Source organism: Pseudomonas sp. FW306-02-D09B, assembly GCF_058782685.1.
On record NZ_JBYSXY010000020.1, the window covers coordinates 1 to 57,671 of the forward strand.

Here is a 57,671-nt window from a genome sequence, read left to right on the forward strand (position 1 = left end):
GAGAGGATTTTGATACGGCCAAGCTTTTCAGCGAAAAGCACTTCGCGAAAGCTTGACCGGAAACAGAGTATCTACGGAGTGAGAGGCGACCGGGGTGGCCAAATACTGTCTAACGTGGGAACCTTTTAAACCGTGGAGCCGTCCACTCCCCTGTTACGACCTGTCGTCAGGGGCTGAAATATCAGCAAGTCAGCCTGACGAGGCTGCGCTTATGGCTCGATCTCATGCCGCTTTGCCGGCATGGACGAGCTGCTTTTCGCGAACAGTGTCTTCGGCAGCCAAGTATGGCGTTGCCACACGAAGCGCTGTTCGCCGACTGAAATAAAGGAGTCCGCCTGTGGCTATTCGCTATGGCAAAGGGCTAATAGGAGGAGCGGTTGTCGTCGCCCTTCTGGCCCTGCTGATCCACTGGATCGGCATCAACACGATCGACCTGTACCGCGACGATTTGTTGTTTTACCTGCAAGCTCATCTGATTCTCGTCCTCGCTTCCATGCTGGCCGCCCTCGTTGTGGGTATTCCCGCCGGCATCCTCCTCAGCCGCCCGACCATGGTCGGACGCGCCGAACGCTTCATGCAGCTCTTCAACATCGGCAACACTGTCCCGCCTCTCGCCGTACTGGCCATCGCCCTGGGAATACTCGGGATCGGCAGCGGCCCCGCGATCTTTGCGCTGTTCCTCGCGTCCCTGTTGCCCATCGTGCGCAACACCTACGAAGGCCTGAAAAACGTTCAGGGCTCACTCAAGGAGGCGGCTGTCGGTATCGGCATGACCCCAAGCCAGGTGCTCTGGCGGGTCGAACTGCCGAACGCCGTGCCGATCATCATCGGCGGCGTGCGCGTCGCACTGGCGATCAACGTCGGCACTGCGCCGCTGGCGTTCCTGATCGGCGCCAATAGCCTGGGCAGCCTGATTTTCCCCGGCATTGCCTTGAACAACCAGCCGCAATTGATTCTCGGCGCAGCCTGCACCGCCCTGCTGGCCTTGCTGCTCGACGGTCTGGTGACACTGGCCAGCCGCCTCTGGCTGGAACGCGGTTTACCCCAGTCCTGAATCCGGCTGAGCGAAGGAATAATCATGAAGACATTTAGCTTATTACTAGGCTGCGTCCTGCTGTGCGCAGGATTTGCCCATGCCGCCGACAAACCGTTGATCCGCATCGGCGCCCGGGTGTTCACCGAACAAACCCTGCTCGCGGAAATCACCTCGCAATACCTGCGGACCAAGGGTTATGAGGTCCAGGTGACCGGCGGCCTGGGCAGCAGCCTGGCCCGCAGCGCCCATGAAAACGGCCAGCTCGACCTGATGTGGGAATACACCGGCGTGTCGCTGGTGGCTTACAACCATGTCACCGAGAAACTCGATAGCGAACAGTCCTACGTCCGGGTTAAGGAACTCGACGCGAAAAAGGGTCTGGTCTGGCTCACACCGTCGAAATTCAGCAACACCTACGCCCTCGCGTTGCCGAAGAACGTGGCTGACGAATACCCGCAGATCAACCGCATCAGCGACTTGAACAACGTGCTCGACGCTGAGGCAAAGGCCAACCACCTGGTGGCTCTGGACACCGAGTTCGCCAACCGTTCCGACGGCCTCAAAGGCATGGTCAAGCTCTACGACATGAACCTGACCCGCAACAATATCCGGCAGATGGACGCCGGACTGGTCTATACCGCGCTGCGCAATGGCCAGGTGTTTGCCGGTCTGGTCTACACCACTGACGGTCGCTTGAACGCTTTCAAATTGAAACTGCTGGAAGACGACAAGCATTACTTCCCGGACTACACCGCTGCGCCGGTTGTGCGTCAGGTGTACCTCGATGCCCATCCGCAACTGGCGGAACAACTCAAACCACTGGCCGAACTGTTCGACGACCAAACCATGCGTCAGCTCAATGCGCGGGTCGATGTCGATCATGAAAGTCCTTCCGCCGTGGCCGCAGATTTCTTGCGCCAGCACCCATTGAACTAAGGAGGAAAAGCCATGGAATTTCTCAACGCCTTTTCCCACCTGGACTGGCCACTCGTCCTGCACCTGACCTGGCAACACATCACCCTGGTCGGCATCGCCGTGACCCTGGCGATTGTGGTCGGCGTGCCGCTGGGCATTCTGATGACGCGCTTCCCGACGCTGGCCGGTCCCTTGCAAGCCAGCGCCACGGTGCTGTTGACCATCCCGTCGATTGCGCTGTTCGGTCTACTGCTGCCGTTCTACTCGAAATTCGGCCAGGGCCTGGGACCGATGCCAGCCATCACCGCGGTATTTCTGTATTCCCTGCTGCCAATCATGCGTAACACCTACCTGGCACTGACCGGTGTCGAACCCGGCATTCGCGAAGCAGCCCGGGGCATCGGCATGACCTTCGGCCAACGCCTGCGCATGGTCGAGTTACCAATTGCGGTGCCGGTGATCCTCGCCGGCGTACGCACCGCCGTGGTCATGAACATTGGCGTGATGACCATCGCCGCCACCATCGGCGCCGGTGGTCTGGGCGTACTGATCCTCGCTGCCATCAGCCGCAGCGATATGTCGATGCTGATCGTCGGTGCAGTGCTGGTCAGTCTTCTGGCGATCTTCGCCGACCTGCTTCTGCAATGGCTGCAACGTTCGCTGACTCCAAAAGGATTACTCAAATGATCGAACTTCAAAACCTCAGCAAAACCTTTCACAGCAACGGCAAAGATGTGAAAGCCGTGGACTCGGTAAGCCTGATCGTCAACGAAGGCGAGATTTGCGTGTTCCTCGGCCCGTCGGGTTGCGGCAAAAGCACCACGTTGAAAATGATCAACCGCTTGATCAAGCCGACCTCGGGCAAAATCCTGATCAACGGCGAAGACACCACCGACCTCGACGCAGTGACGCTGCGCCGCAACATCGGTTATGTGATCCAGCAGATCGGCCTGTTCCCGAACATGACCATCGAGGAAAACATCACCATCGTGCCGCGCCTGCTCGGTTGGGACAAACAGCAATGCCACGATCGCGCCCGCGAGTTGATGAACATGATCAAGCTCGAACCCAAGCAGTACTTGAGCCGCTACCCGCGTGAGCTGTCCGGTGGCCAGCAACAGCGGATCGGCGTGATCCGCGCCCTCGCCGCCGACGCCCCGTTGCTGTTGATGGACGAACCGTTCGGCGCGGTCGACCCGATCAACCGCGAGATGATCCAGAACGAGTTTTTCGAGATGCAGCGGGCGCTCGGCAAGACCGTAATCATGGTCAGCCACGACATCGACGAAGCGATCAAGCTCGGCGACAAGATCGCGATCTTCCGTGGCGGCAAGCTGATTCAGGTCGATCACCCGGACACCCTGCTCGCGCACCCGGAGGATGACTTTGTCAGCAACTTCGTCGGCCAGGACAGCACGCTCAAGCGCCTGCTGCTGGTCAAGGCCGAGGACGCGGCGGACAACGCGCCGTCAGTCAGCCCGGAAACGCCGGTGGCCGAAGCGCTGGAACTGATGGACGAACTCGACCGCCGCTACGTGGTGGTCACCTGCGCCGACAACAAGGCACTGGGCTACGTGCGCCGCCGCGATCTGCACCGTCAGGCCGGCACCTGCGTGCAATACCTGCGCGAATTCAACGCCACGGCAGCCTACGACGAGCACCTGCGAATCCTCTTGTCGCGCATGTACGAGTTCAACCGCTCGTGGCTGCCGGTGATGGACGCCGAGCGGGTGTTCCTCGGTGAAGTGACGCAGGAGTCGATTGCCGAGTACCTGAGTTCCGGGCGCTCGCGGGGTGGTAAGACCAGCATTGTTTCGCCTGCAGAGACTGCGCTGGCCTGATTCGTTTCGACTGATCGTTCCCACGCGGAGTCGGAACGATCATTTACACCCCAAATGTCCTTCCAACGGGAACATCACACTGTCATCAGGGTCGGTTACACAAGTGTCTGACCAGGACCGCACGACGGATGCGTGCAAAAACGCGACATTTTTTGTTGATCTCAAGGCCCTCACGCCCTAAAGTTCGCGCCGAACGTCCATGCTGGAAACGATCCATCCGGCTCAAGTACTGACGACGAGACAGCAAGGCCAAGGGAAGCACCATTTCCCATGGCCTTTTTGCTTTCGGCGACATGCCTTGGGAAGTAGGCGAACCAAAGTGGGGATACGGAGGACGTTCATTTGCACCCATTGATAATTTCAGTTTGCCAGTAGGAGTTCCCAGCATGTCGATCAACGTCGAAGACTATTTTGCGCGCGAAACCTTTCAGAAAATGAAGGCCTTCGCTGACAAGCAAGAAACCCCGTTCGTGGTCATCGATACCGCGATGATTGCCCAGGCCTATGACGACCTGCGCGCCGGTTTCGAATTCGCCAAGGTTTACTACGCGGTCAAGGCCAACCCGGCCGTCGAGATCATCGACTTGCTGAAAGAGAAAGGCTCGAGCTTCGACATCGCCTCGATCTACGAGCTGGACAAAGTGCTGGGCCGCGGCGTAACCCCGGACCGCATCAGCTATGGCAACACCATCAAGAAATCCAAGGACATTCGCTACTTCTACGAGAAGGGCGTGCGTCTGTATGCCACCGACTCCGAAGCCGACCTGCGCAACATCGCCAAGGCTGCACCGGGTTCGAAAGTCTATGTGCGCATCCTGACCGAAGGCTCGACCACCGCCGACTGGCCTTTGTCGCGCAAATTCGGCTGCCAGACCGACATGGCCATGGACCTGCTGATCCTCGCTCGCGACCTGGGCCTGGTGCCTTACGGCATCTCCTTCCACGTCGGCTCGCAGCAGCGTGACATCAGCGTCTGGGACGCGGCGATCGCCAAGGTCAAAGTGATCTTCGAACGTCTGAAAGAAGAAGACGGCATCCACCTGAAGCTGATCAACATGGGCGGCGGCTTCCCGGCCAACTACATCACCCGCACCAACAGCCTGGAAACCTACGCCGAAGAAATCATCCGTTTCCTCAAGGAAGACTTCGGTGACGATCTGCCGGAAATCATCCTTGAGCCAGGCCGTTCGTTGATCGCCAACGCCGGCATCCTGGTCAGCGAAGTGGTGTTGGTCGCGCGTAAATCCCGCACCGCCGTCGAGCGTTGGGTATACACCGACGTGGGCAAGTTCTCCGGCCTGATCGAAACCATGGACGAAGCCATCAAGTTCCCGATCTGGACCGAGAAGAAAGGCGAGATGGAAGAAGTGGTCATCGCTGGCCCGACCTGCGACAGCGCCGACATCATGTACGAGAACTACAAGTATGGCCTGCCGCTGAACCTGGCCATCGGTGACCGCCTGTACTGGCTGTCCACCGGCGCCTACACCACCAGCTACAGCGCCGTTGAGTTCAATGGCTTCCCGCCGCTGAAATCGTTCTACGTCTAAACGCAGCGGTTAAGGCTGTAGGAGCACGGCTTGCCGGCGATAGCGATCTCAGGAACGCCTTCGCCGGCAAGCCGTGCTCCTACAGGACCTGCGCCAGGCCAGCGGCCCGTCGCTGATAATCCGTGGCCAACGCCCGGATTTGTGGATCTCTCGCACTCAACAGCGCCGCGCCTGCCACTTTCAAGAACTTCAAATTCCCACCCGCCAATGCCTCGTGCAGCCAGCTCAGCGCAGCCTCGATCTGCCCTTGGTGGGCCAGCACTGCCGCATAACTGAACTGCCCCCGAAAGTCCCCACCCTCTGCCGAACGTCGATACCAATCCACTGCGGCCAGAGGATCCGCCGGGCAGAATCGCCCCTCTTCCAGATAGCGCCCCAGCAGGTTCATCGACTTGGCGTGGCCCAGTTCGGCGGCTCGGCGATAAAGATTCAGGGCTTGCGACTGATCCTCGACCACACCACGCCCGGTGGCCAGCAGGTTGGCGTAGTTGTACATCGCCCAGTCCAGTCCGGCTTCGGCGGCGAAGCGATAATGTCCCGCAGCGACTGTAGCGTCGGCATTACAGCCCCAACCATGTTCATGACAACGCCCGAGCATGTTGCGCGCCATCAGATGCCCGCCGTTGGCGGCGATCTTGAACCAGCGCAAGGCCAGTGCCTGGTCCTTGGCGATGCCCTGCCCTTCGAGCAGGATTTGACCGAGCAAGGCCTGGGCGTCGAGGATCCCGGTCTTCGCTGCAATAAGTATTGCCTGAGCGGCACGGGCCGGGCTCTCGGTGAGCATCACGCTGAGTTGATCGCCATCGAGGACTTCCTCGCGGCGCAGTCGATAGCTCACGGTTACACCTCGACCCAGCGGCGCAGCAGGTTGTGATAGGTGCCGGTCAGGCGAATCAGCGATGGGTGATCCGGCATGTCCCGGGTCAGTTGCTGGATCGCCTCGTCCATCTCGAACAACAAGGCGCGCTGGCTGTCTTCGCGAACCAGGCTTTGGGTCCAGAAGAATGAGGCATAGCGTGTGCCGCGAGTCACCGCGTTGACCTTGTGCAGGCTGGTGCCCGGATAGAGCACCAGGTCGCCGGCCGGCAACTTCACTCGCTGAGTGCCAAAGGTGTCCTGGATTTCCAATTCGCCACCGTCGTACTCGTCCGGGTCGCTGAAGAACAACGTCGACGACAGGTCGGTGCGAACGCGCTCGATGCTGCCCTTGGGCTGACGCACGGCGTTGTCGATATGAAAGTCGAAGCTGCCCCCCGCCGTATAGCAGTTCAGCAGTGGTGGAAAGACTTTGTGCGGTAACGCTGCTGACATGAATCGCGGATGTTTCCACAACCGTTCAAGCATCGCCGCGCCAATTTCCTGCGCCAGCGGGTGACCTTCCGGCAGTTGCAGATTGTGCTTGGCCTTGGCCGACTGAAAGCCTGCGGTGATCTTGCCGTCCGCCCAGTCAGCCTGCTCCAGAGCCTCGCGAATGCGCTGCACCTCTTCGCGGGAGAACAAGCCGGGAATATGCAGCAGCATGGGGCGATACCTGAGGGCAAAGGGATGCCAATGGTATTGATTCTTATTGGCAATGTAAAATCGCGCTGACGGATGAGTCCGTAAAACCCGTAAGGAAAAACTGTAAAGAATGTAAATTCAGCGCAAATAGCAATATATCTCAATTGATACAAATACGTATTTACCCTATATTCCGCCGCCTCAAACCCTGGGGAGGGGAATTCACAATGTCATGCCAACTACCACAATCACCGGTCAGCTCACCGCGTCTACTCGCCTCTGCAATTGGCGTGGCGATCACTGCCAGCTCTGCAGCGCACATGGCTTACGCGGCAGAAAAGACCGACGATAAAGCGCCGCGCAATGCGATTGCCCTGGATGCCACCAGTGTCACCGGTGAAGCCCAGGACTCCACCTCCTACCAGGTCGAAAAAGCCTCTTCGCCCAAGTACACCGCGCCGCTGATTGATACCCCGCGTTCGGTGACCGTGATTCCACAGCAGGTCCTCAAGGACACTGGCGCCCTCAACATGCAGGATGCGCTACGCACCGTCCCGGGCATCACTTTCGGTGCTGGTGAAGGCGGCAACCCGCAGGGTGACCGTCCATTTATTCGTGGTTTCGACGCTCAGGGCGACACCTACCTCGACGGCGTACGTGACACCGGCTCCCAGAGCCGTGAAATCTTCGCCGTTGAGTCGATTGAAGTCAGCAAAGGCCCGAACTCCGCAATTGGCGGTCGTGGCGCAGCCGGTGGCAGCATCAACCTGGTGAGCAAAAAGGCGCACCTGGGCGACTCGTTCAATGGCGGTTTCACCTGGGGTTCGGACCAGACCCAGCGCTACACCCTGGACAGCAACTACCAGTTCAGCGATACCGCCGCTGGCCGCCTGAACCTGTTGAGCCACGAAAGCAACGTCGCTGGTCGTGACAAGGTCGACTACGACCGTTGGGGCATCGCGCCGTCGCTGGCCTTCGGCCTGGGCACCGACACCCGCGTCAACCTCGACTACTACCATCTGCAAAGCAACGACCTGCCGGACTCAGGTATTCCGTACACCGTACCGGCTTCGGGCAAGACCGCTGATCGCACCAAGAGCAACCCGGACAAACCTTACGCGGGCGGTGACAGCAGCAACTTCTATGGCTTGACCGACCGCGACTTCCGCAAGACCCGTACTGACACTGCGACCTTCGCCATCGAGCACGACCTGAGCGATGCGCTGACCATCAAGAACACCCTGCGCCACGGCACCAGCATGCAGGATTACATCCTGACCCAGCCGGACGACAGCAAGGGCAACGTGAACAACGGCAGCGTCTGGCGTCGTGCCAACACCCGTGTCAGCAACGTAGCGACCACCACCAACCAGACCGATCTGTTTGGCAACTTCTACATCGCCGGCTTCAAGAACAGCTTCTCCACCGGTGTCGAGTTCACCCGTGAAGAAGGCGAAAAATCCTCGTACAACGTGAACACCGATACCACTCCAGGCTCGGGTCCAGCGGACAAACCAAGCAGCAACTGCACGCCATCGATGATCGGCGCGTCCAGCGGCTACAACTGCACCTCGCTGGCCAACCCGAACCCGAACGATCCGTGGAACGGTGCGATTTCGCGCAACTACGCGGGCACCGACACCACCGCCAACACACGTGCCCTGTACGTCTTCGACACGCTGGAACTGTCGCCGCAATGGCTGGTGAACATGGGCCTGCGCTACGACCACTTCGACACTAAGTACAAGACCTTCACCGCGGCGGGTGCCACCACGGCCAAAGGCGCTGACACCAGCGAGTTCGTCACCGGTCAGTTGGGTGTCGTTTACAAACCGGCTGAAAACGGCAGCATCTACGCCTCTTACGCGACCTCCGCCACACCACCGGGTAATACCCTGGGCGAAGGCATGGACGGCAACCCGCTGTCGGGCACCAAGGATCGCAACGGCAATCTGCTGAGCAGCGACATGGAGCCGGAAACCACCAAGAACTACGAAGTCGGCACCAAGTGGGACCTGCTCAACGATCGTTTGTCGTTGACCGCCGCCCTATTCCGTACCGAGAAAGAGAACGCTCGTGTTCAGGTTGATACCACTTCCTACGCAAACGCCGGCAAAACCCGCGTTCAAGGGATCGAGCTGTCGGCCAACGGTAAGATCACCGACAAATGGCAGGTCTTCGCCGGCTACGCCTACATGGACAGCGAGCAAGTCGATGGCGGCCCGCTGAACCACGCCACCGATGGCAATCAATTGCCTAACACCCCGAAAAATAGCGCCAGCCTGTGGTCGACTTACAACGTCACGCCGAAGCTGACCTTGGGCGGCGGCGCGTTCTATGTCGATGACGTATTCGGCAGCGTGGCCAACACCACCATGGTCAACTCCTACGTTCGTTATGACGCGATGGCCAGCTACAAGTTGACCAAAAACGTCGACCTGCAACTGAACCTGCAAAATCTGACCGACGTGACCTACTACGACAAAGCCTTCGCCACCCACTTCGCCAATCAGGCGCCGGGCCGTACGGCATTGCTGAGCACCAACTTCCACTTCTGATAAAGAACGATGTCGCCAAGCCCCGCCCATCACGATGAGCGGGGCTTTTGCATGTAAAAAAGAATGTTTCTCGACAACTCACGGCATAATGCGCGCCGTGACGTTTCTTATTGAACAAACAGTTTTAGACGAACAAGGCGGTCGACGTGTTGAAGAAAACCCTGTTCCAGCTGCACTGGTTCTTCGGCATCAGCGCGGGTCTGGTACTGGCCTTGATGGGCATTACCGGTGCGGCGGTGTCGTTTCAGGATGAGATCCTGCGGGCACTCAACCCACAGATCCTGCAGGTCGAGAAGCAGGTGGCCGGCGTTCTGCCGCCGGCAGATCTGGTGGCCAAGGTCGAGGCTGCCGAGGGCAAGAAAGTCGCGATGTTTTGGGTCGAAACCGAGAGCGGCTTTGCGGCGCGCGTGTTCTTCACCCCGCCGCCGGGCGAGCGCCGTGGCCAGATGCGCTACGTCGACCCGTACACCGGCGACTACATGGGCGATGCCGTTGGCCAGGACTTTTTTGGCCTGATGTTGCAACTGCACCGTTTCCTGGCGATGGGCGACACCGGCCGGCAAATCACCGGTGCCTGCACACTGATTCTGATTTTCTTCTGCCTGTCCGGGCTCTACCTGCGCTGGCCGCGTCAGGTCGCAAGCTGGCGTGCCTGGCTGACCCTCGACTGGGCGAAAAAAGGTCGCAGCTTCAACTGGGACCTGCACTCGGTCGCGGGCACCTGGTGCTTGCTGGTGTATTTGCTGGCCGCGCTGACCGGGCTGTCCTGGTCCTATGAGTGGTACAACAAGGGCCTGAGCAAACTGCTGTCGGACGCACCGCAAAACGAACGCGTCAGACAGGGGCGTGGTGCACCGCCACCGGCCGGCCCCCTGCCGACCGCCGATTACAACGCGATCTGGAGCAGCATCTACAGCGCCGCGGGGCCGGGCCTGAGCGCCTATAACGTGCGCATGCCACCGGTGGCCGGACAACCGGCGACCGTGTTCTATCTGTTGAAAAACTCACCCCATGACCGGGCGCTGAACCAGATCACGCTCGACCCGGCCACCGGTGTTATCAGCCGTCATGATCGCTACGGCGACAAGAGCTTCAAGGCGCAACTGTTGACCAGCATTTACGCGCTGCACGTCGGCAGTTACTTTGGTCTCGTCGGGCGAATTGTGCTGACACTGGCCTCGCTGACCATGCCGCTGTTCTTCATCACCGGCTGGTTGCTGTACCTGGACCGTCGACGCAAGCAACGCCAGATCAAAAACGCCCGCAAAGAGCTGATGCAAACCACCAGCGATGTACCGGCATGGCTGATCGGCTTCGCCAGCCAGAGCGGTTTTGCCGAACATTTGGCCTGGCAGACCGCCAGCCAATTGCAAGCCGCCGGGTTGCCGGTAAAGGTCCAACCGCTGGCGGCTGTCAGCGAGCAGGACCTGCGCGAGTCGAGCAATGCGCTGTTCGTGGTCAGTACCTTTGGCGACGGCGAAGCACCGGACAGCGCTCGTGGTTTCGAGCGCAAGGTGCTGGGTCGGGCGCTGAGCCTTTCGAGCCTGAACTACGCCGTGCTTGGCCTCGGTGATCGGCAGTATCAACACTTCTGCGGCTTTGCCAAACGCTTGCACAGCTGGCTGGCGGAACACGGTGGCACCACATTGTTTGCCCCGGTGGAAGTCGACAGCGGCGACCCGTACGCCCTGCGCCATTGGCAGCAGCAACTCGGTCAACTGACCGGGCAGCCACCGGTCGATACCTGGAAAGCCCCGAGCTACAACAACTGGACCTTAAGCAAGCGCGAACTGCTCAACCCCGACAGCAGCGGCGCCGACGTTTACCTGCTGGGCCTGACGGCGCCCGACACCAGCAGTTGGCTGGCCGGCGACCTGGTTGAAGTGCTACCGCGCAATTGCCGGGGCGCGATTGAACAGTTCCTTGAAGGGCTGGGCATCGCCGGCAACAGTCGGGTGCAATTCAATGGCGTGCAGGAAACCCTGGAACACGCCTTGGCCAGCCGTCAATTACCCGAAAATCGCGTGCATCTGGTCGGCTTGCACGCTCAGGCGCTGGTCGACGCGCTGGTGCCATTGGCCATGCGCGAATACTCGATCGCCTCGATTGCCGCCGACGGCGTGCTCGAACTGCTGGTGCGTCAGGAATGTCATGCAGATGGACGTCTGGGCATCGGCTCCGGCTGGCTGACCGAATACGCGCCATTGGGTTCTGCCATCAGCCTGCGGGTACGGCGCAACAGCGGTTTTCATCTACCGGCAACGCCCGTACCGATGATTCTGCTGGGCAACGGCACCGGACTGGCTGGCCTGCGCAGCTTGCTCAAGGCACGGATTGCCGATGGCCAGACACGCAACTGGCTGCTGTTTGGCGAACGCAATCGCGAGCATGACTTCCTCTGTCGCGATGAGCTCGAGGGATGGTTGATCGAAGGCGATCTGGAGCGGCTGGACCTGGCGTTTTCGCGGGATCAGGCCGAGAAGATCTACGTTCAGGATCGCCTGCGCCAACGTGCCGTCGAGCTGAAAAAGTGGCTGGCAGACGGTGCATCGATCTACATCTGCGGCAGCCTGCAAGGGATGGCGACAGGCGTGGATCAAGTACTCAACGAAGTGCTCGGTGTTGATGAAGTCGAGCGGCTGATCGAGCAGGGCCGCTACCGCCGCGACGTCTACTGACAACAATCTCTGTAGGAGCCGAGCTTGCTCGCGATCGCGATTTCAAGACCGCCATCGCCGGCAAGCCGTGCTCCTACAGAATGCTTGTTTTCAAACCGGCTGCAGTTTCTGCTCAAACACCGCCACGCCATCCAGGTCGCGCAAGATCACGCTCATTTCGGCGGTCTGACCATCGATATTCACCTCGCCGAAAAACTGAAACCCGGCAAACGGCGAGGTGTTCTGCGCCGGCGGGGCTTTCTCGAACACCACTTCGGGGCCGAAGGTTTTATCCAGCGGATTGGGGCCGAAGCTGCCGGCATTCAAGGGACCTGCGACGAACTCCCAGAACGGTTCGAAGTCCTGAAACGCTGCGCGATCCGGGTGGTAATGGTGAGCGGCGCAGTAATGCACATCGGCCGTCAGCCAGACGTAATTGCGCACCTGCTGCGCCCGCAAGAAACCCAACAACTCAGCGATCTCCAGCTCGCGGCCCTGGGCCGGGCCCGGGTCACCGTTGGCCACGGCTTCCCAGCGCGGCACGCCGGGGCTGACTTCGCCATCAGGCACGCCAAGACCAATCGGCATGTCGGCGGCGATGACTTTCCACTGCGCGCCGGAGTTTTTCAGTTCACGCTTGAGCCACTCCAGTTGCTCGCGTCCGAGGAAGGCTTTTTCGCCGCCGAGGTTGTCGTCATTGGCCCCGCGATAGCTGCGCATGTCCAGCACGAACACATCCAGCAGCGGCCCGTAACCGAGCTTGCGATAGATCCGTCCGCCGTTGTCGGCGGCCTGCAAGCGCATCGGCGCGTATTCGAGCCAGGCTTGCCGCGCACGGCCGACCAGGCTATGGATATCTTTGCTTTGGTAGCGCTCGTCGAGCTGTTTGCCCGGCGACCAGTTGTTCACCACTTCGTGGTCGTCCCACTGCCAGATCTGCGGCACCTCGGCGTTGAAGCGGCGGATGTTTTCGTCCATCAGGTTGTAGCGGTAGTTGCCTCGATATTCGTCGAGGGTTTCCGCGACTTTGCTCTTGGCTTCGCTGGTGATGTTGCGCCACACCCGACCGTTTTCGGTGGTCAGTTGCGCCGGCACCGGGCCGTCGGCGTAGATGGTGTCGCCGCTGTGGATAAAGAAGTCCGGCAGGCGCAAACGCATCGCCTCGTAGATGCGCATGCCGCCGATATCCGGGTTGATGCCGAAGCCCTGGCCGACGGTGTCGCCGCTCCAGACAAAACGGATGTCGCGACGGGTCTGCGGCACACTGCGCAAGTGACCGAACCACGGTTCGCTGGCCACGCCGCTTTGGGCGTCTTCGAAGTACACGCGATAGAAGATCGCCTGATCGGCGGGCAGCCCGGTCAGCTCGACCCGGGCCGTGAAGTCGGTGCGGGCATCAGCCAACGGTGAGACGAAACGCCGAGGATTGCTGAACAGGCTGCGAGTGTCCCATTCCACGACCATCCGCGCCGGGCGGTCGCTGCGGCTCCAGATCATCGCCCGGTCGCCCAGCAGGTCACCGGACTGCACGCCATCGGTGAGCTGTGGGCGATCCTTGACCGAGGCGATCACCGCCGGAGCCAGGCCAGGTAACAACAAGCCGGCACCGACAGCCTGCATCACTCGACGGCGTCCCAAGTCGAATTCGCTCATGGAGTTCTCCCTAAAAGGAAAACTTAAACATGGCTGTGTGAATCCGATGTGACACAAAAATCTGCCGGTGCAGCAGATCCCTGTGGGAGCGGGCTTGCTCGCGAAAGCGGTCTGACAGTCAGCATCTTTGTTGAATGTTAAACCGTCTTCGCGAGCAAGCCCGCTCCCACAGGGTATGGCGGTCAGGCGTTGGCCGGTTCCAATGCCAACTCGGCGACTTCGGGGCGTTTGACCGCGGCGTAAACCACTGCCGTCAACAGGCTCCCGGCAACAATCGCCAGCAGGTACAGCAGCGCATGGTTGATCGCATTCGGGATCAGCATCACGAACAGTCCACCGTGCGGCGCCATCAGCTTGCAGCCGAAATACATCGACAGTGCACCGGCCAGTGCACCACCGGCGATGCTCGCCGGGATCACTCGCAGCGGGTCCTTGGCGGCGAACGGAATCGCCCCTTCGGAGATAAAGCACAACCCCAGCACCAAGGCGGCTTTACCGGCTTCGCGCTCGGTCTGGGCAAACTTGCGCCGGGCGATGAACGTGGCGATGCCCAGGCCAATCGGCGGCACCATGCCAGCGGCCATGGTCGCGGCCATCGGCGCATAACTTTGCGACGCCAGCAGCCCCACCGAAAACGCATAAGCGGCCTTGTTGATCGGCCCGCCGAGGTCGACGCACATCATGCCGCCGAGCAATACCCCCAGCAGAATCGCATTGGTGGTGCCCATGCTGTCGAGGAAATGCGTCAGGCTTTCCAGCAGTCCGGCGACCGGTTTACCGACCACATAGATCATCACCAGGCCGGTGAACAGACTCGCCAGCAACGGGATGATCAGAATCGGTTTCAGCGCTTCCAGACTTTGCGGCAGACGCGCATAACGGTTGATCGCCTGCGCCGCGTAGCCGGCAATGAATCCGGCAATGATCCCGCCGATAAAACCGGCGCCCAGGGTACTCGCCAACAGGCCACCAATCATCCCTGGCGCCAGGCCAGGACGGTCAGCAATCGAGTAGGCGATGTAACCCGCGAGCAACGGCACCATCAACTTGAACGCGGTATCGCCACCGATCTGCATCAGTGCCGCCGCCAGCGTGCCCGGCTCCTTGAACGCGGTGATGCCGAAGACAAACGACAGCGCGATCATCAAGCCCCCGGCCACCACCATCGGCAACATGAACGAGACGCCCGTCAGCAGGTGTTTGTAGACCCCGGTTTTCTCTTTCTTGGCCGGGCCTTGGGCGCCGCTCGATGCGGTTTCTTGCTTGCCTTCGGCCAGTGCTTTGTTGAGTGTCGCTTCGGCCTGTTTCAGCGCGATGCCGGTGCCGCAGCGGTAAATTTTCTTGCCAGCGAAACGCTCGGTGGCGACTTCGATGTCCGCCGCCAACAGCACCACATCGGCATCCGCGATGGCTTGCGCGCTCAACGGATTGCGCGCGCCGACCGAGCCCTGGGTTTCCACCTGCAAGTCATAACCCAGACGCTTGGCCGCCTGCTGCAAGGCTTCGGCCGCCATAAAGGTATGGGCGACACCGGTCGGGCACGCAGTGACCGCCACCAGACGCGGCGCGGTTTTGCTGACAGTTGCGGGGTCGACGACGGCTTGCGGGGCGACATAGATTTGGGCTTCTTCAGCACCACGGCGCAGCACTGCATCGACGTCTTGCAGGGCTTGGGACGGCGTGCTCTGGAACACCCGCTTGCCGACAAACCGCGACATATCCACAGTCCCGGTGCTGACCAGCAACACCCACTCGGCGTCTTCCAGGGTCGCGGCGGACAGTTGGCGCTCCGGGTGTGCGGCGTCATGCACTTCAACACTAGTGCTCCAGCCCTGACGCTGCGCGGCGGCATCGAGCAAACGCGCGCACAGCACACTGGTAACCATGCCATTCGGGCAGGCAGTAACAATGGCTAACTTCATGACCAACCCTCTTATTGTTCTGTCAGGAGGCGCACGCGCACCTCCTGTTCGAGCTGCGCCAGTTGCGCGGCGTCACCGATACCAAAACCGATCTGCGTAACGGCCATGGCGGCAATCGCTGTGGCGGTGCGCAAGGTTTGTTCTGGCGTATCGGCACTGAGCAAACCGTGGAGCATGCCCGCGAGCAATGAATCGCCGGCGCCCACCGTACTGACAACACTGACCCTGGGTGGTGTGGCGTGCATCGCCGAGCCAACACTGAACCAGTTAACGCCTTCGGCGCCGTGGGAAATCACCACATGTTCGATTCCATGAGCGTGCAAACGACTCGCCGCTTCGGCTTGTGCAGCCACCGAAACCGCCTCGCAGTCCAGCGCCTCGGACAGCTCTTCGGTGTTCGGCTTGATCAGCCACGGTCCCGCCGACAGCCCTGCGCGCAAGGCTTCGCCGCTGGTGTCGAGGGCGACTTTCAAACCCCGCGACTTGAGGCGCAACAGCAACCCGTGCAACCACTGTGCGCTGACGCCACGCGGCAAACTGCCGGCGACCACTACGGCGTCATGACCCAAGGTGATCTGATCCAGACGATCGAGCAACGCCTGCTGCGCAGCCGCACTGACCACCGGCCCTGGACCGTTGATGTCAGTGATGCGTCCGTCCGCTTCCGCCAGTTTGATGTTGCTGCGAGTCTCACCGGGTACGCGGATGAAGGCGTCGACAAAACCGCGTTTGGCGAACAGGGTTTCGAACGCCTGAAGATTGTCCTCACCGAGAAAACCGCTGACCGTCAGCTGATGCCCGAGGTCTGCCAGCACCTGTGCCACATTGATGCCTTTGCCGGCGGCGTGGGTGTGCATGGCTTCGCTGCGATTGACCTGACCAGGTTCCAGATGCGGCAACTGAACGGTGAGGTCCAGCGCCGGGTTGAGGGTCAGGGTTAGGATTTTGGCCATTACAGAGCCTCCACTAATGCGCGCACTTCATTCGCGCTGCCCACGGCCAGAGCCAGTTGGGCCAGATGTTTTACCTGCGCAAGACTCAGCTCACGAACCCGTGCCTTGACCTCGCCGATGCTGCGCGCCGAAACGCTCAACTCATCCACCCCCAGGCCGACCAACACCGGTACCGCCAGCGGGTCTGCCGCCAGTTCGCCGCACACGCCAACCCATTTGCCATGAGCATGGGCGGCGCGCACCGTGATGTCGATCAGTTGCAACACCGCCGGGTGCAAGCCATCGGCCTGGGCCGACAGGGTCGGATGACCGCGATCGATGGCCAGGGTGTATTGGGTCAGGTCATTGGTGCCGACGCTGAAAAAATCGACTTCCTTGGCCAGAACCGGCGCCAGCAAAGCCGCCGAAGGCACTTCGATCATGATCCCCAGTTGCAGGTCGGCCACCGGGATTTCCAGACGCAGGCGCTCGGTCATATCTCGCGCCTGACGCCATTCATCGACGCTGCCGACCATCGGGAACATGATCCGCAACGGGCGGTTGTCAGCGGCGCGCAGCAAGGCCCGCAACTGCGCTTCCATGATCTGCGGACGTTGCAAGGTCAGGCGAATGCCACGTACGCCGAGGAACGGGTTTTCCTCCTTGGCAATCGGCCAATACGGCAACGGCTTGTCACCGCCAACGTCCAGGGTCCGCACCACCAGCGGCCGCCCGGCCAGGCCATCGAGCACCCGACGGTATTCGACTTCTTGAGTGGCTTCGTCCGGCGCTTGCTGGTGGGCCATAAAAATCAGTTCGGTGCGCAGCAGACCAATCCCTTCAGCACCCTGCTCCACTGCGCTAACCACGCCTGCGCTTTCGCCAATGTTGGCGAACACTTCGACCGCATGGCCGTCAGTGGTCAGCGCCGGTTGGTGACGCTGGGCCGCGGCCGCTTGCAGGCGTTGTTCGCGGTTGTCACGTTCTTCGGCGGCACGCTGCAACGTCGCCGCATCGGCGTCGACATGCAGCCGACCGCGCTGACCATCGAGCAGCAATGGCGTGCCCGAAGCCAGCCGCAACACCGCCGCGCCAGCACCAACCAGCGCCGGAATGCCCAAGGCCCGAGCGACAATCGCGCTGTGGGCGGTGGCACCACCGCGTGCGGTAAGAATGCCGGCCACCCGCGTTGGATCAAGGCGCGCGACATCCGATGGACCCACTTCATCCATTACCAGGATGTACGGCTGATCCGGTTCGCTCGGGGTTTCGATGCCGCACAGTTGCGCGAGCACCCGTCGACCGATATCGCGCAAGTCCGCTGCTCGCTCGGCGAGCAAGGCATCCTGCAAGGATTCCTGTTGTCTGGCTGCCGCGTCGATCACCGCCATCCACGCCGCTTCAGCGCTTTCGCCTTGCTTAAGGCGAGTGTCGACTTCATCGGTCAGTTCCGGGTCGTCGAGCATTTCCTGGTGGGTGATGAAAATCTCTCGGATGGCCTTGGCCTTGCTGCGCTGGATCAACCCTTCGATGTCGCGACGGACATCGGCCAGGGATGTTTTCAGACGCTCGCGCTCGATCGCCGTGGACTCGCCACGCAACGGGTAATCGATCGCTTGCAGCACCTGAATATGTGCAGGACCAATGGCAATCCCTGGTGCAGCAGCGACAGCTTGAATCACGCTGCCGGAGGCGGGAGCAACCACGACGTCAATGATTTCGTCGATGACCTCGCTCTGTGCACTCACTGTCGGCAACGGTTCGATGTCTTCGCCCAGGCCTTCTTCAATAGCCCTCAGCAGCGCCGGCAACGCATCGGCGGCGATGCTCGGCTCGGCAATCAACTCCAACACCTGGCCGCGACGGGCACCGAGGCTGAGCAGTTTACTCAAGCTCTTCACCGACACCGCGCTGTCCTGACCGTCGACGATGCGGATGCGGATCTCGCCTTCAAAGCTCTTCGCCAACTGCGCAAGGATCTTCGCTGGCCGCGCGTGCAAACCGTGGGCGTTGGCCAAGGCAATACGAGCGCTCGGCCAATCGGCCGGCAATTCGCCACCCAGCACTTCCAGCACCGCACGACGGCTGGTGGCGCGACCGAGTTCGTGACCACGGCCTTCAATCAACAAGGCGCAAAGACGTTCGAGCAAGGCCTGATGTGCTTCGCCAAGGCTGGCCAGACAGAACAGCCCGCTCAGTGGCTGACCGAGGTAACGAATCGGTTTGTCCGGGGTGACGAAGGCCAGGCCGGGGCGCTTGACCGTTTGTTCGCTGTGCAGCCACCACAGGCCATCACCCAACGGCAGCGCTTCGACCTGCTGCAATACCGCCGAAAAACCATTGCTCACGCAGTCGGCCTGACGCAACAACCGTGCGCCACGCCAGACCAGCTCTTCGAAATCGTCGGCGGAGACACCCAGGCCGATCATTTGTGCATCCAGCGCCAGCTCTTGCGGCGCGCCTTGCAGCAGTTTCAGCAAGGCTTCGGCGCTACTGGCACGGCGCAGAGCCTGGCCCAGATCGGTTTCACCGAGGGCGCGGGTCAGCAATTGCAGCAGGCGCAAATGCTCGTCGGATTTGGCCGCGATACCAATCGCCAGGTACACGATGTGCCCGTCGCCCCAATCCACCCCTTCGGGGAACTGCAGCAAACGCACGCCGGTGGTGTGCACCAGATCGCGGGTATCGGGGGTTCCGTGGGGGATCGCAATACCTTGGCCGAGAAAGGTCGAACCCTGGGCTTCACGCGCCTGCAAGCCGCTGAGGTAACCCTCGGCCACCAGGCCATCGTTAACCAGCGTATCGGCCAGCAAATGCAATGCGGCGGCTTTATCCACAGCCGACTGGCCCATGGATATCTGCTCTATGGTGAGCTCGAGCATGCTTTCTCCTTTTTGGCGCGGGGTCGCACCAGGTATTGTTTTGATTGAATCAGTTTAGGCTTTATTCAGAGCACTCTTTTTCAGAGCATCCTTTGTCGGTTTCACGGCAGAACCGGCAAAAAGAGCCAATAGCGCAGAAAATACGCTTGCTGAAACGTTTAATCTAGATGAGTTGGCACGTTACTCGATAATCTCCCAACCTTGAAGTCCAACTTGTCGGATGCGTTGCGACATTGGTCGCCTGCCGTAATCGGGTAGGATTGGACAAAATGTCGGGGCAAGCTCGAAAAAACAAGGAAATCCCGAGTTGAAACTCAGTGATATCGCCCAGTTGGCCGGTGTGTCTGTCACCACCGCCAGCTATGTCATCAATGGCAAGGCCGAACAGCAGCGCATCAGCAACGCCACCGTCGAGCGCGTGCGCGCGGTGGTCGAGCAACATGGCTTTACGCCTAATCCTCAAGCGGCCGGGTTGCGCAGTCGGCACACCCGCACCCTGGGTTTCATTCTGCCGGACCTGGAAAACCCCAGTTACGCGCGGATCGCCAAGCTCCTCGAACAAGGTGCCCGGGCGCGTGGCTATCAGTTGCTGATTGCCAGCTCCGACGATGCACCGGACAGCGAGCGCCAGTTGCTCAAGCTGTTTCGCGCACGGCGTTGCGATGCATTGATTGTCGCCAGCTGCCTGCCGGCCGGCGATGACAGCTATCGCCAGTTGCAGGCCAAGGGCTTGCCGATCATTGCGATTGACCGGGTCATGGAGCCTGAGCATTTCTGCTCGGTGATCAGCGATGATCGCGAAGCCAGCCTGAACCTCACCCGCAGCCTGTTGCAACCGCAGCCCAAGCAGATTGCACTGATCGGTGCGCGACCCGAGCTGAGCATCAGCCAGGAACGTGCCGCCGGCTTCAAACAGGCCCTGATCGACTTCAAGGGCGAAGTCCTGATCGAACACGGCGAGGCGTTCAGCCGCGACTGCGGTCGACAACTGATGGAAGAATTACTGCAACGCCTTGGCCATTTGCCGGATGCGTTGGTGACGACGTCCTACGTGCTGCTTCAAGGCGTGTTCGATGCCTTGCATGACTTCCCATTGAAAACCCGCCCGTTGCGCCTCGGCACGTTTGGTGACACGCAGTTGCTGGACTTCCTGCCGCTGCCGGTCAACGCCATGGCCCAACAGCATCAACTGATCGCCGATAAAGCCCTGCAGCTAGCTCTTGCGGCGATTGAAGAGGCCCATTACCAACCCGGCGTGCAAGCCATCGCGCGGACCTTCAAACAGCGTATTCGCCAGGACTGAAACGTGGAGCTGATCGACAGCCACACTCATCTGGACTTCCCGGACTTCGACCCGGACCGCCAGGCGCTGCTGGCTCAATGCCGCGCCTTGGGTGTGAAGCGGATGGTGGTGCTGGGGGTTTATCAGCGCAATTGGCAGCGGGTCTGGGATCTGGTGCAAAGCGATCTGGACCTGCATGCCGCATTTGGCTTGCATCCGGTCTATGTCGATGAGCATCGTCCCGCTGACCTGACCGAGTTGGCCGACTGGCTGACGCGTCTGGCCGGCCATCGGCAACTGTGCGCCGTGGGCGAAATTGGCCTGGATTACTTTCTTCAGGACCTGGACCGCGAACGCCAGCAAACGCTGTTTGAAGCACAGCTGCAACTGGCGGCAGACTTCCAGTTGCCGGCGCTGCTGCATGTGCGGCGCAGCCATGCGGCGGTGATTGCGACCTTGAAACGCTTCAGGCTCAAACGCGCCGGCATCATCCACGCCTTTGCTGGCAGCCAGGAGGAGGCCCGCGAATACCTCAAGCTCGGTTTCAAACTGGGATTGGGCGGTGCGGCAACCTGGCCACAAGCCTTGCGCATGCACAAAGTAATCGCCGGTTTGCCGCTGGAGTCGGTGGTGCTGGAAACCGATTCACCGGACATGGCGCCCGCGATGTACCCCGGACAACGCAACAGCCCTGCTCACTTGCCGGCGATTTGCGCGGCATTGGCGCAGATCATGGCCATCAGCCCCGAGCAACTGGCCGCCGCCAGCACCGCCAATGCCTGCGAGCTGTTCAACTGGTAATAACTGACAGCACAAAACACCACATTTATTCGTGGTGAGGCTTCAAACCCTGAACGCGCTGATCAAGTGCTTCAACTGCACCACTTGGGCCGACAGTGCGCGGCTGGCATGCTCGGTCTGGTGCGCCCCTTCAGCGGTGCGCTCGCCGGCCCGGTTGATCTCGACAATGTTCTGGTCGATATCGTGGGCCACCGCGGTTTGCTGCTCGACTGCCGCGGCAATTTGCTGGTTCTGATCGACGATCATGCCCACCGCGCCGAGGATGTTTTCCAGGGCTTGCTGGACCTTTTCCGACTGACCGACCGTGCCATTGGCCATCTGGTGGCTGACGCCCATGGCCTTCACGGCGGCGCCAACGCCAGCGTGCAGCCTGGTAATCATCTGCTCGATTTCTTCGGTCGATTGCTGGGTCCGTTTGGCCAGGGTGCGGACCTCATCGGCCACCACCGCAAAGCCACGTCCCTGCTCACCCGCACGGGCGGCCTCGATGGCCGCGTTGAGCGCCAACAGGTTGGTCTGCTCGGCGATGCTCTTGATCACTTCCAGCACGCGACTGATGGACTGACTGTCGCTGGCCAGTTGATTGATCACCAGCACTGACGAGTCGATCTCGCTGGCCAGTTGCGCAATGCTGCCTTGTTGCGACTCGACCAAGCCGCGACCGCTAATGGTTTCATCGTTGACGCTGTGGGCGCTGCTGACGGCAGCCGCCGCACTGCGCGCAACTTCCTGAGCGGTGGCCGACATCTGGTTCATCGCCGTAGCGACTTGCTCGATCTGCGTACGCTGACCGGCCACCGCCTGATTACTCCGGGCCGATACCGTTTCCACCTGACTCGCCTGACGCTCCACTTCGTTGACGGTCTTGCCGACCAACTCGATCAGGTCATGGATCTTCGCCACGGTGCCATTGAAGACGTTGCCCAACTCACCCAACTCATCACGGCTGTGGGCGGTAAACGTGATGGTCATGTCACCGGCCGCCACCTTGTCCATGACTCCGCCGAGACGCTTGAGGGTGGTGCGGGTGGAGGCATAGAAGCCGCCATAGAGGTAAAAAATCAGCACGAACACCACCGACAGTGCCACCGCCTGCAGCACCATGTGCGTGCGGTTCTGTTCCAGGCGTTGCTGCAATTGAACGCCGAGAAACTTAAGCGTCGCATCGTTCAGTTGATAGGTCTTGTCCATCAGCCCGGTGACCTGATCGTAAAAACCCTGCCAGGGTTTATCGAGGGTATCGGCCACCACCACTTGCTCTTCAAACAGCTCGCTGGCCTGTTTGAGCGTGGCTTTACTGGCATTGGCCGAGGGTTCCAGCACCTCACGCGCCGCTTTGCCGGCCGCCAGTGCGTCCTGCAACTTCAAGGCGTATTCGGCCTGAAGCTTGTCGATCTGCGCCAGCAGTTCATCGAACCGGGTGCTCGAAGCAGAGTTAAGAAACCCCTGCCCCAGCGAGTAAGCCCCCATCGCCCGGCCTTCGCCGAGGGTTTGCGTCACACGCGGGGTAACGTTAGTGATCAGCTCACTCAATTGGCGCAAATCACTCTGGTTGTCACGACTCAGGCCGGCCTGGCTGGCGATGATCTGACTGAAAATCTGTGCGTTGCCGAGCAGTTTGCCAATCAGCGCACTCTTGCTTTGCACAGACGTCTCCGTTTGTTGAGCCTTGAACGCTGCGATCATTTCATCGCGCTTGCCATCAAAAACACTGACCTGCTCAGGATCGATGGTCGTCGCGGTCAGGCTTTGCAGGCGTGTTAGCACGCTCTGCTCAAGGGCGCTGATTTTCGATTCGGTATCGCCCGCCTTGCCAGACTGGCCGAGGGTCGCGTTGATCTGTACCAGGTTGTTCAGGGTTTCCAGATCCCGCCGCAGCGTCAGGCCACTGCCCAGCAGGTCGAGGCTTTGCAATTCGACCTGGGTGCCCTGGAACTCTCGATACGAATCCCGAACCAGATAGAAATTGGTCACCAGCATGGGGAAGAAAAACAGCACGCTGATCAGGCTGAACTTCATGCCGAAGCTCAGGTGATTCATCAGCGCAACGGCGGGATAGAGCAAACTCTTCACGGACGTCCCCCTTTCATTTCTTATTTTTTGGGCAGGCACGCAGATGCAGCAGATAGCCACTATGGCGCGCTGCTTCTGTATAGCTCAAATCGAAAGGGGGTTTTGTAACTTAAGGTTAACGACTCGAACGCGATCACTCAGGCCGGAAGAAAAACCTGTGGCGAGGGGGCTTGCCCCCGCTGGGGTGCAAAGCGCCCCTAAAATCGAAGTACGCGGTTCGTCAGGAGAAGTGAGTCAACCGGTTTTACGACTGCTCTGCAGCCGAACGGGGCAAGCCCCCTCGCCACAAAAGCGTTCGCCACACAGCTGGATCAGGGCAGCACGGTCCAAATGGCAAACCCGGCATACCAGACCACCGCCGCTCGCAGCAGCAGTTCCCAGATCTGATCCAGGTTGTGAACCCCTTCTGGCCCCGCCACTGGTGCCGGAATCTCACCCGCTACCACGCCGACGTTCTCGATCAACTGCGCGGCGCTGATATTCCAGTTCAACAATTCATGGAGCATCACCCGGCTGACCGCGACGAAGTTACCGACCAAAGCAAAACTCGCTGCCAGCAAGCGCACCGGCAGCCAGTCAAAGGCATGTCGCAATTGTGCGGCGCGCTCGACCACCGCCGGGTTCTTGCCGTGCTCGGCCGCCAGGGCCAGCAAGCGATAACTCAGGGCCGCCACCGGACCGAGCAGGAAATACCAGAAAATCACCGCAAAAAAACTCTGGTAAGCCTGCCACAGCAAATGGGCTTGAACCTTCTGCAGCAATTGCTCGCCGCTGTCGGCGCAAATATCCAGGTCACGTTTGGCGACAAGCGCCGCCGCTTGCAGGTCTTCCCGGCGCCAGGCATCACGAAACGGTCCCAGGCCGCCGAGCAAATCACCACGGCCCAGGCTGTAAATCACCACCAGCAAGTGCACCGGCAGGGCCAACAAGCCATAGGCCACCGGCTCCAGTACCAGCAACAAAAAGCCGAGTAACGCCACAGGGAACAGCACCAGCAATGCCAGTACCAGCCAGGGCCGACTCGCAAGCTTTGGGCTCGCTTCATACTTGGCCAGCTCCCGCAGCCATCCACCGTCGCGCTGAACTTGATGACGCAAGGCCGAGAACTTCTCGATCCAGACCGCCAGCAGTAACACCAGAAAACTCATTGTGCTTCCCCTTTTTCCAGAGCCCCGCGATAGCGTGCCCAGTCGAACGCCGGTCCCGGATCAGTCTTGCGTCCGGGGGCGATATCGCTATGCCCCTGGATACGTGAATGGGTGATGGCTGTAAACGTAGACTGCAATTGGCGGGTCAGGGCAATCAGCGCGTGATATTGAGCCTCGGTGAACGGCAGATCGTCAGTGCCTTCAAGCTCGATACCAAGGGAGAAATCGTTACAGCCTTCACGCCCCTCAAACCGGGACACGCCTGCGTGCCACGCCCGATCAAGACAAGAGACAAACTGTGTGATCGCGCCGTCACGCTCGATCAGAAAATGCGCAGACACGCGCAAGTCGGCAATCCCTTCAAAGTAGGGGTGCTCGGTGACATCCAGGCGGTTCTGAAAAAATTCCTGCACCTTGCCCGTCGCGAATTGCGCCGGTGGCAGGCTGATGTTGTGGATCACCAGCAAGGAGATTTCGCCCGTGGGGCGCGCATTGAAGTTGGGTGACGGGCAATGGCGCACGCCTTCAAACCAACCGCTCGCGGGGTCCAACTGCATACAGGCTCCTTCAGTGACGTCTCTGACGGGCTCCAGTATGCCGTGATCGCCCCTCAGGTTGCGATCACTTGGCGCAATTGAGGGTCGGCGAGAATGAATTCGAAGAGCATCGCGATCAGATTAATCACATCCTCATCCGCTACCCCGACCACCCGAGACTTGCCACTTTTGACACTGACCCGGGTCAGCAACTGTTCAAGCTGATTGCGCAGGTCGAAATCATCCAGGGCGGCAGGGGCCAGTACGAACTGCTGCAAATGCGAGAGCAGGCGCAGCAGGTCGCGGGTCGAGATGGGCTGGCTCTGGGCGCTGGCTTCGAGGGTCGGCGCAACACTGCCGCGCACGGGGTACAGCAACGCCTGCAAGGTGGCGAAAACTTCCTGCACGCTGTCATCGACGGGCGTGCTGTTGGATCTGACGCCCGACTCGCTGGACTCCGCATGAACACTGGCCGCCGCCCGGCCCGTGACACGACGTGCGGGGGCGGTCTTGAGTTCAGGCAGAACGCCAGTGGCGATCAGCAATTGGTTGGCTTGCGCATAGAGCTGATCGGCATCGCTGAGCACATAGCGTTCGAACAATTTGAGGATGATCAGCTTGACCTTGATCTCCACCCCCAGATTGCGTCCGGCCTGCAAAAAATACTCGCAGAGCATCGCCGGCCCCATGGGATTGCGCGAATCATCCAGAGGCTTGCCCAGCAGAGAGCTCAGGCGCGCGGTCAGCTGTCCAAGGGCAAAGCCGTCCCGGTTGAGCGCCTTGGCGACCATGGCTTCAAGCGCCGCTTGCCGCTCAGGCTGGTCATCGGGGAGTTCGATCGAAGGGTCTGGATTCATCGCCAACGGCAAGGCGGCGTGAGTCGGGTCGTACTGGATGAGGCCGGCAAAGGCCTCGAAGAAAAGCTCGTGAAAGCCGCGCTCGATGTTTTTGCGCTTGAGGCGCAAATCGCGCATGGCTTCAAAGAAGATGTTCTGCTCGACATTGGTCTGTGCCCGGTCAGCCATTTCGAACAAGGTGTCGTCGGCATTATCAAACATCTCCTGCAAACCAAGCATGAGTTGTTGCGCAGCCTTGTCGCGAACCTGAAGCAGAATCACCGGCAGGCGGGCGAGCGGCGATGGATTCGCCTGACCGGTAGCGGCCTTGTGCAAAGGCACTACATTCCCGTCGTTGTGCATCCAAGCCTCCTGCAAAGGGGGGATTCCTCCATTCAATGTGAAGCGACAAACGCACACGGCCGGCTCACAGCGCAATCGTGATGCACCGCGCTGCATTTCAAGTGTCGGGAAGCCAAAGAAACGTCAAGGCCATGACGTCAAACGCAAGGCGCGATTATCTGCAAAAGACCTCCCGAGTGCCAGCAGACTCTGCATCGACCCATGAAACAGCGCTCGATCACAGATCGGCACGCAGGGGTAATGCGGGCGAGTCGACCAAGTGCAGGTTTTAGAACCTGCTGAAAGTGCTGGGCGTCTTGGGTTCGCTTGCAGCATGGCCCTATAATCGAGCCACTTTGTTTGTGGAGCCCGTTATGCCGAATCTACGCCTCGCCGATTTGACCGCCGAAATCGAAGCCAACGTGCGCCGTGCGTTGCTGGAAGACATCGGCAGCGGCGACATCACCGCACAATTGATCCCGGCCGAGCGCTTGGCCAAAGCCACGATCATTACCCGTGATGCAGCCGTCATCAGCGGCACCGCTTGGGTCGACGCGGTGTTCCGGCAACTGGACCCGCGCGTTGCGGTGCACTGGCAAGTGCGCGACGGTGAGCGCGTGAACCCCAATCAGGCGTTGTTTCACCTCGAAGGCCCCGCCCGTTCGCTGCTGACCGGCGAGCGTAGTGCGCTGAATTTTCTGCAACTGCTTTCCGGTGTCGCCACTCGTGCGCAATACCTGGCCGACTTCGTTGCCGATACTCAGGTGAAACTGCTGGATACCCGCAAAACCCTGCCTGGGCTGCGATTGGCGCAAAAGTACGCCGTGACCTGCGGCAGCTGCCACAACCACCGCATCGGCCTGTACGACGCTTTTCTGATCAAGGAAAACCATATCGCTGCCTGCGGCGGCATCCCTCAAGCCATCGCCGCCGCGCACAAGATCGCGCCGGGCAAACCGGTGGAGATTGAAGTGGAAAGCCTGGAGGAGCTCAAGGAGGCCCTGGCGGCGGGCGCCGATATCATCATGCTCGATGAGCTGAGCCTGGACGACATGCGCGAAGCCGTGCGGCTGAATGCCGGCAAGGCGAAACTCGAGGCCAGCGGTGGCGTCAACGAAAGCACCTTGCGGCCAATCGCCGAGACGGGCGTGGATTACATCTCGATTGGCGCGATGACCAAGGATGTGAAGGCTGTAGACCTGTCGATGCGCTTGAGTCTCTGACAAAAAGAAACGCCAGCCTCATGAGGCTGGCGTTGCTTTCAAACCACCAGATTGTTCATCTCGCAGTATTCTTCCCACTCGACGCCCAGCACCTCGGCTGCTTCCTTGTGCAACGCAAGGCGCGTCGCCTCGTATTCTTCCGGCGTTGAGGTGTACTTGAGCGTCAGCTCCCAAGGCTGCAAGCCCTGCGCTTCTGCCTCGTCCTCGAACGCCCACTGAATCTGATCTTTCTGATCGTCGGCGCTCAGGTTCTTGATCTCTTCCATCAGTTCCGGCGCATCAAGCATGTACTTCTTGAGGGCCTCTTCGTGTCTTTGTTCTTGAGTCATTTCGTTCACGGTCATGGCGTTCTCGCTGATCATGGGAATGGAAGATGGATCTGGATCATCAAGGATCTCTCTGACGCAGAAAACCGTTTGAAGCCCGGTTTATCTGGCCTTCAGAACCATTCGGGATCATCTGAAAACTGCTGGGCGATGCTCATGCAGGCACCGAATATAGGACGTTTGGCCCGCGAATTACACGGCTCTTTACATCTATCCCACAAAAAGTTTCACGCAGGGTGCGTCGAGAGCCTCGGGAACATAATTTCAAATCCAAACTCATAGCGATGTGCCATATCGGTACTTCACAAGGAACCTCAGTGATGCGCAGTTTTTCGAAGCTTTCCTCTGTTCTGTCCGCCAGCGCAATGACCGCCCTGCTCGGTGTCCTGGCTCTGCCGGGCACCGCAATGGCCAGCATTGAGCTGAGCAACAGCGGTCCGTCTTACGATGACAAACTCTCCGCCATCCACTATGAATACGGCAAGGACGTTCTGGTCAAAAGCGATTTGCGCATCGACGAACTGAAAAAGATGCAGGAAACCATCAACAATCAGACGCGCCAGATCGAAGAACTCAAGCGCAGCAGCGGTTCCAGCTCAAGCTCCAGCAGCAAGGAGATCGACGACCTCAAGAGCAAGGTCAAAGAGCAGGAACGTGATCTGGATAAGCTCGGTCGGCAGGTGGAAGACCTCAAGCGCAACAGCGGCTCCAGCTCCAGCTCGAACAGCAGCGAGATCTCGAACCTGAAACGGACCATCAGCGATCAGGATCGTGCGATGGATCAGCTCAAACGTACCGTCGAGGAGCTGAGTAGAAAGGTGAAATAACAGGGGGAAGTGGTGCCCGAGACAGGAATCGAACCTGCGACCTTCGCGTTACGAGTGCGCTGCTCTACCGGCTGAGCTACACGGGCGGTGGGCTAAAGCTAGCACTGAGTTTGGGGTCGGGCAACCTGGACAAGCGCCTCATTTTTCACGGATTTGCTCTGAGCCTCTGTAGCAGCTGGCTTCGCCAGCTGCTACAAGGGCGCATTTACTGCACACAGCAAAACGCCCCGAACCAGTCGGGGCGTTTGCTTGTTCAGCGCTTAAGCTGCGGGGTAATTAAACGCCCGAAGCCTTGGCTGCTGCTACGTCTTTGATGGACAGCTTGATACGGCCGCGGTTGTCCACGTCCAGTACCAGTACTTCCACTTCCTGGCCTTCTTTCAGGATGTCGGTCACTTTCTCAACGCGAGCGTCGCTCAGCATGGAGATGTGAACCAGACCGTCCTTGCCCGGCAGGATGTTGACGAATGCGCCGAAGTCGACGATGCGCTCAACTTTACCGACGTAGATCTTGCCGATTTCAGCTTCAGCGGTGATGCCCAGAACGCGCTGACGAGCGGCTTCAGCGGCTTCCTTGGTTTCGCCGAAGATCTTGATCGAGCCGTCGTCTTCGATGTCGATCGAAGCCTTGGTCTCTTCACAGATCGCACGAATGGTCGCGCCGCCTTTACCGATAACATCACGGATTTTGTCGGTGTCGATTTTCATCGCGATCATGGTCGGAGCATTTTCCGACAGCTCGGTACGCGACTGGGCAATGATCTGGTTCATCTGGCCGAGGATGTTCAGGCGCGCTTCCAGGGCTTGGCCCAGAGCGATTTCCATGATTTCTTCGGTGATGCCTTTGATCTTGATGTCCATCTGCAGCGCGGTAACACCTTTGGAGGTACCGGCTACTTTGAAGTCCATGTCGCCCAGGTGGTCTTCGTCACCCAGGATGTCGGTCAGGACGGCGAACTTCTCGCCTTCTTTAACCAGGCCCATGGCGATACCGGCAACCGGCGCCTTCATTGGCACGCCAGCGTCCATCAGGGCCAGGGAAGCACCGCAAACCGACGCCATCGAGCTGGAACCGTTGGATTCGGTGATTTCCGATACCACACGGATGGTGTACGGGAACACGTCGGCAGCAGGCAGCATGGCCTGAACCGAACGACGGGCCAGACGGCCGTGACCGATTTCACGACGACCAGCGCCACCCATGCGACCACACTCGCCCACCGAGAACGGAGGGAAGTTGTAGTGCAGCATGAACGGGTCTTTTTTCTCGCCTTCCAGGGTGTCCAGCAGTTGTGCGTCACGGGCGGTGCCCAGAGTCGCTACCACCAGAGCCTGGGTTTCGCCACGGGTGAACAATGCCGAACCGTGGGTCTTCGGCAGAACGCCGACTTCGATGTTCAGCGGACGTACGGTGCGGGTGTCGCGGCCGTCGATACGCGGCTTGCCGTTAACGATGTTTTCGCGAACGGTACGGTATTCGATTTCACCGAAAGCTGCTTTGACTTCGCTGGACGAAGGCTGGCCTTCTTCACCGGACAGCTTGGCTACAACCTGGTCTTTCAGTTCACCCAGGCGAGCGTAACGGTCGGCCTTGACGGTGATGGTGTAAGCCTGAGAAATCGCGTCGCCGAACTCGGCACGGATAGCGCCCAGCAGTGCGGTGGCTTCAGGCTGAGGAGCCCAGGTCCAGGTTGGCTTGGCAGCTTCGGCAGCCAGTTCTTTAACAGCATTGATCACAACCTGGAACTCGTCGTGAGCAAACAGTACCGCGCCCAGCATCTGGTCTTCGGTCAGCTCTTTGGCTTCCGATTCAACCATCAATACCGCTTCCGACGTACCGGCAACGACCATGTCCAGGCTCGAAGCTTTCAGTTGCTCGTAAGTCGGGTTCAGCAGGTAGCCGGTGCTTTCGTGGAATGCAACGCGGGCAGCGCCGATCGGGCCATCGAAAGGAATGCCGGAGATCGCCAGCGCAGCCGAGGTACCGATCATCGCAGCGATGTCCGGATCAGTCTTCTTGCTGGTGGAGACGACGGTGCAGACAACCTGCACTTCGTTCATGAAACCTTCCGGGAACAGCGGACGGATCGGACGGTCGATCAGTCGGGAAGTCAGGGTTTCTTTCTCGGAAGGACGGCCTTCGCGCTTGAAGAAACCGCCAGGGATCTTACCGGCAGCGTAGGTTTTTTCCTGGTAGTGAACAGACAGGGGGAAGAAGCCCTTGCCTGGATCGGCTTGCTTGGCACCGACTACAGTCACCAATACGCTGACGTCGTCGTCAACGGTGACCAATACTGCGCCGGAGGCCTGACGGGCGATACGGCCAGTCTCGAGGGTAACGGTCGACTGACCGAACTGGAATTTTTTGATTACCGGGTTCACGGTGTCCTACCTTCTTTGTGGCTCTTGGGGGAACTGGTTTTCTTGCGAAATTCTTGGGCAATGCCGGGAATCGGCCCGACTTTGATTGTCCAGATAAAACTGTTGTCCAGATAAAACTTGAGGCTGGGAGCCTGCCATGCGCCGGCGGGAAACCCGCTGACGCACGACAGACAACCAACCTCTAGCGCAATCGCTTATTAGCGACGCAGACCCAGGCGAGCGATCAGAGCGCTGTAACGGCTCACGTCCTTGCCTTTCAGGTAGTCCAGCAGCTTGCGACGCTGGTTTACCATACGGATCAGACCACGACGGGAGTGGTGATCTTTACCGTTGGCCTTGAAGTGACCTTGCAGTTTGTTGATGTTGTGGGTCAGCAGTGCAACTTGCACTTCTGGCGAACCAGTGTCACCAACAGCTTGCTGGTAGTCAGCTACGATTTGAGCTTTTTCTTGAACGTCGAGAGCCATGAGGCAATCCTTTTATCAGGAAACTGTTTCAAAGAAACAGCTTCAACAGGCCAGGGACAAATCCCTGTATCTAAAAATGAGTAGTGACCGTGCCTGTTAACAGCCACCCTCGTTCCAGTTTGTGTAAAAGCTGCTGCGCTCGGTAATCCTACGTCAAAAACCGGCTCGGAATGCTCATTGACAGCAGTCAACTCCGCTTCCTCGCCTGTTTTTTCCTTGTCTTCCCTTCGCTCGCTACGCTTTTACCTCAAACTGGTTCCGGTCATTCTGACCGAATCAGTCGACGTGGCGCGATGCGCCCATCTTCGCTCACTTCACCGATACCGATGAAGCGACCATTGTGATCCTGTACGCGTACCATACCGAACTTCGGTGCATCCGGGGCGCGTACCGGCTGGCCGTTTAGCCAGTAGAACGAGCTGTGCTCCGAGAACTGCAACAGTGGCCAATCCAGCAAGCCGCTGTCCGATGGCATCAGGAAGCGATCAACCGCTTCGTTGCCGCCTTCGGCATGTACTGCTTCCAACTCTTCCAGCGTGACCGTCTGCGCCAGGCTGAACGGACCGGCCTGGGTACGTCGCAACTGCGCAACGTAAGCGCCACAACCGAGTGCTTCACCAATATCCTCCACGAGGGTGCGGATATAGGTGCCTTTACTGCAATCTACGGCGAAGCGCGCAGTATCACCTTCAAAGGCCAGCAATTCCAAGCGCGCAATAGTAACAGAACGCGGTTCACGCTCCACCACTTCACCTGCACGCGCCAACTTGTACAACGGCTGACCGTCACGCTTGAGGGCTGAGTACATCGGCGGTATCTGACTGATTTGCCCACGAAATTTCGGCAAAACCGCTTCGATATCGGCGCGACAAACGGTCACCGGGCGCTCCTGCAAAACCTCACCTTCAGCGTCTGCCGTGGTGGTGGTCTTGCCCAATTGCGCCAGGGTTTCATAGCCCTTGTCGGAGTCGAGCAGGTATTGCGAGAACTTGGTCGCCTCACCGAAGCACAGCGGCAACACGCCGGTGGCCAACGGATCAAGACTGCCGGTGTGCCCGGCCTTCTCGGCATTGAGCAGCCAGCGAACCTTCTGCAAGGCCGCGTTGGAGGTGAACCCCAGCGGCTTGTCGAGCAGGATGATACCGCTGACGTTACGACGGATACGTTTGACCTGAGCCACCGATTACTCCTTGGTGTCTACGGGTTCTGCCGCAACCGGGTGCTGATTGTCTTCAGCCACAGCGCGTTCGATCAATGCCGACAGATGAGCGCCACGCACGACGCTTTCGTCGTAGTGGAAGTGCAGCTGAGGAACGCTGCGCAGCTTCATCTCGCGAGCCAACTGCATGCGCAGGAAACCGGCGGCCGAGTTCAACACCTTGATGCTTTGAGCGATATCGTCTGCGCTGTCCTGCCCCATCACGGTGATGAAAATCTTGGCGTGACCGACGTCACGGCTGACTTCAACAGCGGTAATGGTGACCAGGCCGACGCGCGGGTCTTTGACTTCACGACGGATCAGCTGTGCCAGCTCACGCTGCATCTGATCGCCGATACGTTGGGTACGGCTGTATTCTTTTGCCATGTCTTGTTACCTGTTACTGCCTCACGGTGAAACCCGTGTGGTCTGAAAGCGGCAAACGCCCGGCCTGACAGAAGCCAGACCGGGCGTTGCGTTTAGAGTCCGGGTGATGCGCCGTGCATTTGCATGCGGCTGCCCATCACGGCTCTTGAAGTGCGCGAGTTAGAGGCTGCGAGCAACCTGAACCTTCTCGAAGACTTCGATCTTGTCACCGACTTTGACGTCGTTGTAGCTCTTCACGCCGATACCGCATTCCATGCCGGCACGTACTTCGGAAGCGTCATCCTTGAAGCGGCGCAGGGATTCCAGCTCGCCTTCGAAGATAACGATGTCTTCACGCAGTACACGGATTGGACGGTTACGGTGCACAACACCTTCGATAACCATGCAACCGGCGATCGCGCCGAACTTCGGCGAACGGAACACGTCGCGGACTTCAGCGATACCCAGGATGTTCTCCCGAACGTCGCTGCCAAGCATACCGGTCAGGGCTTTCTTGACGTCTTCGATGATGTCGTAGATCACGTTGTAGTAACGCATATCCAGACCTTCCTGCTCGACGATCTTGCGAGCGCCAGCATCGGCACGCACGTTGAAGCCGAACAGTACAGCGTTGGAGGCCAGTGCCAGGTTGGCGTCGCTCTCGGTGATACCACCGACACCGCCACCGACTACACGCACTTGCACTTCGTCGTTACCCAGGCCGTTCAAGGCGCCGTTCAACGCTTCCAGCGAACCACGGACGTCGGATTTGAGGACGATGTTAAGCGTCTTCTTCTCTTCCTGGCCCATGTTCTCGAAGATGTTTTCCAGCTTGCCTGCGTGAGCACGAGCCAGTTTGACTTCACGGAACTTGCCTTGACGGAACAGAGCCACTTCACGTGCTTTCTTCTCGTCGGCAACCACGCTCATCTCGTCGCCAGCGTCCGGGGTACCGTCCAGGCCGAGAATCTCGACAGGGATGGAAGGACCGGCTTCCTTGATTGGCTTGCCGTTCTCGTCGAGCATGGCGCGAACGCGGCCATAGTTCGAACCGACCAACACCATGTCGCCTTGGCGCAGGGTGCCGTCCTGAACCAGAACGGTTGCAACCGGGCCACGACCTTTGTCGAGACGCGATTCAACCACGACACCACGGCCAGGAGCCGAAGGAGTCGCTTTCAGTTCGAGAACTTCAGCTTGCAGCAGAACAGCTTCGAGCAGCTCGTCTACACCGGTACCGACTTTCGCCGAAACCGATACGAACGGAGTGTCGCCGCCCCACTCTTCCGAGGTCACGCCGTGAACCGACAGTTCGCTACGGATGCGATCGAGATCGGCGCCCGGCTTGTCGATTTTGTTCACTGCAACAACCAGTGGAACACCAGCAGCCTTGGCGTGCTGTACGGCTTCAATGGTCTGCGGCATCACGCCGTCGTCCGCTGCAACCACCAGGATCACGATGTCGGTCGCCTTGGCACCACGAGCACGCATAGCGGTAAACGCGGCGTGACCCGGGGTATCGAGGAAGGTGACCATGCCGCGTTCGGTTTCAACGTGGTACGCACCGATGTGCTGGGTGATACCGCCGGCTTCGCCAGCCGCTACCTTGGCACGACGGATATAGTCGAGCAGCGAGGTCTTACCATGGTCAACGTGGCCCATTACGGTCACGACTGGCGCACGGGAGAAAGCCTCACCTTCAAACTTCAGGGACTCGGCCAGGGAATCTTCCAGGGCGGTGTCGCTGACCAGGGTCACTTTGTGGCCCAGCTCTTCAGCAACCAATTGAGCAGTTTCCTGGTCAAGTACCTGGTTGATGGTCGCTGGAGTACCCAGTTTGAACATGAACTTGATGATTTCAGCAGCCTTGACCGACATCTGCTGAGCGAGATCGCCAACAGTGATGGTTTCGCCGATCTTCACTTCGCGCACGACAGGGCCGGTTGGGCTCTGGAAACCGTGGGCGTTGCGTTTCTTCAGCTTGGCCTTGCCGCGACCACCACGACGGAAGCCATCGCTTTCTTCGTCGGTAGTCCGTGGAGCAACGCGTGGAGCAGGCGCCTTTTCCTTGACCGAAGCGCGATGTGGAGCGTTTTTGCGCTCACCATCACCCGCGCCACGACGATTGTTATCGTCGGCGCGTGGTTTGTCCGGACGACGCTGTTCGTCGCGTTTGCGAGTGTCAGCCGCTGGCGCTGCTGCTACAACCGGTGCTTCACGCACTGGCTCGGCAACTGCGACAGGTGCTGCAACAGCTTCAGTAGAAGCAGATTGCACAGCAGCAGGCTGGCGACGCGCTTCTTCTTCGGCGCGACGCTTGGCTTCTTCTTCAGCCTTCTGACGTGCAGCATTTTCTACTGCGCGACGCTCTTCCAGTTCGCGTTTGCGCTCGGCTTCGATTTCTTCCGGGCTGCGCTGTACGAAGACTTTCTTCTTGCGTACTTCAACGCTGATGCTTTTGCTGCCAGCAACACGCAGGGTGCTGGTGGTTTTACGCTGCAACGTGATTTTGCGCGGTTCTTCCACTTTCGCCTTGTGGCTGCTTTTCAAGTGAGTCAGCAAAGACTGCTTCTCACTGTCGGTCACATGTTCCTCGGCGGCGGTGTGCGGCAGACCTGCCTCACGCATCTGCTGCAGCAGGCGCTCTACCGGTGTTTTGACCTCATCGGCCAGTTGTTTCACCGTGACTTGCGTCATGCACTTCTCTCCTCAGGCCGCGCCTATTACTCGAACCAATGGGCTCGGGCGGCCATGATCAACTTGCCGGCACGATCATCGTCAATGCCGTCGATGTCGAGCAGGTCGTCAATAGACTGCTCGGCCAGGTCTTCGCGGGTAATTACGCCGCGCACCGCCAGTTCCATCGCCAAATCCTTGTCCATACCCTCAAGCGAGAGCAGGTCTTCGGCCGGATGGGCGTCTGCCAGCTTTTCCTCAGTAGCGATGGCTTTAGTCAACAAACGATCCTTGGCCCGAGCGCGAAGCTCGTTGACGGTGTCTTCGTCAAAGCCATCGATGTTGAGCATTTCTTCCAACGGTACGTAGGCAATCTCTTCCAGGCTGGTAAAGCCCTCATCAACCAGCACCTGTGCCAGATCTTCGTCGACTTCCAGCTCGTCGATGAAGTTGCGCAGGATGTCGCCGGTTTCTGCTTGCTGTTTAGCCTGGATGTCCGATTCGGTCATCACGTTCAGGGTCCAGCCAGTCAACTGGCTAGCCAGACGCACGTTCTGACCACCGCGACCGATGGCCTGAGCCAGATTGTCTGCGCCAACGGCGATGTCCATTGCATGGGCATCTTCGTCAACGATAATTGCCGCAACCTCAGCCGGGGACATGGCGTTGATCACGAACTGCGCCGGGTTGTCGTCCCACAGGACGATATCCACACGCTCACCACCCAATTCGCCCGATACCGCCTGGACGCGCGAACCGCGCATACCAATGCAAGCACCTTGCGGATCGATACGTTTGTCTTTGGAGCGAACCGCGATCTTGGCGCGCGAACCCGGGTCACGGGACGCAGCCATTACTTCGATCAGGCCTTCAGCGATTTCCGGCACTTCGATGCGGAACAACTCGATCAGCATTTCTGGCGCGGTACGCGACAGAATCAGCTGCGGGCCGCGGTTCTCGGTGCGGATTTCCTTGAGCAGTGCACGCAGGCGCACACCCACCCGGAAAGTTTCGCGAGAAATGATGTCTTCACGAGCCAGCAGCGCTTCAGCGTTGTTACCCAGATCAACGATCACGTTGTCGCGGGTTACTTTCTTCACGGTGCCGGAGATGATTTCTCCCAGACGCTCGCGGTAGGCATCAACGACTTGAGCGCGCTCGGCTTCGCGAACTTTCTGCACGATAACTTGCTTGGCAGTCTGCGCAGCAATGCGGCCGAATTCGATGGACTCGATTTTTTCTTCGACTACATCACCGACCTTCGCGCCAGGATGCGTTTCCTGAACCTTGCTCGGCCAGGTTTCAACAGCCGGATCATCCAGGTCTGCTTCTTCGACTACCGTCCAGCGACGGAAAGTTTCATAAGCACCGGTGTGGCGATTGATTTCCACACGCAGATCAACTTCGTCTTCAAAACGCTTTTTGGTAGCGGTGGCCAGAGCCAGCTCCAGCGCTTCAAAAATTACGTTTGCCGGTACGCCCTTTTCATTGGATACCGACTCAACAACCAGCAGTACTTCTTTGCTCATCGTACGCCTCGCCTTTCGCAAGCCATTGGATCCGCGGGATCCGCGTCTCAGTCAAAACTGGGAATAATGTTGGCCTTGTCGATCATATCGATCGGCAACAGGAATTCATGGTCTTCAACCTGCACCACGACGTCCTGCTCTTCTACACCGCGCAGAAGGCCCTGAAAGTTGCGCCGACCTTCGAAAGGCGAGCGCAGCTTGATCTTCACTTGGTCACCGGCAAACTTTGCAAACTGTTCAAGCGTGAACAGCGGGCGTTCCATGCCAGGCGAGGAAACTTCAAGGGTGTATTCAACGGAGATCGGATCTTCAACATCCAGTACACCGCTGATCTGACGGCTGACGATGGCACAATCGTCCACCAGCACACCGCCTTCTTTATCGATATAAACGCGCAACAGTGAGTGGCGACCTTGAGCCGAAAACTCAATACCCCAGCATTCATAGCCAAGGGCCACGACCACCGGGGCCAACAAGGCCTGCAACTGTTCTAGCTTGCTCGACACCTGAACCCCCTCGTGCATGTAAATGCATGCTATGCAAAATAAAAAAATGGGCGAAACGCCCATCCCTGAAACGCCGTTGAACAGCGGCGTTATAAAGTGTCCAGCTAACAAAAAGCCCCTGAAAAGGGGCTCCTGAAACTGGTTGCGGGGGCCGGATTTGAACCGACGACCTTCGGGTTATGAGCCCGACGAGCTACCAGACTGCTCCACCCCGCGACAAAGCTGGGGCGGAAGTATACGACCGATCCCTAACAGGGTCAATGTAACCTTCCACCTACAAGAAAGCCCGCAACAGCGGGCTCTCCTGATAATTGGTACCGAGAAGGGGACTCGAACCCCTACACCCTATGGGCACAACCACCTCAAGGTTGCGTGTCTACCAATTCCACCACCTCGGCAATACTACGTTTGAAACCCTTCTTACTTTTGCTCTTGAGCTGGAGGCACGTCAGTCGCATTGGTTGCCGACTTTTGCTCTTGAAGCACCGGGACATCATCAGAAGCCGGTTTTTGCTTTGGAACTTCCAACACTGCTGGGTTTGGCAAACCTACTTGAGTCAGCTGGTGAGCTTTCTCTTTAGCAAAGTAACCTAACCCTAAGCTGGTTATGAAGAAACCTGCGGCAAGTATAGCAGTAAACTTACTAAGAAAGGTAGAGGAACCTTGGCTTCCGAACACAGTATTTGAAGCACCTGCTCCGAAAGACGCGCCAGCGTCCGCACCTTTACCCTGCTGCAGCAATACGAGAGCAACTACGCCCAGTGCACCCAGCAGATGAAAAACGACTACGACTGTTTCCAGCATTTTTTCAGTTTCCCGCGGCGCGACAAATCGCACCGAACTCATCTGCATTCAGGGAAGCTCCACCAATGAGCCCCCCATCGATATCCGGCATGCCGAACAGTTCGACCGCATTGGCCGCCTTCACGCTGCCGCCGTATAGAAGCCGCACACCTTGTGCGACCTCAGAATTCTCTGCCGCCAACTGCGCACGAATGGCTGCATGCACATCCTGCGCCTGTTGCGGCGAAGCAGTCAGCCCGGTGCCAATGGCCCAGACTGGCTCGTAAGCGATTACTGCCTTTGCAAATACACCAACACCCAGCTCGTCGATGATGCTGCCCAGCTGATGCCCGACAACCTCAAGCGTTTTTCCGGCCTCACGCTGCTCAAGGGTTTCCCCTATGCACAACACCGGAATCAAGCCACATGCCTGCGCCGCTGCAAACTTGCGAATCAGCGTCTCGTCACGCTCGCCGATGATCTGGCGACGCTCGGAGTGCCCAATGAGCACCAGGGAACAACCTGAATCCACCAACTGACTCGGCGCAATCTCACCGGTCAATGCACCTTGCATGGCTTCCACCGCAGAATTCTGCGCGCCGACCGAAATCGACGTACCTTCCAAGCCATCAATCACTTGATTGATATACAAGCAAGGCGGGAATACCGCGACCTCAACACCGCTCGGCAAGGCCAGATGACGAAGGCCGTTTATCAGCTCAGCGACGCTGGCGCGGGTACCGTGCATCTTCCAGTTACCAGCTACCATAGGGCGACGCATGCTGTACCTCGTCGGTCAAAGTGGGCGCAGATGTTACCCAACCACATCATTACTGGCAAGCCGAAATCAGGCAGAAACTTCAGCAACCAGTTTTGCCAGCTCCTCGGCGTAACCGCGAACCAGTGTTTCGTCCTCACCTTCGACCATGACCCGTACCAGCGGCTCTGTGCCAGACTTGCGCAACAACACGCGACCACGCCCAGCCATAGCCTTGGTGACGCGCTCGCTGACTTCTTTGACAGTCGCATGCTCGACCGGATTTTCGCCGCCGCCGAAACGCACATTGATCAATACCTGAGGACACTTGCGCAGTGCCTGACGCGATTGCGCAAGACCTTCGGAACGGCGCTTCAGAGACATCAACACCTGCAACGCAGCGATAATCGCGTCACCCGTGGTGGTATGACTGAAGCACACGACGTGACCGGAGTTTTCACCACCCACCAGCCAGTTACGCTCAAGCAGTTCGGCGATTACATAACGGTCACCGACGTTGGCCCGCACAAAAGGAATCCCCAGATCCGCCAGGGCCAGTTCCAGCCCCAGGTTACTCATCAAGGTTCCAACAACACCACCCTGCAACTTGCCACGCTCATGCAAGTCACGCGCGATGATGAACAACAATTCGTCGCCATCGACGATCGCTCCAGTGTGATCGACCATCAATACCCGGTCGCCATCACCATCGAAGGCAATGCCCAGATCTGCGTGCTCAGCCAATACAACTGCCTGCAATTGCCCCATATGGGTGGAGCCGCAATTGTGATTGATGTTCAGACCGTCAGGCTGCGCAGAAAGCACCGTCACCTGCGCACCCAACTCACGAAAAACACTCGGAGCCACCTTATAGGTAGCACCGTGTGCGCAATCGATCACGATTTTCAAACCAGCGAAATTGGTGCCGGTTGGCACACTGCTTTTGCAGAATTCGATATAACGACCTGAGGCATCGTTGATTCGCGAAACCTTGCCGATCTTGCTCGACTCAACCACGGTCATCGGCATATCGAGCAATTCTTCGATCATCAGCTCAACATCATCCGGCAGTTTCGTGCCTTGCCCAGAGAAGAACTTGATGCCGTTATCATCATGAGGATTGTGCGAAGCGCTGATTACAATACCGGCCTCAGCATTGAAGGTGCGCGTCAAATAGGCGATAGCCGGAGTAGGCATCGGCCCCAGCAGCATGACATCAGCCCCGGCAGAGGTAAGCCCGGCCTCAAGCGCCGATTCGAACATATAACCAGAGATTCGAGTGTCCTTGCCGACAAGAACCTTGCAAGCACCCTTACTGCGAAAGGCCATACCGGCAGCCCAACCAAGCTTGAGCATGAACTCAGGGGTAATCGGATATTCGCCGACCCGACCACGAATGCCGTCGGTGCCAAAATACTTCTTAGTCATAAGTGCTCCATCATTCTTATTCGGCTGACTCAACTGCTGCGATCATCCGCACCACATCGACTGTTTCGGCCACGTCATGCACCCGCAAGATGCGCGCCCCCTTGACGACAGCCAACGCCGCGAGAGCCAGGCCGCCATGCAGCCGCTCTCCCACCGGGCGATTCAATGCCTGCCCGATCATGCTCTTTCGCGAAACCCCGACCAACAGGGGCCGTCCCAAGGCATGCAGGGCTTCCATATGCTTGAACAGACTCAAATTGTGCTGCAAGTTTTTCGCGAACCCGAAACCCGGATCAAGAATGATCCGTTCGGCCGGAATACCGACCGCAGCACACGACGCCATACGCTCGGCAAGAAACTCACCAACCTCTCTCGTCACGTCATCATAATACGGGTTGTCCTGCATATCTCCCGGCTCACCGAGCATATGCATCAGGCACACCGGCAATCCGGTGGCTGCTGCTGCATCCAGCGCTCCGTCTCGACGCAGCGAACGCACGTCGTTGATCAGACCTGCTCCCAGGCGTGCAGTTTCACGCATGACCGCAGGTGTCGAGGTATCGACCGATATAATAACGTCCAGTTCGCGATGAATACGCTCGACGATCGGCGCCACGCGCTCCAGCTCCTCAAGCGGCGAGACCGCCCGTGCGCCAGGCCGGGTCGACTCGCCACCCACATCAATGAGGGTCGCACCAGCAGCCACCATCGCCTCAGCGTGTCGCAGAGCAGCATCGAGCTGACTGAAGCGACCACCGTCGGAGAAAGAATCGGGAGTGACATTGAGGATGCCCATGACATGCGCATGAGCCAAATCAAGAACCCGGTTACCGCAAGGCAACCGGGTTGAGGACTGTACAAGAGTCATTTCAAACCTTAGACGTCAGCGGCCGGGCCACCGATGGGAGTTTCCGGACGCTCTTCCTGTACGACAGGAGGAGTACCGGTACCACCCGACCAGTCACGAGGCTCACGCGGCGTGCGGCCAGCCATGATGTCATCGATCTGTTCGGCATCAATGGTTTCGTACTTCATCAGCGCATCGGCCATGGCATCGAGCTTGTCGCGGTTATCCGTCAAGATCTGCTTGGCCGTGCCGTAGCACTGGTCAATGATGCTGCGCACTTCCGAGTCGATCAGCTTGGCAGTCTCGCCCGAGAAGCTGGCGTGCTGACCACCGCCGCCGCGACCGAGGAACACTTCACCCTCTTCTTCGGCATACATCAAAGGACCGAGTTTTTCCGACAGACCCCACTTGGTGACCATGTTTCGTGCAATCTGACTGGCACGCATGATGTCATTCGATGCACCCGTGGTCACGCCATCGAAGCCCAAGGTCATCTCCTCAGCAATACGGCCACCGTACAGCGAGCAGATCTGGCTGATCAACGCACGCTTGGACAGACTGTAGCGATCCTCTTCCGGCAGGAACATCGTCACACCCAACGCTCGGCCGCGCGGGATGATCGAGACCTTGTAGACCGGATCATGCTCGGGAACCACACGACCAACGATCGCGTGTCCCGCTTCGTGATAGGCAGTGTTCTGCTTTTCTTTTTCGGACATGACCATGGACTTGCGCTCAGCGCCCATCATGATCTTGTCTTTCGCCAGCTCGAACTCTTTCATCTCGACAACGCGCTTGCCGGTGCGGGCAGCAAATAGCGAAGCCTCGTTCACCAGGTTGGCCAGGTCGGCACCGGAAAAACCAGGCGTACCACGTGCGATAACCGCCGGAGCAACATCATCACCCATCGGCACTTTGCGCATGTGGACTTTCAGGATTTGCTCACGACCACGAATATCCGGCAGCCCTACGACAACCTGACGGTCGAAACGGCCCGGACGCAGCAGCGCAGGGTCAAGTACGTCAGGACGGTTGGTTGCGGCGATGACGATGATGCCGTCATTCATTTCGAAACCGTCCATCTCTACCAGCAACTGGTTGAGAGTCTGTTCACGTTCGTCGTGACCACCACCCATGCCAGCACCACGATGACGACCGACAGCGTCGATTTCATCGATGAAGATAATGCACGGAGCGTGTTTTTTCGCCTGCTCGAACATATCGCGAACACGGCTGGCACCCACACCGACGAACATTTCGACGAAGTCGGAACCGGAGATGGTGAAAAACGGCACCTTGGCTTCACCGGCAATGGCTTTGGCCAACAGGGTTTTACCGGTACCCGGTGGACCCACCATCAGCACACCGCGAGGAATACGCCCACCCAGGCGCTGGAACTTGCCCGGATCACGCAGGAACTCAACCAGCTCACCCACTTCTTCCTTGGCTTCGTCGCAACCGGCAACGTCTGCCAGGGTGGTTTTCACCTGATCTTCGGAGAGCAGGCGCGCCTTGCTCTTGCCGAAGCTCATCGGTCCGCCCTTGCCGCCGGCACCGCCCTGCATCTGCCGCATGAAGAACATGAAGACGGCGATGATCACCAGGATCGGGAAGCTGGCAACCAGGAGCTGAGTCCAGATGCTTTGCTGTTCAGGCTGCTTGCCCTCAACGACTACGTGATTATCCACCAGATCGCCGATCAGACCGTTGTCCTGAATGGCCGGACGAATGGTCTTGAAGCTGTCGCCATCATTGCGCTTGCCAGTAATGACATAGCCGTCCACGGCTACGCGCTCGACCTTGCCATCCTTGACCTGCTGGATGAAGTCGGAATAGTTGAGGGTCTGTGGCTCGTTAGGGCTGGAGAAGTTGTTCATCACCGTCACGAGGACAGCCGCGATGATCAACCACAGGATCAGATTCTTTGCCATATCGTTCAATTAACTACCCTCTGAAGCAAGCTCCGCTAATGGCGCGCGCTTCGCATGATATTCATCGGCCTAACTTACTACATTACCTACGGCTCTGGCAGGCGCCGTCTGTAACCCTTTGTGAAACACTTTCTACACGATATTCGCTAATGCACGCGGGGCGAAATATGAAAAACCTATCACCCCGCCAAAAAACCTCGTTTTACTCACTACGCCCGCGGTAACCCCAAGCCAGCATGTATTGCTCGCGGGAACTGTCACGGGAAGAGTCTGGCTTGATCATCTGGATCTTGTCGAATTTCCGACGAGCATCCTTCAGGTAAACATCAAACCCTTCGCCCTGAAAAATCTTGATCACAAAATTACCACCCGGCTTGAGTATCCGTTCCGCCAAATCAAGCGCCAGCTCGCAAAGAAACATGGCTTTTGGCATGTCCACTTCAGGCGTACCACTCATATTGGGGGCCATATCGGAAATCACAAGGTCCACCTGCGAATTACCCACGGCTTCAAGGATGCGAGCGAGCACTTCGTCCTGGGTGAAGTCCCCCTGTATGAAAGTCACGTCCGGAATACTGTCCATTTCCAGGATGTCCGAGGCGATCAGACGCCCCTGACCACCGATCAGCCGGCTAGTGACCTGCGACCAGCCACCGGGCGCCGCCCCCAGATCGACGACGCTCATGCCCGGACGGATCAGCTTGTATTTCTCCTGGACCTCCAGAAGCTTGTAACTCGCACGCGAGCGGTAGCCATCCTTCTGCGCCTGCTTCACATAGGGATCATTGACATGTCTTTTCAGCCAACCAAGGCTTGTCTTGGAACGCGCCATTGGGCACCTCGATGATAAGGGTCGTGATTAATTGGGCGGATCCACGAGCCCTCGGGTAAAATGGCCGCCATTTTACAGAATCCAGACGAAAGGGTCAGATTATGCCGCTCACTCAAGAGCAGAAGAAACAGTACAAGTCCATTGGCCACCATCTGAAACCAGTTTTGACTGTGGCTGACAACGGTTTGACTGAAGGTGTTTTAGCCGAACTGGAACGCGCATTGGGCGATCACGAGCTGATCAAGATCAAGCTCAGCATCCTCGATCGCGAATCGCGCCTGGCAGCCATTGCAGAACTGTGCAAGGCCGGCAAAGCGGATCTGGTGCAAGTCATCGGCAAGATGGCGCTGATTTACCGCAAGAACTTCAGCGTCAACAAGCAGTTGTCGAACGTTCATCGCTTCAAGTGATGATACGGGTCAAGGGTGTGCTTCGCGCACCCTGCCACCCCATCCCGGCACCGGCTGTAAAACCAGCAGCAACCCGGAAAAACCCAGCACAAGATAGCTGAACAACAACCAGTGCTGCGCCTGCGGCCAGTCGATTCGCACGACGAAGTACATTGCACTCGCGTATAGCGCCATCAACAGCAGTTGCCCGCGAATATCGCGCCATAGACTGACAAGGCCCTTGGCCTGAACCAGCACCAAAACCTGAAAAACCACGCACGCCGCTGAAAACCCGACCAGCAGCGCACTCAGCATGCTTGAAATTTCTTCGATCAGCAGCGGTGCCAGGCCAATACGGCTCAGCACCGGCAGCAGACCGATGTGCAACAACCACAAGCCACCAACCCATAACATCTGAGTCAGTTGCCAAAGCATGGCGCCCGCACGAAGCAGGCGCTTGCCTTCAGATATGGCGGACTTCGACAATCTCGTACTCGATAACGCCGCTAGGCGTTTTGACCGCCACCACATCACCCTCTTCCTTGGCAATCAAGGCGCGAGCAAGTGGCGAACTGACGGAGATCTTGCCGAGTTTGAAGTCAGCCTCATCCTCGCCCACGATGTGGTAAGTGACACTTTCATCCGTTTCGACGTTGGCGATTTCAACGGTGGTACCGAAAATCACTTTGCCGGTGTGAGGAATGCTCGTGACATCGATGATCACCGCATTCTGCATGCGGCCTTCGATATCACGGATCCGCGCCTCGACCATACCCTGCTGCTCGCGAGCAGCGTGGTATTCGGCGTTTTCCTTCAAGTCACCCAACTCGCGAGCCGTACCGATGTCCTGGCTGAGCTTCGGACGGACGACCTTGGTCAGGTGAGCGTGTTCTTCTTCGAGGGCTTTCGCCCCCTTAACGGTCATTGGGTATTTGATCATGCCTTCAATCCTGCGTGTAGATCCTGCAAGCGGCGCACAGTCTTCTCGGGACCGAACTTCAGCGCTTCACAGATAGCTTCGCCAGCAGCAATGGTGGTAGTGCAGTAGATCTTGTGCTGCAAGGCATTACGACGAATGGAGTACGAATCAGCGATCGACTGACGACCTTCGGTGGTGTTGATGATCAACGTGACTTCGTCATTCTTGATCATGTCGACCACGTGCGGACGACCTTCGGTCACCTTGTTCACACGGCGCACTTTCAGGCCTGCAGCTTCGATCAGCTTGGCAGTACCGGCAGTGGCGACCACTTCGAAGCCCAAGTTGATCAGATCACGGGCTACGCCTGCAACCAGTGGCTTATCATCATCACGCACGCTGATGAAGGCAGTACCGCCGGTCGGCAGCACTTCGCTGGCACCCATCTGGGCTTTGGCAAAGGCTTCGCCGAAGGTGTCGCCCACGCCCATCACTTCACCGGTGGACTTCATTTCCGGGCCAAGGATCGGGTCAACGCCAGGGAATTTGGCGAATGGGAACACCGCCTCTTTCACGCTGTAGAAGTTAGGAATGATTTCCTTGGTGAAACCAATTTCCTTCAGGGTTTTACCAGCCATCACGCGAGCCGCGATCATTGCCAGGGAAACACCGATGCACTTGGACACGAACGGTACGGTACGGGAAGCACGCGGGTTGACTTCGATGACGTAGATGTCTTCGCCTTGCAGCGCCAACTGAACGTTCATCAGGCCGACCACGCCCAGCTCCAGGGCCATTTTCTTGACCTGCTCACGCATCTCGTCCTGGATATGCAAAGGCAGCGAGTACGGCGGCAGCGAGCACGCGGAGTCACCGGAGTGAACACCTGCCTGTTCGATGTGCTGCATGATCGCGCCGATCACCACGTCGGTGCCGTCGCAAACCGCATCCACGTCCATTTCGATGGCGCAGTTGAGGAAGTGGTCCAGCAGCACAGGGCTGTCGTTGGACACTTGAACCGCTTCACGCAGGTAGCGCTTGAGCTCTTCTTCTTCGTAGACGATTTCCATCGCACGACCGCCCAGCACGTAGGACGGACGCACCACCAGCGGGTAGCCGATCTTCGCGGCAGCACGAATGGCTTCGTCTTCGCTGCGCACGGTGGCGTTTGGCGGCTGACGCAGGTTCAGGCGTTGGACCATCTGCTGGAAGCGCTCACGGTCTTCGGCGCGGTCGATTGCGTCAGGGCTGGTGCCGATGATCGGCACGCCAGCAGCTTCCAGAGCCCGAGCCAGTTTTAGCGGAGTCTGGCCGCCGTACTGGACGATCACGCCTTTTGGCTTCTCGACGCGGACAATTTCCAGCACGTCTTCCAGGGTCACCGGCTCGAAGTACAGGCGATCGGAGGTGTCGTAGTCGGTGGATACGGTTTCCGGGTTGCAGTTGACCATGATGGTCTCGTACCCGTCATCGCGCAGGGCCAGTGCCGCGTGTACGCAGCAGTAGTCGAACTCGATGCCTTGACCGATACGGTTAGGACCGCCGCCCAGGATCATGATCTTGTCGCGACCCGATGGCGCAGCTTCGCACTCTTCCTCGTAAGTCGAGTAGAGGTAAGCGGTGTCGGTTGCGAACTCGGCGGCGCAAGTGTCGACGCGCTTGTAGACCGGGAACACTTCAAGCTTGTGGCGATGGGCACGCAGGCTCTTCTCGGTCACACCCAGCAACTTGGCCAGGCGTTGATCGGAGAAACCCTTGCGCTTGAGGCGGAACATCATGTCGCGGTCGATGCTGGTCAGACCCAGGGTCTTGACCTTCTCTTCGTCCTTGATCAGATCTTCGATCTGCACCAGGAACCAAGGATCGATCATGTTCATGCCGAAGATGTCTTCGACGCTCATGCCGGCACGGAAGGCGTCAGCCACGTACCAGATACGCTCGGCGCCCGGCACGGTCAGCTCGCGCTTGAGCACGCTCATGCTTTCCGGATTGCTCAGGTCGAGCTTCTCGTCCAGACCGCAAACACCAACTTCCAGACCGCGCAGGGCTTTCTGCAGGGATTCCTGGAAGGTCCGGCCGATGGCCATGACTTCGCCAACCGACTTCATTTGAGTGGTCAGGCGGGCGTCGGCTTTCGGGAATTTCTCGAAAGCGAAGCGTGGCAGCTTGGTCACGACGTAGTCGATGGACGGCTCGAAAGACGCTGGGGTTTTACCGCCAGTGATGTCGTTCGACAGCTCATCCAGGGTGTAACCCACAGCCAGCTTGGCCGCGACCTTGGCAATCGGGAAACCGGTCGCTTTCGAAGCCAGCGCCGAGGAACGGGATACCCGCGGGTTCATCTCGATGACCACCATGCGGCCAGTGTTCGGGCAGATGCCGAACTGGACGTTGGAGCCACCGGTTTCCACGCCGATCTCGCGCAGTACCGCCAGGGAGGCGTTACGCAGGATCTGGTATTCCTTGTCGGTCAGGGTCTGTGCCGGAGCCACGGTGATCGAGTCACCAGTGTGCACGCCCATCGGATCGAAGTTTTCGATCGAGCAGACGATGATGCAGTTGTCCTTCTTATCGCGGACAACCTCCATTTCGTACTCTTTCCAACCGATCAGCGATTCGTCGATCAGCAGCTCTTTGGTCGGCGACAAGTCCAGACCGCGGGCGCAGATTTCTTCGAACTCTTCGCGGTTGTAAGCGATACCGCCACCGGTGCCGCCCATGGTGAAGGACGGGCGGATGATGCACGGGAAGCCGAGCTTCTCGAGGACCGCGTTGGCCTCTTCCATACTGTGGGCGATGCCGGAACGCGGGCAAGCCAGGCCGATGGATTTCATTGCCTTGTCGAAACGCGAACGGTCTTCAGCCTTGTCGATGGTGTCAGCGTTGGCGCCGATCATCTCTACGCCGAACTTCTCCAGAATGCCTTCGCGCTCCAGGTCCAGGGCGCAGTTCAGAGCGGTCTGGCCGCCCATGGTCGGCAGCAGCGCGTCCGGGCGCTCTTTCTCGATGATCTTGGCAACGGTCTGCCACTTGATCGGTTCGATGTAGGTGGCGTCGGCCATGGCCGGGTCGGTCATGATGGTGGCCGGGTTGGAGTTCACCAGGATGACGCGGTAACCCTCTTCGCGCAGGGCTTTGCAAGCCTGGGCGCCGGAGTAGTCGAATTCGCAAGCCTGGCCGATCACGATCGGGCCAGCGCCGAGAATCAGGATGCTTTTAATGTCTGTACGTTTTGGCATGGGTAGTCACTCAAATCCGCAGGTCCGACGGCAATCCCCGAGGAGAAGCCGTCTTGATCAATCTCTGAAGCCCTTCAGGGACCGCCGGGTTACCGGGGCCACCCTCAGGGACTTCTCGCTACATGCTCAAGCCCGGCGATTAACGTCGCTTGGCCATCTCGTTGATGAAGCGATCGAACAGCGGCGCCACATCGTTCGGACCAGGGCTGGCTTCAGGGTGACCCTGGAAGCTGAACGCGCTCTTGTCGGTACGCTCGATGCCTTGCAGGGTGCCGTCGAACAGCGATTTGTGGATCGCCCGAACGTTGCCTGGCAGAGTCGCTTCGTCTACCGCAAAACCGTGGTTCTGGCTGGTGATCATGACGACACCGGAATCCAGATCCTGAACCGGGTGGTTGGCGCCGTGGTGACCGTGGCCCATTTTCAGGGTCTTGGCGCCAGAGGCCAGGGCCAACAGTTGGTGGCCGAGGCAGATGCCGAACACCGGGATCTCGGTTTCCAGCACATCTTTAATGGCCTGGATCGCGTAGTCGCATGGCTCAGGGTCACCCGGGCCGTTGGACAGGAACACACCGTCCGGCTTCAGAGCCAGAACGTCAGCAGCCGGCGTTTGAGCTGGTACCACGGTCACGCGGCAACCGCGCTCGACCAGCATGCGCAGGATGTTGACCTTGACGCCGTAGTCGTAGGCAACCACGTGGTACGGCAGATCGGAAGCGTCGAGGGTCGCGTGGCTGTCGGTTTTCAGATCCCAGACAGTCGAGCGCCATTCGTACTGCTTCTTGGTGCTGACGACTTTCGCCAGATCCATGCCCTTCAGGCCCGGGAAGCCGCGCGCTGCTGCAATCGCAGCTTCGTCGGAGATGTTGTCGCCAGCCATGATGCAGCCGTTCTGCGCGCCTTTTTCACGCAGGATGCGTGTCAGGCGGCGGGTGTCGATACCGGCGATTGCCACAACGTTGTTGGCTTTCAGGTAGTCAGACAGGGACATCGTGTTACGCCAGTTGCTCGCAACCAGTGGCAGGTCACGAATAACCAGACCTGCAGACCAGACGCGGTCGGACTCGGCGTCTTCCGGCGTGGTGCCGGTGTTGCCGATGTGCGGGTAAGTCAGGGTAACGATCTGTTGGGCGTAGGAAGGATCGGTAAGGATTTCCTGATAGCCGGTCATGGCAGTGTTAAACACCACCTCACCAACGGTTTGACCGTCGGCTCCAATGGCTTCGCCGCGAAAAATGCTGCCATCAGCAAGGGCGAGTATGGCTGGCTTAGTCAAGAAGACCTCCCGTAAATAAAGCCTGAAAGGGCGATCGCAGGTTGCAAAAAAGCGGAGTGACGTATGGACACGTCACCCCGCTTCTTCACTGAATTATTCTGCGCGCTTTTAGTGGACACACTAAAGCTGTAGCTTACAGAAAAAGGCTTTTTTGGTCTACCGCCAATGAGCCTAAAAGGCCGGGGAATGCGACAGGACGTCGCTTGGCGGGATAAATCGGGCTCAAACGCTGTGTTTGAACCCGATTCCGGCTGCATCTTAACGCAGGTCGAGCACGTCTTGCATGTCGTAAAGACCCGGCTCACGACCCTCCAGCCACAACGCGGCACGCACCGCGCCCTTGGCGAAGGTCATGCGACTGGACGCTTTATGGGTGATTTCCAGGCGCTCGCCCTCGCAGGCGAACAGCACCGTATGATCGCCGACCACATCACCGCCGCGAACCGTGGCGAAACCGATGGTTTCGCGCTCGCGCACACCGGTGTGGCCTTCGCGCCCATAGACCGCAACCTTCTGCAGATCACGATCCAGTGCGCTGGCGATCACCTCACCCATGCGCAAAGCCGTACCTGAAGGCGCATCGATCTTGTTTCGATGATGGGCTTCGATGATTTCGATATCAGCATCATCACCCAACACACGAGCCGCCATATCGAGCAGCTTCAGCGACAGGTTCACGCCAACACTGAAATTGGCTGCGAAGACAATTGGAATGTCCTTGCCTGCCTCGGCCAGCAACTGCTTTTGCGCAGCATCCAGCCCCGTAGTGCCGATGACCATGGCCTTGCCCACCTTGCGGCAGAACGCCAGGTTCTTCAGCATGACCTCCGGGAGCGTGAAGTCGATCAACACATCGAACTCAGCCGCCACCATTTCCAGGTTACCGGACAGCGGCACACCGATCCGCCCCAGCGCGGCGAGCTCACCAGCATCCACGCCGATCAGCGTGCTGCCAGGGCGCACGATTGCCGCCGTCAGACCAGTGAGTGGTGCGCGTTGCTGCACCGCTTCGATCAGGATCTTGCCCATGCGCCCGGCAGCGCCCATCACAGCTATACGTCGCATGCCCGACTCCTTACAGATCGCCGAAGAAGCGCTTCACGCCTTCGAACCAACCGGTGGTTTTCGGCGAATGGCTGTTGTCGTCCGCCAGGGAACTGCGGAACTCTTCCAGCAGTTCGCGCTGACGACGCCCCAGATTGACTGGAGTCTCGACCACCACACTGCACATCAGGTCGCCCGCGCCACCGCCACGAACCGGTGCCACGCCCTTGCCACGCACCCGGAACTGCTTGCCGGTCTGCGTGCCTTCAGGAATCTTCAGCCTGACCCGACCATCAAGAGTCGGAATCTCCAGCTCGCCGCCCAGCGCTGCATCGACGAAGCTGATCGGCACTTCGCAAAACAGATGCTTGCCGTCACGCTGGAAGATCGCGTGCTCGCGCACGTTGATCACCACGTACAGGTCGCCAGTCGGCCCACCTTGAGTCCCCGCCTCGCCTTCGCCAGACAGACGAATACGGTCGCCAGTATCAACGCCAGCCGGCACTTTCACCGACAGGGTCTTGTACTCTTCGACACGGCCTTCGCCATTGCAGGAGTTGCATGGATCGGAAATGATCTTGCCCTGGCCATGGCAACGCGGGCAGGTTTGCTGCACCGAGAAGAAGCCTTGCTGCATGCGCACCTGACCGATACCGCCGCAGGTTGGGCACGTGACCGGCGCAGAACCTTTCTTGGCACCCGACCCGTCGCACGGCTTGCAGTTGACCAGTGTTGGAACACGGATATTCACGGTTGTGCCGCGCACCGCTTCTTCCAGGTTCAGCTCCAGGGTGTAGCGCAGATCGCTACCGCGCTGAGCACCGCCACGGGAACCGCCGCGACCACCACCGAAGAAGTCACTGAACACATCACCGAAGATATCGGAGAAGTTCTGACCACCAAAACCAGCACCGCCGCCACCCATGCTTGGGTCGACACCGGCATGACCGTACTGGTCGTACGCCGCGCGCTTGCTGGAATCGGACAGTACTTCGTAGGCCTCGTTGGCCTCCTTGAATTTTTCTTCCGACGCTTTGTCGTCAGGATTACGGTCCGGGTGGTGCTTCATTGCCAAGCGACGGTAGGCCTTTTTCAGGTCCGTTTCGCTCGTGCCACGCTCAACACCCAACACTTCGTAATAGTCACGCTTTGCCATAAGTCTTTGCACTCTTAAGGACGTTCGGCAAACCCCTCCTGAGCTTCGCCAAACTCGTTGAGCCCCAATACAGGCCCGGACCCAACTCACGTCAATTCAACGATCCTGGTCTTTGATTCGATGCGATACCTGTGGATCGGAAAGCAGGAGCATCCCCGTCCGCACCGCCAGCATCCGAACGCTGTCGCATGCTGTAAAAATTCGTCTACTCCAGACACGCCAACGCGGGAGCAAGCTCCCGCGCGGCGACATCCTACCAGTCACCGCACAAAGGCAGTCAACCGGCCGACCAACAACTTACTTGTGTTCTTTGACTTCTTCGAACTCAGCGTCGACAACGTCGTCAGCCTTCTCAGCTTTTTCAGCGTGCGGTGCCGCACCGTCAGCTGGCTGAGCCTGTTCGGCGTACATCTTCTGCGCCACTGGAGCGGAGACTTTCGACAGCTCTTCAACCTTGGCTTCGATAGCCGCCTTGTCGTCGCCTTTAACAGCGGCTTCCAGGGCAACCACGGCAGCTTCGATTGCGGTCTTCTCTTCAGCAGTCACTTTATCGCCAGCGTCAGCGACCATTTTGCGCGTCGAGTGAACCAGCGCATCGCCCTGGTTACGAGCAGTGGCCAGCTCTTCGAACTTGCGGTCTTCGTCAGCGTTGGTTTCAGCATCGCGAATCATCTGCTGAATTTCTTCCTCGGACAGACCGGAGTTGGCCTTGATCACGATCGACTGAGTCTTGCCGGTGGCCTTGTCTTTGGCGCCTACGTGCAGGATGCCGTTGGCGTCGATGTCGAAGGTCACTTCAATTTGTGGCACGCCACGTGGTGCTGGTGGAATCTCGGCCAGGTCGAACTTGCCCAGGGACTTGTTCTGGGCAGCTTGCTTGCGCTCACCTTGCAGCACGTGAATGGTCACTGCACCCTGGTTGTCATCGGCAGTCGAGAACACTTGCGATTTCTTGGTAGGAATCGTGGTGTTTTTCTCGATCAGCGCAGTCATCACGCCGCCCATGGTTTCGATACCCAGAGTCAGCGGGCTGACGTCGAGCAGCAGGACGTCTTTCACGTCACCGGCCAATACTGCACCCTGGATAGCAGCACCCATGGCAACGGCTTCGTCCGGGTTAACGTCTTTACGGGCTTCTTTACCGAAGAACTCGGTCACCAGTTTCTGAACCAGTGGCATACGGGTCTGACCGCCGACCAGGATCACGTCGTTGATCGAACCAACTTCGATACCCGAGTCTTTCAGGGCAATGCGGCAAGGCTCGATGGTGCGTTGAACCAGGTCTTCAACCAGCGCTTCCAGCTTGGCGCGGGAGATTTTCACGTTCAAGTGCTTAGGACCGGTCGCATCTGCAGTGATGTACGGCAGGTTAACGTCGGTCTGCAGGCTCGAAGACAGCTCGATCTTGGCTTTCTCAGCGGCTTCTTTCAGGCGCTGCATGGCCAGCGGATCACCTTTGAGGTTCATGCCGCTTTCTTTCTTGAATTCGTCAACGAGGTAGTCGATCAGACGAATGTCGAAGTCTTCACCGCCGAGGAAGGTGTCACCGTTGGTGGCCAACACTTCGAACTGGTGCTCGCCATCAACTTCGGCGATCTCGATTACGGAGACGTCGAAAGTACCGCCACCCAGGTCATAAACGATCACGGTGTGATCGCCCTTGGCCTTGTCCATACCGTAGGCCAGAGCGGCTGCAGTTGGTTCGTTGATGATGCGTTTTACGTCCAGGCCAGCAATACGGCCGGCGTCTTTGGTCGCCTGACGCTGACTGTCGTTGAAGTAGGCCGGAACGGTGATAACCGCTTCAGTCACAGTCTCGCCGAGGTAGTCTTCGGCGGTTTTCTTCATCTTCTTCAGGATTTCAGCCGAGATCTGTGGCGGCGACATTTTCTGGCCGTTCACTTCAACCCAAGCGTCGCCATTGTCAGCCTTGGCGATTTTGTAAGGGACCATCTTGATGTCTTTCTGTACGACTTCTTCGTCGAACTTACGACCGATCAGACGCTTCACCGCATACAGGGTGTTGTGCGGATTGGTCACAGCCTGACGCTTGGCCGACTGACCCACCAGGATCTCGCCATCGTTGGCATAAGCGATGATCGACGGCGTAGTACGCGCGCCTTCAGCGTTTTCGATAACTTTGGCTACGCCGTTTTCCAGCACGGAGACGCAGGAGTTGGTAGTCCCCAGGTCGATACCGATAATTTTGCCCATGTTCACTCTCCCGAAACTTTGGATTTGGTTGCCGCAGCAGTGGTGGCTAACTGCGGTAGCACTTAAACGCTTGACATCTAAATGGGGGCCTTACGGCGGATTTCAAGCCTGCTCGTCAATCGAAGGCGAAACCGGCGCCGGAGCCTTGCTGACCACGACCATGGCCGGGCGCAGCAGGCGACCGTTGAGCATGTAACCCTTCTGGAACACCTTGAGCACGCTGTTGGGCTCGACGTCTGCACTTTCCTGCATGGCCATCGCCTGATGATGCGTAGCGTTGAACGGCTCACCTTCAGGATCGATCGCTTCCAACTGATAACGCTTCAGGGTGTCCTGGAACATTTTCAGGGTCAGCTGGATGCCTTCACGCATAGGGCGGATGCTTTCGTCGTCCGGGTTGGACAGCTCAAGACCACGCTCCAGGCTATCGACGATCGGCAGCAAGTCGTTGGCGAACTTCTCTAACGCGAATTTGTGAGCTTTTTCTACATCCTGCTCAGCACGACGGCGGACGTTCTGCAGATCGGCAGCAACACGCAAAGACTGATCCTGCGCGCCAGCCAGTTGCTCTTCGAGCACTTGTACACGAGCCGCCAGGTCTTCACCCGATGCTTCGGGAGCCTGATTGGCGTCTGGATTTTGCATATCCAGCGTCTGTTCGTCAGCCATAGATTTCTCCTTTCAAAATCGTGCGCGAACTCGACTCGCGCTTCTGCCCCGGTATATGGGGTCGCAAATTCCAGGTTCAAGGGCTGCCGGAGCGCTGAACGCTATTACCCTTACAAAACGACTGATTTAATATCCCAGCGGTTTTAAAAAAATCCATTTCCCAAGCAAATCGAGCTAAACGCGGGCATTGTCAGCCAGAAACAAAACACTGTATAAATAACCAGACCTAAAGCCTGGGAGCGGCCTCTATGCTGGTGCACCTGTCCGTACATAACTACGCCATCGTTGAACATCTCGATCTGGAACTCGATCGCGGGATGAGCGTGATCACAGGGGAAACCGGTGCAGGCAAGTCGATAATGCTCGACGCCCTGGGCCTGACCCTGGGTGATCGCGCCGACAGCGGCGTGGTTCGCCCAGGCGCCGAGAAGGCCGACATCCTGGCCACATTCGACCTGGCCGATATTCCGGAAGCCAGTACCTGGCTGGCCGAGCGCGACCTCGATACCGACGGCCCGTGCATCCTGCGCAGGGTGATCACCGCCGAGGGTCGCTCGCGCGGCTACATCAATGGCAGCCCCTGCCCGCTGGGCGACCTTAAAGCCCTTGGCGAACTGCTGATCGATATCCACAGCCAGCATGAACACCAATCGTTGCTGAAAACCGACACGCACCGTCGGCTGCTCGACGAATATGCCGGCGCCACGGACCTCGCCCGCCAGGTGCAACTGGCCGCCCAGCGCTGGCGCCAGACTCGCCAGGAGCTGGAGCGCCTCTCCAACTCCGGCGACGAGCAGCGCGCTCGCCACCAATTGCTCAGCTACCAACTCGAAGAGCTGGAAAACCTCGGCCTCGGCGAGAGCGAGCTGGAGCAACTGGAGCAGGAACACAAAAACCTGACCAATGCCGAGACCTTGCTCGGTATTTGCCGACAAGTGGTCGAGCAGTGCAGCGAAAGCGATTCCGGCAATGTACTGAACGCCCTGACAGCCAGTCTCAATCGCCTGTCGAGCGTGAACAATTCGGTCGGCGCCCTGGGCGAAGCAACCAATCTGCTGACCAGCGCGCAGATTCAGGTGGAAGAAGCTGTCGGCGAACTGAACCGTTTTCTCGACCATTTCGATGCCGATCCGGCACGCCTCCAGCAACTCGAAGAACGCCTGGATTCGATCTACACCCTGGCGCGCAAACACCGGATTCAGCCCACCGAAGTCGCAGAACTTCAGCAAAGGCTGCTGGACGAAATCGAGACGCTGAATGCCAACGACGAGTCCATCGAACGACTGAGCGAAGAACTGGGTGCATTCGCCCGGCATTACCAGGAAAAAGCCCGGGAGCTAAGCGATCTGCGTCATCAGGCTTCGACCAGCCTGGCCAATGCCGTCGAACAGGAAATTCAACGCCTGGGCATGCCCGGCGGCCGCTTCACCATTGAGCTACGCCCCAACACCAGCACTGAACTGCTGCCCAACGGCCTTGAGCAGGTGGAACTGCTGGTCAGCGCCAACCCAGGGCAACCGCTCAAGGCACTGGCCAAAGTCGCATCGGGGGGTGAGTTGTCACGAATCAGCCTGGCCATCCAGGTGATCACCGCACAAACCTCACGAGTGCCAACACTGGTGTTTGACGAAGTGGACGTCGGGATTGGCGGCCCGACAGCGGAAATTGTCGGCCAGCTCTTGCGCCGCCTCGGAGAGCGCGGACAGGTGCTGACCGTCACGCACTTGCCGCAGGTAGCCTCCCAGGGCCATCAGCATCTATTTGTCCACAAGGTGCGCGGTGACGATGCCACGCACACCGCCGTGTCCAAGCTGAGTAAAAACGAGCGTATTGAAGAAGTGGCGCGAATGCTGGGAGGGATCGACCTGACCAAGGAGTCCCTGGCCCACGCAAAGAAAATGGTCGTGACGGCAAAAATCTAAAGTCACCAGACAGCACGAAGGCGACCCTTGGGTCGCCTTCGTTCGTATCGCGGACCAGAAATCCGCGCGACATGCTTACTTTTTCTTGCGTACGTACAGCACCAGGTTGTGATCCACCAACTCGAAGCCGTGCTTCTCGACGATTGCCTTCTGAAGCTTTTCGATTTCTTCCTCGAAGAACTCGATCACTTCACCGTTCTCCACGTTAACCATATGGTCGTGGTGACCGCCGTCAGCCAGTTCGAAGACCGCGTGACCGCCGTCGAAATTGTGACGGACCACCAGACCAGCCGCTTCGAAT

Annotated in this window: 45 protein-coding genes, 3 tRNA genes and 2 pseudogenes (1 of these 50 running past the window's edge); 13 read left to right on the forward strand and 37 right to left on the reverse strand. The window is 58.8% G+C overall.

All coding sequences use genetic code 11. The features are described from left to right. The first annotated feature begins 337 nt into the window (after positions 1 to 337). The 5 genes from AC3WK5_RS25430 (at position 338) to AC3WK5_RS25450 (ending at position 5,342) form a co-directional block, all read left to right on the forward strand. Positions 338 to 1,054, forward strand: coding sequence for an ABC transporter permease (locus tag AC3WK5_RS25430; RefSeq protein WP_103318648.1), 717 nt, complete (start codon positions 338 to 340; stop codon positions 1,052 to 1,054). 24 nt (positions 1,055 to 1,078) lie between these two features. Next, positions 1,079 to 1,972 (forward strand): glycine betaine ABC transporter substrate-binding protein, encoded by an 894-nt coding sequence (locus AC3WK5_RS25435; RefSeq protein ID WP_103318646.1) that lies wholly within the window; start codon positions 1,079 to 1,081, stop codon positions 1,970 to 1,972. 12 nt (positions 1,973 to 1,984) lie between these two features. Next, complete coding sequence (locus tag AC3WK5_RS25440; RefSeq protein ID WP_054594039.1) at positions 1,985 to 2,638, forward strand: ABC transporter permease; 654 nt, start codon at positions 1,985 to 1,987, stop codon at positions 2,636 to 2,638. Beyond that, the gene (locus tag AC3WK5_RS25445; protein WP_103318644.1) at positions 2,635 to 3,792 is read left to right on the forward strand and encodes an osmoprotectant ABC transporter ATP-binding protein OsmV; all 1,158 of its coding nucleotides are present in this window, start codon (positions 2,635 to 2,637) and stop codon (positions 3,790 to 3,792) included. The genes AC3WK5_RS25440 and AC3WK5_RS25445 overlap by 4 nt, the downstream gene beginning before the upstream one ends. A gap of 386 nt (positions 3,793 to 4,178) precedes the next feature. Then, on the forward strand, positions 4,179 to 5,342 hold the full coding sequence (locus AC3WK5_RS25450; protein WP_103318642.1) for a type III PLP-dependent enzyme: 1,164 nt from the start codon (positions 4,179 to 4,181) through the stop codon (positions 5,340 to 5,342). Between the two features lie 79 nt (positions 5,343 to 5,421). Here AC3WK5_RS25450 and AC3WK5_RS25455 read toward each other — a convergent pair whose 3' ends face one another. Both AC3WK5_RS25455 and AC3WK5_RS25460 read right to left on the reverse strand, forming a co-directional pair. Next, the gene (locus AC3WK5_RS25455) at positions 5,422 to 6,180 is read right to left on the reverse strand and encodes a tetratricopeptide repeat protein (RefSeq protein WP_103318640.1); all 759 of its coding nucleotides are present in this window, start codon (positions 6,178 to 6,180) and stop codon (positions 5,422 to 5,424) included. Positions 6,181 to 6,182: 2 nt separating this feature from the next. Then, positions 6,183 to 6,863, reverse strand: a complete 681-nt coding sequence (locus AC3WK5_RS25460) for a Fe2+-dependent dioxygenase (RefSeq protein ID WP_054594043.1) — start codon at positions 6,861 to 6,863, stop codon at positions 6,183 to 6,185. 206 nt (positions 6,864 to 7,069) lie between these two features. Between AC3WK5_RS25460 and AC3WK5_RS25465 the strand changes: the two genes are divergently transcribed. Together AC3WK5_RS25465 and AC3WK5_RS25470 are read left to right on the forward strand one after the other, a co-directional pair. Beyond that, complete coding sequence (locus AC3WK5_RS25465) at positions 7,070 to 9,400, forward strand: TonB-dependent receptor (RefSeq protein ID WP_103318637.1); 2,331 nt, start codon at positions 7,070 to 7,072, stop codon at positions 9,398 to 9,400. Positions 9,401 to 9,546: 146 nt separating this feature from the next. After that, positions 9,547 to 12,078, forward strand: coding sequence for a PepSY domain-containing protein (locus AC3WK5_RS25470; RefSeq protein ID WP_103318634.1), 2,532 nt, complete (start codon positions 9,547 to 9,549; stop codon positions 12,076 to 12,078). Positions 12,079 to 12,168: 90 nt separating this feature from the next. Here AC3WK5_RS25470 and AC3WK5_RS25475 read toward each other — a convergent pair whose 3' ends face one another. The 4 genes from AC3WK5_RS25475 to ptsP all read right to left on the reverse strand — a co-directional run bounded on the left by AC3WK5_RS25475 (position 12,169) and on the right by ptsP (position 19,446). Continuing rightward, positions 12,169 to 13,710, reverse strand: coding sequence for an alkaline phosphatase D family protein (locus AC3WK5_RS25475; RefSeq protein ID WP_054594046.1), 1,542 nt, complete (start codon positions 13,708 to 13,710; stop codon positions 12,169 to 12,171). A gap of 182 nt (positions 13,711 to 13,892) precedes the next feature. After that, positions 13,893 to 15,632, reverse strand: coding sequence for a PTS fructose-like transporter subunit IIB (locus AC3WK5_RS25480; protein WP_103318632.1), 1,740 nt, complete (start codon positions 15,630 to 15,632; stop codon positions 13,893 to 13,895). Positions 15,633 to 15,643: 11 nt separating this feature from the next. Beyond that, on the reverse strand, positions 15,644 to 16,585 hold the full coding sequence (gene pfkB, locus AC3WK5_RS25485) for a 1-phosphofructokinase (protein ID WP_103318630.1): 942 nt from the start codon (positions 16,583 to 16,585) through the stop codon (positions 15,644 to 15,646). Continuing rightward, on the reverse strand, positions 16,585 to 19,446 hold the full coding sequence (ptsP, locus tag AC3WK5_RS25490) for a phosphoenolpyruvate--protein phosphotransferase (protein ID WP_103318627.1): 2,862 nt from the start codon (positions 19,444 to 19,446) through the stop codon (positions 16,585 to 16,587). Before ptsP ends, pfkB begins: the two co-directional genes overlap by 1 nt. Positions 19,447 to 19,753: 307 nt before the next feature. Between ptsP and cra the strand changes: the two genes are divergently transcribed. Both cra and AC3WK5_RS25500 read left to right on the forward strand, forming a co-directional pair. Beyond that, positions 19,754 to 20,749: a catabolite repressor/activator gene (cra, locus tag AC3WK5_RS25495; protein ID WP_103318625.1), complete on the forward strand. Its 996-nt coding sequence runs from the start codon at positions 19,754 to 19,756 to the stop codon at positions 20,747 to 20,749. A gap of 3 nt (positions 20,750 to 20,752) precedes the next feature. Next, positions 20,753 to 21,529 carry a TatD family hydrolase gene (locus tag AC3WK5_RS25500; protein WP_103318623.1) on the forward strand — a complete coding sequence of 259 codons (777 nt, stop codon included), beginning with the start codon at positions 20,753 to 20,755 and terminating at the stop codon, positions 21,527 to 21,529. Between the two features lie 42 nt (positions 21,530 to 21,571). Here AC3WK5_RS25500 and AC3WK5_RS25505 read toward each other — a convergent pair whose 3' ends face one another. From AC3WK5_RS25505 to AC3WK5_RS25525, 5 genes and pseudogenes are all read right to left on the reverse strand, one after another. Next, on the reverse strand, positions 21,572 to 22,501 hold the full coding sequence (locus AC3WK5_RS25505) for a methyl-accepting chemotaxis protein (RefSeq protein ID WP_492574157.1): 930 nt from the start codon (positions 22,499 to 22,501) through the stop codon (positions 21,572 to 21,574). Beyond that, positions 22,478 to 23,569, reverse strand: a pseudogene (locus AC3WK5_RS25510) (methyl-accepting chemotaxis protein); the annotation flags it as partial. The pseudogene AC3WK5_RS25510 and the gene AC3WK5_RS25505, both read right to left, overlap by 24 nt. 344 nt (positions 23,570 to 23,913) lie before the next feature. Continuing rightward, entirely contained in the window at positions 23,914 to 24,750 is an 837-nt protein-coding gene (gene ampE / locus AC3WK5_RS25515; protein ID WP_103318618.1) for a regulatory signaling modulator protein AmpE, read from the reverse strand. Beyond that, on the reverse strand, positions 24,747 to 25,307 hold the full coding sequence (gene ampD / locus AC3WK5_RS25520; RefSeq protein WP_054594054.1) for a 1,6-anhydro-N-acetylmuramyl-L-alanine amidase AmpD: 561 nt from the start codon (positions 25,305 to 25,307) through the stop codon (positions 24,747 to 24,749). Before ampD ends, ampE begins: the two co-directional genes overlap by 4 nt. 74 nt (positions 25,308 to 25,381) lie before the next feature. Continuing rightward, a pseudogene (locus tag AC3WK5_RS25525) lies at positions 25,382 to 26,485 on the reverse strand (DUF1631 family protein); the annotation flags it as partial. A gap of 353 nt (positions 26,486 to 26,838) precedes the next feature. Between AC3WK5_RS25525 and nadC the strand changes: the two are divergent. After that, positions 26,839 to 27,687, forward strand: a complete 849-nt coding sequence (gene nadC, locus AC3WK5_RS25530) for a carboxylating nicotinate-nucleotide diphosphorylase (protein ID WP_103318617.1) — start codon at positions 26,839 to 26,841, stop codon at positions 27,685 to 27,687. Between the two features lie 38 nt (positions 27,688 to 27,725). Here the strand turns inward: nadC and AC3WK5_RS25535 are convergent, their stop codons facing one another. Beyond that, positions 27,726 to 28,031: a DUF6388 family protein gene (locus tag AC3WK5_RS25535; RefSeq protein WP_054598178.1), complete on the reverse strand. Its 306-nt coding sequence runs from the start codon at positions 28,029 to 28,031 to the stop codon at positions 27,726 to 27,728. A gap of 302 nt (positions 28,032 to 28,333) precedes the next feature. Here AC3WK5_RS25535 and AC3WK5_RS25540 point away from each other — a divergent pair, with 302 nt between their 5' ends. After that, on the forward strand, positions 28,334 to 28,840 hold the full coding sequence (locus tag AC3WK5_RS25540) for a hypothetical protein (protein WP_103318615.1): 507 nt from the start codon (positions 28,334 to 28,336) through the stop codon (positions 28,838 to 28,840). Positions 28,841 to 28,850: 10 nt separating this feature from the next. Here the strand turns inward: AC3WK5_RS25540 and AC3WK5_RS25545 are convergent. The 16 genes from AC3WK5_RS25545 to rlmE form a co-directional block, all read right to left on the reverse strand. Then, a tRNA-Thr gene (locus tag AC3WK5_RS25545) sits at positions 28,851 to 28,926 on the reverse strand. Between the two features lie 190 nt (positions 28,927 to 29,116). After that, entirely contained in the window at positions 29,117 to 31,222 is a 2,106-nt protein-coding gene (gene pnp, locus AC3WK5_RS25550) for a polyribonucleotide nucleotidyltransferase (RefSeq protein WP_103318613.1), read from the reverse strand. Between the two features lie 197 nt (positions 31,223 to 31,419). Further along, a complete protein-coding gene (rpsO, locus tag AC3WK5_RS25555; RefSeq protein ID WP_003197723.1) occupies positions 31,420 to 31,689 on the reverse strand; it encodes a 30S ribosomal protein S15 in 270 nt (89 codons plus the stop codon). 262 nt (positions 31,690 to 31,951) lie between these two features. Beyond that, positions 31,952 to 32,869, reverse strand: a complete 918-nt coding sequence (gene truB / locus AC3WK5_RS25560; protein WP_054594058.1) for a tRNA pseudouridine(55) synthase TruB — start codon at positions 32,867 to 32,869, stop codon at positions 31,952 to 31,954. A 3-nt stretch (positions 32,870 to 32,872) separates the two neighbouring features. Next, positions 32,873 to 33,274, reverse strand: a complete 402-nt coding sequence (rbfA, locus tag AC3WK5_RS25565) for a 30S ribosome-binding factor RbfA (protein ID WP_019691795.1) — start codon at positions 33,272 to 33,274, stop codon at positions 32,873 to 32,875. Between the two features lie 159 nt (positions 33,275 to 33,433). After that, complete coding sequence (gene infB / locus AC3WK5_RS25570) at positions 33,434 to 35,950, reverse strand: translation initiation factor IF-2 (RefSeq protein WP_054594059.1); 2,517 nt, start codon at positions 35,948 to 35,950, stop codon at positions 33,434 to 33,436. 26 nt (positions 35,951 to 35,976) lie between these two features. After that, positions 35,977 to 37,458 (reverse strand): transcription termination factor NusA, encoded by a 1,482-nt coding sequence (gene nusA, locus AC3WK5_RS25575; RefSeq protein WP_019691793.1) that lies wholly within the window; start codon positions 37,456 to 37,458, stop codon positions 35,977 to 35,979. A gap of 47 nt (positions 37,459 to 37,505) precedes the next feature. Further along, positions 37,506 to 37,964, reverse strand: coding sequence for a ribosome maturation factor RimP (gene rimP / locus AC3WK5_RS25580; protein WP_024265126.1), 459 nt, complete (start codon positions 37,962 to 37,964; stop codon positions 37,506 to 37,508). A gap of 139 nt (positions 37,965 to 38,103) precedes the next feature. Further along, positions 38,104 to 38,180: transfer RNA gene (locus AC3WK5_RS25585), tRNA-Met, on the reverse strand. 96 nt (positions 38,181 to 38,276) lie between these two features. After that, positions 38,277 to 38,362, reverse strand: a tRNA-Leu gene (locus AC3WK5_RS25590). A 22-nt stretch (positions 38,363 to 38,384) separates the two neighbouring features. Further along, positions 38,385 to 38,768: a preprotein translocase subunit SecG gene (secG, locus tag AC3WK5_RS25595; protein ID WP_054594060.1), complete on the reverse strand. Its 384-nt coding sequence runs from the start codon at positions 38,766 to 38,768 to the stop codon at positions 38,385 to 38,387. A 4-nt stretch (positions 38,769 to 38,772) separates the two neighbouring features. Beyond that, positions 38,773 to 39,528, reverse strand: coding sequence for a triose-phosphate isomerase (gene tpiA / locus AC3WK5_RS25600; protein WP_054594061.1), 756 nt, complete (start codon positions 39,526 to 39,528; stop codon positions 38,773 to 38,775). 66 nt (positions 39,529 to 39,594) lie between these two features. After that, entirely contained in the window at positions 39,595 to 40,932 is a 1,338-nt protein-coding gene (gene glmM / locus AC3WK5_RS25605; RefSeq protein ID WP_103318611.1) for a phosphoglucosamine mutase, read from the reverse strand. Between the two features lie 16 nt (positions 40,933 to 40,948). Beyond that, a complete protein-coding gene (gene folP / locus AC3WK5_RS25610; RefSeq protein WP_103318608.1) occupies positions 40,949 to 41,800 on the reverse strand; it encodes a dihydropteroate synthase in 852 nt (283 codons plus the stop codon). A gap of 8 nt (positions 41,801 to 41,808) precedes the next feature. Continuing rightward, positions 41,809 to 43,710 carry an ATP-dependent zinc metalloprotease FtsH gene (gene ftsH, locus AC3WK5_RS25615; protein WP_054594064.1) on the reverse strand — a complete coding sequence of 634 codons (1,902 nt, stop codon included), beginning with the start codon at positions 43,708 to 43,710 and terminating at the stop codon, positions 41,809 to 41,811. Between the two features lie 202 nt (positions 43,711 to 43,912). Further along, positions 43,913 to 44,542 (reverse strand): 23S rRNA (uridine(2552)-2'-O)-methyltransferase RlmE, encoded by a 630-nt coding sequence (gene rlmE, locus AC3WK5_RS25620; RefSeq protein ID WP_103318606.1) that lies wholly within the window; start codon positions 44,540 to 44,542, stop codon positions 43,913 to 43,915. 101 nt (positions 44,543 to 44,643) lie between these two features. On the opposite strand from rlmE, the gene AC3WK5_RS25625 reads away from it, so the two are divergent. Continuing rightward, entirely contained in the window at positions 44,644 to 44,952 is a 309-nt protein-coding gene (locus AC3WK5_RS25625; protein ID WP_019691785.1) for a YhbY family RNA-binding protein, read from the forward strand. Between the two features lie 9 nt (positions 44,953 to 44,961). Here AC3WK5_RS25625 and AC3WK5_RS25630 read toward each other — a convergent pair whose 3' ends face one another. The 8 genes from AC3WK5_RS25630 to grpE form a co-directional block, all read right to left on the reverse strand. Beyond that, positions 44,962 to 45,366 carry a hypothetical protein gene (locus AC3WK5_RS25630; RefSeq protein WP_054594065.1) on the reverse strand — a complete coding sequence of 135 codons (405 nt, stop codon included), beginning with the start codon at positions 45,364 to 45,366 and terminating at the stop codon, positions 44,962 to 44,964. Positions 45,367 to 45,394: 28 nt separating this feature from the next. Then, entirely contained in the window at positions 45,395 to 45,871 is a 477-nt protein-coding gene (gene greA / locus AC3WK5_RS25635; protein ID WP_054594066.1) for a transcription elongation factor GreA, read from the reverse strand. Further along, entirely contained in the window at positions 45,868 to 49,089 is a 3,222-nt protein-coding gene (carB, locus tag AC3WK5_RS25640) for a carbamoyl-phosphate synthase large subunit (RefSeq protein WP_103318603.1), read from the reverse strand. The genes greA and carB overlap by 4 nt, the downstream gene beginning before the upstream one ends. Before the next feature lie 139 nt (positions 49,090 to 49,228). Further along, positions 49,229 to 50,365, reverse strand: a complete 1,137-nt coding sequence (gene carA, locus AC3WK5_RS25645) for a glutamine-hydrolyzing carbamoyl-phosphate synthase small subunit (RefSeq protein WP_103318601.1) — start codon at positions 50,363 to 50,365, stop codon at positions 49,229 to 49,231. 258 nt (positions 50,366 to 50,623) lie between these two features. After that, positions 50,624 to 51,430, reverse strand: a complete 807-nt coding sequence (dapB, locus tag AC3WK5_RS25650; RefSeq protein WP_103318598.1) for a 4-hydroxy-tetrahydrodipicolinate reductase — start codon at positions 51,428 to 51,430, stop codon at positions 50,624 to 50,626. 10 nt (positions 51,431 to 51,440) lie between these two features. Then, complete coding sequence (gene dnaJ, locus AC3WK5_RS25655) at positions 51,441 to 52,565, reverse strand: molecular chaperone DnaJ (protein ID WP_054594070.1); 1,125 nt, start codon at positions 52,563 to 52,565, stop codon at positions 51,441 to 51,443. Positions 52,566 to 52,862: 297 nt separating this feature from the next. Beyond that, a complete protein-coding gene (gene dnaK / locus AC3WK5_RS25660) occupies positions 52,863 to 54,779 on the reverse strand; it encodes a molecular chaperone DnaK (RefSeq protein ID WP_103318596.1) in 1,917 nt (638 codons plus the stop codon). A 102-nt stretch (positions 54,780 to 54,881) separates the two neighbouring features. Further along, entirely contained in the window at positions 54,882 to 55,448 is a 567-nt protein-coding gene (grpE, locus tag AC3WK5_RS25665) for a nucleotide exchange factor GrpE (protein WP_103318594.1), read from the reverse strand. 248 nt (positions 55,449 to 55,696) lie between these two features. On the opposite strand from grpE, the gene recN reads away from it, so the two are divergent. Beyond that, positions 55,697 to 57,370, forward strand: a complete 1,674-nt coding sequence (recN, locus tag AC3WK5_RS25670; protein ID WP_103318592.1) for a DNA repair protein RecN — start codon at positions 55,697 to 55,699, stop codon at positions 57,368 to 57,370. Positions 57,371 to 57,445: 75 nt separating this feature from the next. Here the strand turns inward: recN and fur are convergent, their stop codons facing one another. Then, positions 57,446 to 57,671, reverse strand: the 3' portion of a protein-coding gene (gene fur, locus AC3WK5_RS25675; protein WP_019691775.1) for a ferric iron uptake transcriptional regulator. It continues 179 nt past the right edge of the window; 226 of the gene's 405 nt are visible here — the last part of the coding sequence; the start codon falls outside the window, past its right edge — the gene reads right to left on this strand; it ends in the stop codon at positions 57,446 to 57,448.

Coding starts and splice junctions, on each gene's coding strand:
- AC3WK5_RS25435 (WP_103318646.1), top strand. CDS start 1,079: ATGAAGACATTTAGCTTATTACTAGGCTGCGTCCTGCTGTGCGCAGGA.
- AC3WK5_RS25440 (WP_054594039.1), top strand. CDS start 1,985: ATGGAATTTCTCAACGCCTTTTCCCACCTGGACTGGCCACTCGTCCTG.
- AC3WK5_RS25445 (WP_103318644.1), top strand. CDS start 2,635: ATGATCGAACTTCAAAACCTCAGCAAAACCTTTCACAGCAACGGCAAA.
- AC3WK5_RS25450 (WP_103318642.1), top strand. CDS start 4,179: ATGTCGATCAACGTCGAAGACTATTTTGCGCGCGAAACCTTTCAGAAA.
- AC3WK5_RS25460 (WP_054594043.1), bottom strand. CDS start 6,863: ATGCTGCTGCATATTCCCGGCTTGTTCTCCCGCGAAGAGGTGCAGCGC.
- AC3WK5_RS25465 (WP_103318637.1), top strand. CDS start 7,070: ATGTCATGCCAACTACCACAATCACCGGTCAGCTCACCGCGTCTACTC.
- AC3WK5_RS25475 (WP_054594046.1), bottom strand. CDS start 13,710: ATGAGCGAATTCGACTTGGGACGCCGTCGAGTGATGCAGGCTGTCGGT.
- AC3WK5_RS25480 (WP_103318632.1), bottom strand. CDS start 15,632: ATGAAGTTAGCCATTGTTACTGCCTGCCCGAATGGCATGGTTACCAGT.
- pfkB (WP_103318630.1), bottom strand. CDS start 16,585: ATGGCCAAAATCCTAACCCTGACCCTCAACCCGGCGCTGGACCTCACC.
- ptsP (WP_103318627.1), bottom strand. CDS start 19,446: ATGCTCGAGCTCACCATAGAGCAGATATCCATGGGCCAGTCGGCTGTG.
- AC3WK5_RS25505 (WP_492574157.1), bottom strand. CDS start 22,501: ATGACCATCACGTTTACCGCCCACAGCCGTGATGAGTTGGGTGAGTTG.
- ampE (WP_103318618.1), bottom strand. CDS start 24,750: ATGAGTTTTCTGGTGTTACTGCTGGCGGTCTGGATCGAGAAGTTCTCG.
- ampD (WP_054594054.1), bottom strand. CDS start 25,307: ATGCAGTTGGACCCCGCGAGCGGTTGGTTTGAAGGCGTGCGCCATTGC.
- nadC (WP_103318617.1), top strand. CDS start 26,839: ATGCCGAATCTACGCCTCGCCGATTTGACCGCCGAAATCGAAGCCAAC.
- AC3WK5_RS25535 (WP_054598178.1), bottom strand. CDS start 28,031: ATGACCGTGAACGAAATGACTCAAGAACAAAGACACGAAGAGGCCCTC.
- AC3WK5_RS25540 (WP_103318615.1), top strand. CDS start 28,334: ATGCGCAGTTTTTCGAAGCTTTCCTCTGTTCTGTCCGCCAGCGCAATG.
- rpsO (WP_003197723.1), bottom strand. CDS start 31,689: ATGGCTCTCGACGTTCAAGAAAAAGCTCAAATCGTAGCTGACTACCAG.
- rbfA (WP_019691795.1), bottom strand. CDS start 33,274: ATGGCAAAAGAATACAGCCGTACCCAACGTATCGGCGATCAGATGCAG.
- infB (WP_054594059.1), bottom strand. CDS start 35,950: ATGACGCAAGTCACGGTGAAACAACTGGCCGATGAGGTCAAAACACCG.
- nusA (WP_019691793.1), bottom strand. CDS start 37,458: ATGAGCAAAGAAGTACTGCTGGTTGTTGAGTCGGTATCCAATGAAAAG.
- secG (WP_054594060.1), bottom strand. CDS start 38,768: ATGCTGGAAACAGTCGTAGTCGTTTTTCATCTGCTGGGTGCACTGGGC.
- tpiA (WP_054594061.1), bottom strand. CDS start 39,528: ATGCGTCGCCCTATGGTAGCTGGTAACTGGAAGATGCACGGTACCCGC.
- glmM (WP_103318611.1), bottom strand. CDS start 40,932: ATGACTAAGAAGTATTTTGGCACCGACGGCATTCGTGGTCGGGTCGGC.
- folP (WP_103318608.1), bottom strand. CDS start 41,800: ATGACTCTTGTACAGTCCTCAACCCGGTTGCCTTGCGGTAACCGGGTT.
- ftsH (WP_054594064.1), bottom strand. CDS start 43,710: ATGGCAAAGAATCTGATCCTGTGGTTGATCATCGCGGCTGTCCTCGTG.
- rlmE (WP_103318606.1), bottom strand. CDS start 44,542: ATGGCGCGTTCCAAGACAAGCCTTGGTTGGCTGAAAAGACATGTCAAT.
- AC3WK5_RS25625 (WP_019691785.1), top strand. CDS start 44,644: ATGCCGCTCACTCAAGAGCAGAAGAAACAGTACAAGTCCATTGGCCAC.
- AC3WK5_RS25630 (WP_054594065.1), bottom strand. CDS start 45,366: ATGCTTTGGCAACTGACTCAGATGTTATGGGTTGGTGGCTTGTGGTTG.
- greA (WP_054594066.1), bottom strand. CDS start 45,871: ATGATCAAATACCCAATGACCGTTAAGGGGGCGAAAGCCCTCGAAGAA.
- carB (WP_103318603.1), bottom strand. CDS start 49,089: ATGCCAAAACGTACAGACATTAAAAGCATCCTGATTCTCGGCGCTGGC.
- dapB (WP_103318598.1), bottom strand. CDS start 51,430: ATGCGACGTATAGCTGTGATGGGCGCTGCCGGGCGCATGGGCAAGATC.
- dnaJ (WP_054594070.1), bottom strand. CDS start 52,565: ATGGCAAAGCGTGACTATTACGAAGTGTTGGGTGTTGAGCGTGGCACG.
- dnaK (WP_103318596.1), bottom strand. CDS start 54,779: ATGGGCAAAATTATCGGTATCGACCTGGGGACTACCAACTCCTGCGTC.
- grpE (WP_103318594.1), bottom strand. CDS start 55,448: ATGGCTGACGAACAGACGCTGGATATGCAAAATCCAGACGCCAATCAG.
- recN (WP_103318592.1), top strand. CDS start 55,697: ATGCTGGTGCACCTGTCCGTACATAACTACGCCATCGTTGAACATCTC.